This is a genomic window from Marinigracilibium pacificum (assembly GCF_012926615.1).
Lineage (GTDB): Bacteria > Bacteroidota > Bacteroidia > Cytophagales > Cyclobacteriaceae > Mangrovivirga > Mangrovivirga pacifica.
Genome location: NZ_JABBNU010000010.1, coordinates 1 through 57,671, shown reverse-complemented (window position 1 = coordinate 57,671; position 57,671 = coordinate 1). Strand labels below are relative to the sequence as shown.

At 34.6% G+C, this 57,671-nt stretch carries 49 protein-coding genes (1 of these 49 running past the window's edge); 28 read left to right on the top strand and 21 right to left on the bottom strand.

Annotated features, from left to right (window positions below; genetic code table 11):
* The 5 genes from HH304_RS15780 to HH304_RS15760 form a co-directional block, all read left to right on the top strand.
* On the top strand, positions 1 to 1,311 hold the 3' portion of the coding sequence (locus HH304_RS15780) for an aminopeptidase P family protein (protein ID WP_169683401.1). 51 nt of this gene lie to the left of the window's left edge; only the last 1,311 of its 1,362 coding nucleotides appear in the window; its start codon lies beyond the left edge, outside the window; its stop codon occupies positions 1,309 to 1,311.
* A gap of 136 nt (positions 1,312 to 1,447) precedes the next feature.
* A complete protein-coding gene (locus HH304_RS15775) occupies positions 1,448 to 2,026 on the top strand; it encodes a YeeE/YedE family protein (protein WP_169683399.1) in 579 nt (192 codons plus the stop codon).
* Between the two features lie 11 nt (positions 2,027 to 2,037).
* On the top strand, positions 2,038 to 2,541 hold the full coding sequence (locus HH304_RS15770) for a YeeE/YedE family protein (protein ID WP_169683397.1): 504 nt from the start codon (positions 2,038 to 2,040) through the stop codon (positions 2,539 to 2,541).
* A gap of 128 nt (positions 2,542 to 2,669) precedes the next feature.
* On the top strand, positions 2,670 to 3,116 hold the full coding sequence (locus HH304_RS15765) for a methylglyoxal synthase (protein WP_169683395.1): 447 nt from the start codon (positions 2,670 to 2,672) through the stop codon (positions 3,114 to 3,116).
* 18 nt (positions 3,117 to 3,134) lie between these two features.
* A complete protein-coding gene (locus HH304_RS15760; RefSeq protein ID WP_271711656.1) occupies positions 3,135 to 4,040 on the top strand; it encodes a glycerophosphodiester phosphodiesterase in 906 nt (301 codons plus the stop codon).
* A 33-nt stretch (positions 4,041 to 4,073) separates the two neighbouring features.
* Here the strand turns inward: HH304_RS15760 and HH304_RS15755 are convergent, their stop codons facing one another.
* Both HH304_RS15755 and HH304_RS15750 read right to left on the bottom strand, forming a co-directional pair.
* The gene (locus HH304_RS15755) at positions 4,074 to 4,532 is read right to left on the bottom strand and encodes an acyl-CoA thioesterase (RefSeq protein WP_169683393.1); all 459 of its coding nucleotides are present in this window, start codon (positions 4,530 to 4,532) and stop codon (positions 4,074 to 4,076) included.
* Positions 4,533 to 4,539: 7 nt separating this feature from the next.
* Positions 4,540 to 5,700 (bottom strand): iron-containing alcohol dehydrogenase, encoded by a 1,161-nt coding sequence (locus HH304_RS15750; RefSeq protein ID WP_169683391.1) that lies wholly within the window; start codon positions 5,698 to 5,700, stop codon positions 4,540 to 4,542.
* A 135-nt stretch (positions 5,701 to 5,835) separates the two neighbouring features.
* Here HH304_RS15750 and HH304_RS15745 point away from each other — a divergent pair, with 135 nt between their 5' ends.
* The 3 genes from HH304_RS15745 (at position 5,836) to tamL (ending at position 14,634) form a co-directional block, all read left to right on the top strand.
* Complete coding sequence (locus HH304_RS15745) at positions 5,836 to 7,014, top strand: tetratricopeptide repeat protein (protein ID WP_169683390.1); 1,179 nt, start codon at positions 5,836 to 5,838, stop codon at positions 7,012 to 7,014.
* A gap of 287 nt (positions 7,015 to 7,301) precedes the next feature.
* On the top strand, positions 7,302 to 12,338 hold the full coding sequence (locus tag HH304_RS15740) for a translocation/assembly module TamB domain-containing protein (RefSeq protein WP_169683387.1): 5,037 nt from the start codon (positions 7,302 to 7,304) through the stop codon (positions 12,336 to 12,338).
* On the top strand, positions 12,331 to 14,634 hold the full coding sequence (tamL, locus tag HH304_RS15735; RefSeq protein WP_169683386.1) for a translocation and assembly module lipoprotein TamL: 2,304 nt from the start codon (positions 12,331 to 12,333) through the stop codon (positions 14,632 to 14,634). Before HH304_RS15740 ends, tamL begins: the two co-directional genes overlap by 8 nt.
* A gap of 2 nt (positions 14,635 to 14,636) precedes the next feature.
* Here the strand turns inward: tamL and HH304_RS15730 are convergent, their stop codons facing one another.
* Positions 14,637 to 15,692, bottom strand: a complete 1,056-nt coding sequence (locus HH304_RS15730) for an agmatinase family protein (protein WP_169683384.1) — start codon at positions 15,690 to 15,692, stop codon at positions 14,637 to 14,639.
* A 75-nt stretch (positions 15,693 to 15,767) separates the two neighbouring features.
* Here HH304_RS15730 and HH304_RS15725 point away from each other — a divergent pair, with 75 nt between their 5' ends.
* From HH304_RS15725 to HH304_RS15680, 10 genes are all read left to right on the top strand, one after another.
* Positions 15,768 to 16,961: a saccharopine dehydrogenase family protein gene (locus HH304_RS15725; protein WP_169683382.1), complete on the top strand. Its 1,194-nt coding sequence runs from the start codon at positions 15,768 to 15,770 to the stop codon at positions 16,959 to 16,961.
* Positions 16,962 to 17,026: 65 nt separating this feature from the next.
* Positions 17,027 to 18,169 carry a carboxynorspermidine decarboxylase gene (gene nspC, locus HH304_RS15720; protein ID WP_169683380.1) on the top strand — a complete coding sequence of 381 codons (1,143 nt, stop codon included), beginning with the start codon at positions 17,027 to 17,029 and terminating at the stop codon, positions 18,167 to 18,169.
* Positions 18,170 to 18,383: 214 nt separating this feature from the next.
* Positions 18,384 to 19,070, top strand: a complete 687-nt coding sequence (locus HH304_RS15715) for a hypothetical protein (protein ID WP_169683378.1) — start codon at positions 18,384 to 18,386, stop codon at positions 19,068 to 19,070.
* Between the two features lie 98 nt (positions 19,071 to 19,168).
* Complete coding sequence (locus tag HH304_RS15710) at positions 19,169 to 19,825, top strand: Crp/Fnr family transcriptional regulator (RefSeq protein ID WP_169683376.1); 657 nt, start codon at positions 19,169 to 19,171, stop codon at positions 19,823 to 19,825.
* A gap of 100 nt (positions 19,826 to 19,925) precedes the next feature.
* Entirely contained in the window at positions 19,926 to 20,243 is a 318-nt protein-coding gene (locus tag HH304_RS15705) for a rhodanese-like domain-containing protein (RefSeq protein ID WP_169683374.1), read from the top strand.
* A 47-nt stretch (positions 20,244 to 20,290) separates the two neighbouring features.
* Positions 20,291 to 21,712, top strand: coding sequence for an MBL fold metallo-hydrolase (locus tag HH304_RS15700; protein ID WP_169683372.1), 1,422 nt, complete (start codon positions 20,291 to 20,293; stop codon positions 21,710 to 21,712).
* Positions 21,713 to 22,031: 319 nt separating this feature from the next.
* The gene (locus HH304_RS15695; RefSeq protein WP_169683370.1) at positions 22,032 to 22,346 is read left to right on the top strand and encodes an ArsR/SmtB family transcription factor; all 315 of its coding nucleotides are present in this window, start codon (positions 22,032 to 22,034) and stop codon (positions 22,344 to 22,346) included.
* Positions 22,347 to 22,433: 87 nt separating this feature from the next.
* Positions 22,434 to 22,850 carry a Fur family transcriptional regulator gene (locus HH304_RS15690; RefSeq protein WP_169683368.1) on the top strand — a complete coding sequence of 139 codons (417 nt, stop codon included), beginning with the start codon at positions 22,434 to 22,436 and terminating at the stop codon, positions 22,848 to 22,850.
* Positions 22,843 to 25,260, top strand: a complete 2,418-nt coding sequence (locus HH304_RS15685; protein WP_169683366.1) for a TonB-dependent receptor — start codon at positions 22,843 to 22,845, stop codon at positions 25,258 to 25,260. The genes HH304_RS15690 and HH304_RS15685 overlap by 8 nt, the downstream gene beginning before the upstream one ends.
* 72 nt (positions 25,261 to 25,332) lie before the next feature.
* On the top strand, positions 25,333 to 25,914 hold the full coding sequence (locus HH304_RS15680; protein WP_169683364.1) for a hypothetical protein: 582 nt from the start codon (positions 25,333 to 25,335) through the stop codon (positions 25,912 to 25,914).
* Positions 25,915 to 25,933: 19 nt separating this feature from the next.
* Here HH304_RS15680 and HH304_RS15675 read toward each other — a convergent pair whose 3' ends face one another.
* A complete protein-coding gene (locus HH304_RS15675; RefSeq protein WP_169683362.1) occupies positions 25,934 to 26,209 on the bottom strand; it encodes a hypothetical protein in 276 nt (91 codons plus the stop codon).
* Between the two features lie 202 nt (positions 26,210 to 26,411).
* Here HH304_RS15675 and mnmE point away from each other — a divergent pair, with 202 nt between their 5' ends.
* Positions 26,412 to 27,788 (top strand): tRNA uridine-5-carboxymethylaminomethyl(34) synthesis GTPase MnmE, encoded by a 1,377-nt coding sequence (gene mnmE / locus HH304_RS15670; RefSeq protein WP_169683360.1) that lies wholly within the window; start codon positions 26,412 to 26,414, stop codon positions 27,786 to 27,788.
* A gap of 89 nt (positions 27,789 to 27,877) precedes the next feature.
* Here mnmE and HH304_RS15665 read toward each other — a convergent pair whose 3' ends face one another.
* The 9 genes from HH304_RS15665 to hsdR all read right to left on the bottom strand — a co-directional run bounded on the left by HH304_RS15665 (position 27,878) and on the right by hsdR (position 38,650).
* Positions 27,878 to 28,405 carry a hypothetical protein gene (locus tag HH304_RS15665; RefSeq protein ID WP_169683358.1) on the bottom strand — a complete coding sequence of 176 codons (528 nt, stop codon included), beginning with the start codon at positions 28,403 to 28,405 and terminating at the stop codon, positions 27,878 to 27,880.
* A complete protein-coding gene (locus HH304_RS15660) occupies positions 28,395 to 29,138 on the bottom strand; it encodes an ImmA/IrrE family metallo-endopeptidase (protein WP_169683357.1) in 744 nt (247 codons plus the stop codon). The genes HH304_RS15665 and HH304_RS15660 overlap by 11 nt, the downstream gene beginning before the upstream one ends.
* Positions 29,135 to 29,476 (bottom strand): helix-turn-helix domain-containing protein, encoded by a 342-nt coding sequence (locus tag HH304_RS15655; protein ID WP_169683355.1) that lies wholly within the window; start codon positions 29,474 to 29,476, stop codon positions 29,135 to 29,137. Before HH304_RS15655 ends, HH304_RS15660 begins: the two co-directional genes overlap by 4 nt.
* A gap of 171 nt (positions 29,477 to 29,647) precedes the next feature.
* Positions 29,648 to 29,941, bottom strand: coding sequence for a helix-turn-helix domain-containing protein (locus tag HH304_RS15650; protein WP_169683353.1), 294 nt, complete (start codon positions 29,939 to 29,941; stop codon positions 29,648 to 29,650).
* Between the two features lie 117 nt (positions 29,942 to 30,058).
* Entirely contained in the window at positions 30,059 to 30,985 is a 927-nt protein-coding gene (locus HH304_RS15645; RefSeq protein WP_169683351.1) for an HNH endonuclease family protein, read from the bottom strand.
* Entirely contained in the window at positions 30,982 to 32,670 is a 1,689-nt protein-coding gene (locus tag HH304_RS15640; protein WP_169683349.1) for an AAA family ATPase, read from the bottom strand. The genes HH304_RS15645 and HH304_RS15640 overlap by 4 nt, the downstream gene beginning before the upstream one ends.
* Before the next feature lie 43 nt (positions 32,671 to 32,713).
* The gene (locus HH304_RS15635; protein WP_169683346.1) at positions 32,714 to 33,955 is read right to left on the bottom strand and encodes a restriction endonuclease subunit S; all 1,242 of its coding nucleotides are present in this window, start codon (positions 33,953 to 33,955) and stop codon (positions 32,714 to 32,716) included.
* A 2-nt stretch (positions 33,956 to 33,957) separates the two neighbouring features.
* The gene (locus HH304_RS15630) at positions 33,958 to 35,418 is read right to left on the bottom strand and encodes a class I SAM-dependent DNA methyltransferase (protein WP_169683344.1); all 1,461 of its coding nucleotides are present in this window, start codon (positions 35,416 to 35,418) and stop codon (positions 33,958 to 33,960) included.
* Position 35,419: 1 nt separating this feature from the next.
* Entirely contained in the window at positions 35,420 to 38,650 is a 3,231-nt protein-coding gene (gene hsdR / locus HH304_RS15625) for a type I restriction-modification system endonuclease (protein ID WP_169683342.1), read from the bottom strand.
* A gap of 216 nt (positions 38,651 to 38,866) precedes the next feature.
* On the opposite strand from hsdR, the gene HH304_RS15620 reads away from it, so the two are divergent.
* The gene (locus HH304_RS15620; RefSeq protein ID WP_169683339.1) at positions 38,867 to 42,898 is read left to right on the top strand and encodes a hypothetical protein; all 4,032 of its coding nucleotides are present in this window, start codon (positions 38,867 to 38,869) and stop codon (positions 42,896 to 42,898) included.
* Positions 42,888 to 44,042, top strand: coding sequence for a leucine-rich repeat domain-containing protein (locus HH304_RS15615; protein ID WP_169683337.1), 1,155 nt, complete (start codon positions 42,888 to 42,890; stop codon positions 44,040 to 44,042). The genes HH304_RS15620 and HH304_RS15615 overlap by 11 nt, the downstream gene beginning before the upstream one ends.
* Before the next feature lie 79 nt (positions 44,043 to 44,121).
* On the opposite strand, the gene HH304_RS15610 is transcribed toward HH304_RS15615, so the two are convergent.
* From HH304_RS15610 to HH304_RS15590, 5 genes are all read right to left on the bottom strand, one after another.
* On the bottom strand, positions 44,122 to 44,463 hold the full coding sequence (locus tag HH304_RS15610) for a cupin domain-containing protein (RefSeq protein WP_271711655.1): 342 nt from the start codon (positions 44,461 to 44,463) through the stop codon (positions 44,122 to 44,124).
* Between the two features lie 29 nt (positions 44,464 to 44,492).
* Positions 44,493 to 44,648, bottom strand: coding sequence for a lmo0937 family membrane protein (locus HH304_RS15605; RefSeq protein ID WP_169683333.1), 156 nt, complete (start codon positions 44,646 to 44,648; stop codon positions 44,493 to 44,495).
* 280 nt (positions 44,649 to 44,928) lie between these two features.
* A complete protein-coding gene (locus tag HH304_RS15600) occupies positions 44,929 to 45,489 on the bottom strand; it encodes a helix-turn-helix domain-containing protein (RefSeq protein WP_169683331.1) in 561 nt (186 codons plus the stop codon).
* Positions 45,490 to 45,709: 220 nt separating this feature from the next.
* A complete protein-coding gene (locus HH304_RS15595) occupies positions 45,710 to 46,807 on the bottom strand; it encodes a fatty acid desaturase family protein (RefSeq protein WP_271711654.1) in 1,098 nt (365 codons plus the stop codon).
* A 61-nt stretch (positions 46,808 to 46,868) separates the two neighbouring features.
* On the bottom strand, positions 46,869 to 47,018 hold the full coding sequence (locus HH304_RS15590) for a general stress protein CsbD (protein ID WP_169683330.1): 150 nt from the start codon (positions 47,016 to 47,018) through the stop codon (positions 46,869 to 46,871).
* Positions 47,019 to 47,563: 545 nt separating this feature from the next.
* Here HH304_RS15590 and HH304_RS15585 point away from each other — a divergent pair.
* Entirely contained in the window at positions 47,564 to 47,932 is a 369-nt protein-coding gene (locus HH304_RS15585; RefSeq protein ID WP_169683328.1) for a hypothetical protein, read from the top strand.
* A gap of 51 nt (positions 47,933 to 47,983) precedes the next feature.
* Here the strand turns inward: HH304_RS15585 and HH304_RS15580 are convergent, their stop codons facing one another.
* From HH304_RS15580 to HH304_RS15570, 3 genes are all read right to left on the bottom strand, one after another.
* Positions 47,984 to 48,628 carry a Pycsar system effector family protein gene (locus tag HH304_RS15580; RefSeq protein ID WP_169683326.1) on the bottom strand — a complete coding sequence of 215 codons (645 nt, stop codon included), beginning with the start codon at positions 48,626 to 48,628 and terminating at the stop codon, positions 47,984 to 47,986.
* A gap of 124 nt (positions 48,629 to 48,752) precedes the next feature.
* Positions 48,753 to 49,130, bottom strand: coding sequence for a hypothetical protein (locus HH304_RS15575; RefSeq protein ID WP_169683324.1), 378 nt, complete (start codon positions 49,128 to 49,130; stop codon positions 48,753 to 48,755).
* A 43-nt stretch (positions 49,131 to 49,173) separates the two neighbouring features.
* On the bottom strand, positions 49,174 to 49,443 hold the full coding sequence (locus HH304_RS15570) for a hypothetical protein (RefSeq protein WP_169683322.1): 270 nt from the start codon (positions 49,441 to 49,443) through the stop codon (positions 49,174 to 49,176).
* 844 nt (positions 49,444 to 50,287) lie between these two features.
* Between HH304_RS15570 and HH304_RS15565 the strand changes: the two genes are divergently transcribed.
* The 6 genes from HH304_RS15565 (at position 50,288) to HH304_RS15540 (ending at position 57,569) form a co-directional block, all read left to right on the top strand.
* Complete coding sequence (locus HH304_RS15565; RefSeq protein ID WP_271711653.1) at positions 50,288 to 51,451, top strand: FAD-dependent oxidoreductase; 1,164 nt, start codon at positions 50,288 to 50,290, stop codon at positions 51,449 to 51,451.
* A gap of 13 nt (positions 51,452 to 51,464) precedes the next feature.
* Positions 51,465 to 53,213, top strand: a complete 1,749-nt coding sequence (locus HH304_RS15560) for a flavin monoamine oxidase family protein (protein WP_169683317.1) — start codon at positions 51,465 to 51,467, stop codon at positions 53,211 to 53,213.
* 507 nt (positions 53,214 to 53,720) lie between these two features.
* The gene (locus HH304_RS21280) at positions 53,721 to 54,578 is read left to right on the top strand and encodes a DUF4236 domain-containing protein (protein ID WP_271711652.1); all 858 of its coding nucleotides are present in this window, start codon (positions 53,721 to 53,723) and stop codon (positions 54,576 to 54,578) included.
* A 209-nt stretch (positions 54,579 to 54,787) separates the two neighbouring features.
* Positions 54,788 to 55,732, top strand: coding sequence for a hypothetical protein (locus tag HH304_RS15550; protein WP_169683315.1), 945 nt, complete (start codon positions 54,788 to 54,790; stop codon positions 55,730 to 55,732).
* A gap of 500 nt (positions 55,733 to 56,232) precedes the next feature.
* Positions 56,233 to 56,688, top strand: a complete 456-nt coding sequence (locus tag HH304_RS15545) for an energy transducer TonB (protein WP_169683313.1) — start codon at positions 56,233 to 56,235, stop codon at positions 56,686 to 56,688.
* Between the two features lie 143 nt (positions 56,689 to 56,831).
* Positions 56,832 to 57,569, top strand: coding sequence for a DUF2695 domain-containing protein (locus tag HH304_RS15540; protein WP_169683311.1), 738 nt, complete (start codon positions 56,832 to 56,834; stop codon positions 57,567 to 57,569).
* Positions 57,570 to 57,671 lie beyond the last annotated feature (102 nt).

Below are 57,671 nucleotides of genomic sequence, written 5' to 3'. Positions count from 1 at the left end.
TTGATCCTTATATCCGGTAATGATGAAGCTGCAATGAACTACAGAGATAATGTGTATCCGTTTCGTCAGGATAGCACTTTTTTATATTTATGTGGAATTTCACAGCCTGGGCTAGCATTGATTATTGATGCAAGTACAGGTAAAACAACTCTCTTTGGTGAGGAGATGACTACAGATGATATGGTCTGGACTGGTCCTCAACCTTCTTTAAATGAGCTTGCAGATAAAGCACATATTGACGATGTAAAACCGTATTCTTCGATTAGAGAGTTTTTACATAATCAACAAAAAGAGGTTTGTTTTCTCCCTCCCTACCGTGGTGATAATGTTCTAAAGATTGCGTCATGGTTAGGTGTTCGATCTGCTGATGTTATGAATGGTGCTTCTGAGAAGCTGATCAGAGCAGTAGTTTCTTTAAGAGAGATAAAGGATGAGGACGAGATAAAAGAAATGGAGAATGCAGTAAATGTTACTGCTGAGATGCATATTGAGGCGATGAAATATGCCAAAGAAGGCATGACTGAGGCTGATGTTATGGCTAAAATTCAGTCTATAGCTCTTGCTAAAGGTACAGGAACCTCCTACCCTCCCATTGTTACCCGAAATGGAGAAATTTTGCATAATCATCATTATCACTCTACCTTAAAAAAAGGTGATCTTCTGCTTATAGATGCAGGAGCTCAAAATAATATGTTTTATGCTGGTGATATTACCCGAACCTTTCCAATAGCTAAAGATTTTACCCAGCAACAAAAAGAAATTTATTCGATCGTTTTAAATGCTAATAAGGAATGTATAATAGGTTCTAAGGATGGAGTATCAAACTTGTCGTTACACCTTAGAGCTGCAAGAATTATAGTCGAAGGACTTTCAGCTTTGGGCATCATGAAGGGTGATCCTGACGAAGCTGTAGCTGCCGGAGCACATGCCTTATTTATGCCTCATGGCCTGGGACACCAAATCGGGCTGGATGTTCATGATATGGAAGACCTTGGAGAGAATCTGGTGGGCTATGATGATCAAATTGTAAGGAGTACACAATTTGGACTCAAATCACTTAGACTAGGTAAAAAATTAAAAGAAGGAATGGTAATCACTGTTGAACCTGGTATTTACTTCATTCCTGGCTTGATTGATATCTGGAAGAATGACCAGATGTGTTCTGAATTCATTAATTACGAAAAGCTTTCCAAATACAGAGATTTTGGAGGAATACGTATTGAAGATAATATTCTTATTCAGAAAGATGGTCACAGGATTTTAGGAAAACCGATTCCTAAAGAAATTGCAGATGTTGAAAAACTAAGATAGATCCTCTTTCGTATATAGATTGAATATTCATTAAATTTATATTCATGAATTAAACCCTTGTATGTGATTAATATCACTTTATGCAAGGGTTTATTTTTTGATATTTGCATAAAAGAACGAACAAGACGAATAAATCATGAATGAATTAATTGATTTTATCAAACAACCTTGGCCTTGGTATGTGGCTGGACCATTGATTGGGTTAACAGTGCCAACGCTTTTGATTTTGGGGAATAAATCATTTGGAATATCCTCATCTTTAAGACATGCTTGTGCAGCTTGTTTTCCGGCTAATATTCCTTTCTTTAAATATAACTGGAAGAAAGAAATGTGGAATATTTTCTTTGTAATTGGAATTTTGATTGGTGGTTTCATTGCCGCTTCATTTTTACAAAACCCTGAAGAAATTAGTATTGCAGAAAGTACAAGAGCCGACCTTTCAGCATTTGGAATTACAGATTATAGTAGTCTGCTACCTGCTCAAATATTCACTTGGGAAAATCTATTTACAGGTACAGGATTAGTTTTCTTTGTGATCGGTGGTTTTATGGTTGGTTTTGGTACAAGATATGCCGGTGGATGTACTTCCGGTCATGCTATTATGGGATTGAGTAATCTACAGCTACCTTCTTTAATTGCAACCATCTTTTTTATGGTTGGAGGTATTGTTTCGACCCATTTCTTATTACCGGTTATTTTTAAATTCTTCTTTTAGACTAGACTATCATGGAAAAACTAATAGATAAAGATATTCAAGTAGTGGTTGATAAACCTGAGGAGTGCGAGGCACCTAATCATCAGGAATCATCAGAGAGTTTTGCTAGTTTGCTTAAGTACTTAATTGTTGGTACTATTTTCGGGATAATATTCGTAAAGGCAGAAATTATTTCTTGGTTTCGAATTCAGGAAATGTTCAGATTCCAGTCATTCTTTATGTATGGCGTAATCGGTTCTGCAGTTATTGTTGGAATAATTTCCGTACAGATTATCAAGAGACTAAATATCAAGACAATCAAAGGTGAGACGATAAAGATTGCTAATAAAGAGTTTAGAAAAGGCCAAATAATCGGGGGATTTATATTTGGCTTAGGTTGGGCTATCACGGGGGCATGCCCGGGTCCATTATTTGCCCAGATTGGTTCAGGCTTTACAGTTGTATTTATTACTCTGTTAAGTGCTATTGCTGGAACCTGGGTATACGGTAAATTTTCAGATAAACTGCCAAAATAGTGTGTGAAAGTTTAGTTGAATCAAAGCTTTTCTCGAAAGGGAAAAGCTTTTTTGCATTATAGTAGTTTTATTTTCAGACTATTATAAATTGTCCTTATCTTAATATCATTTTTAAACCAACATTGAAAATGATTAATTCAGAAGCCAAAAAGAAAATTGCACTTGTTGCTCATGACCATAAAAAGGAAGATCTGGTAGATTGGTCATTAGCAAATAAGGAAAAATTGCAAGATCACGAATTATTTGCTACTGGTACTACGGGTAAACTTTTAGAAAAAAGGTTGGGATTACCTGTTACCAAATTTTTGTCAGGTCCTTTGGGAGGTGATCAACAAATAGGAGCTTTTATAGCCACAGGTGAAATTGATATGTTAATATTTTTCTGGGATCCGTTAGAGCCACAGCCACACGATCCGGATGTAAAAGCCTTGTTACGTTTGGCTGCTGTATGGAATATCCCTGTAGCTTGTAATGAAGCAACTGCAGATTTTATTTTTACATCTCCCCTGCTCAACAACCAATATGAACGAAAAGTTGATAACTTTTTTAGTCATATTAATAGAAAAGTCAAATAAGATAAAACCACCTTACCCATGAAAACTGTAAAGATCAGAGCTATAATTGTTATAGTTATTTTTTTTATAATTAATGCATGTACAACTAAAACCAATCAAATGGATTTCGATAGTCAAGGACACCGGGGGTTTAGAGGGAAATACCCCGAAAATACCATTCAGGGATTTATGAAAGCCATTGATACTGGTGTTAAAACTCTTGAAATGGATGTGGTAGTAACCAAAGACAATCAATTGATTGTTTCACATGAACCATATTTTTCGGATGAAATATGTGTGAATTTTGATGGTTCTGATTTGGAGAATTACTCTAAAGAAAAATACAATATATATTCAATGACTTACGATGAAGTTCAGAAGTATGATTGTGGTTCAAAAGTACATCCCAGATTCCCTGAGCAGGAAAAATTCAGGGTAGTCAAGCCATTATTAGAAGAAGTTATAGAAACTTCTGAGTCTTATAGCATGCAAAATTATTCAAAGGAACTATTCTATAACATTGAAATTAAATCGTTACCAGAAGGAGATTCTGTTTTTCATCCTGCTCCATATCAGTTTGCCGAATTACTCATAAATAAAATTAAGGAACTGGATATTGATGATCGAACCTATATTCAATCTTTTGACAAACGTGCCTTGCAAGCGGTAAAGTCTATCGATCCTGAAATTAAAACTGTTTTGTTGGTGGAAAACATCAGAGGTTATAAAGCAAATATAGAGGAACTAGGATTTAACCCCGATGTTTACAGCCCTGAGCATACCTTTGTAACTAAAAGAATGATAGGTGATTTACATAAAGATGGTATTAAAGTGATTCCGTGGACGGTAAATGAATCAAGTGAAATGAAGAAGTTAATTGAGATGGGAGTGGATGGGATTATATCGGATTTTCCTGATATTTTGATGGAGGTATTAAATAAATAAGAAAGGAGCTGTGCTACAGCTCCTTTCTTATTTTTAAACTGAGGCTTTTAATGGCTCAATTTCAAAATCTTCTGATTTCGGAAGAGACTTGAATCTCTCAGTCATTTCTTCAGGTAAAGTAGTTAACTTTCTCTTTAAAATATCGATCCACGCACCTTCAACGATGACTTCAGCTGCTTTTACACCATCTTCTCTGTAAACAACATGTTTGATCGTCCATCTTGAAGCATCTTCTCGTATTTTTAACAAATTGGTTTCTACGGTGATATGCTCGCCAAAAGGAACCTCGCGTAAATATTTTAATTCTTCTCTGAATAAAACAGGTCCGATATGTAGTTTTTTGAATAAATCGAAGGTAAGACCAGCCTCACTTAAGTATCTTAATCTAGCTTGTGCACAAAAGTCTGCATAAGCCGAATGTCTCAGGTGAATATTAGCATCGATGTCAGACCATCTTACCTCAAATACGTTTTTTAATGAATTACTCTGCATAGTTAATTTATTGCAACTGTGTATTTAATATTTCTTTAATAGTCGGGATATCAGCAAGTTGCCTGTCTCCTAGTGCCGTCCAGCCTCTTTTTTCAAAACGATCAACGATTGTATCAATCGTATCTGTGCCTACATTGTAGTCTTTCATTTTTGTTTTGATTCCCAAAGATTCAAAAAATCTTTCAGTTGCTTCAATTGCTTTGTCTATTTTTTCATTTTCAGAACCTTCTGTTATGTTCCAGATTCTTTCAGCGTATTGAATTAACTTATCTTTCTTTTCTTCTTTCAAGACTCTCCATACTCCAGGAAGAACAATTGCAAGGGTTCTTGCGTGGTCAATTCCATGTAAGGCTGTTAGTTCATGCCCTATTCCATGTGTCGCCCAGTCTACCGGAACTCCGGCTCTGATTATTCCATTTAATGCCATTGTTGCACACCACATTAAGTTGGCCATAGCATCATAGTTTGATGGATCTTCATAGGCTTTCGGACCTTCTTCAATAAGTGTTAATAAAATCGATTCTGCCAATCTGTCCTGAAGAGGGGCATCAACTTTATAAGTCATATATTGCTCAACAACGTGTGTGAAAGCATCAACAACACCATTTGCAACCTGTCTTTGAGGAAGTGTAGATGCAACTGTTGGATCTAGGATACTAAATTGAGGAAAGGTAAATGGTGAACCAAATGCAAGCTTTTCTTTTGTTTCAACTTTTGTAATAACCGACCCTGAATTCATTTCTGATCCTGTGGCTGGAAGTGTCAATATTGAACCAAATGATATAGCTGACTTTACTGGTTTCTTTTCACTTAGAATTGTCCATGGATCACCATCATTAAAAGGGATTGCCGCAGCAATAAATTTGGTTGCATCGATAACTGACCCACCTCCTACTGCCAGTATAAAATCAATTTGGTTTTCTCTTGCTAATTCAACTGCCTTCATGGCAGTTTCATAGTGAGGATTTGGTTCAATTCCACCAAATTCAACAATGAAATGCCCTTCTAATGCTTTTATTACTTGATCATAAACCCCGTTTTTCTTAATTGAGCCACCGCCATAGGTGATCATTATTCTTGATGATGTAGGTATATGATTAGGAAGTTTGCTTATTTGATCTTTTCCGAAAATTATTTTTACCGGATTATAAAATTCAAAATTGTTCATATTTGTGCCTTTTGGTCTTGTTAAAACGGTATGGTGATTAATATTGTTACTGTTATTTGATAAATTACTGTTGTAACAAGTATTTATTTTATCTGGTTTAACGTAAATATATAATGACTAAATGATTCATTATCAATGTATTTTCACAAAGTCATATTATTATCTATTTTCATTACAAATCTTTTCAGTTTTGTTAAGATTTATTCACAAAATATATGTGATGAAGCTGAAATAAACTTTAAAAATCAACATCTGGAAGAAGCTTTAGATTGTGCCAATAAATGTCTTTCCGAATATCCAAAAAATGATGAAGTGAGACTGCTAAGAGCCCAGATTTTTGAACAAATGAACTTATCAGATGAGGCTTTGTTAGATTATGCTATTCTAAATCAAAGAAATACCAAAAATCCATTTATTTTTTTAAAAGCCGGAATTACTGCCTATAACAATCGGAATATTATTATGGCCAATGATTATTTTATCAAGGCCAAAAATATTACGGATACTATGAATTACAATACAGACATTTTATTTCAGTTAAATGAACAGGGATATGTTACTACTGTAAAAGATCAAAGTTATCTTCCTGACGCAATTTCATACTATGGAACACTAAGTTATTTTTTAATTGGTAATCATGATCTGGATACAATTAGAAACTTCAGTCAAGCAAGTGCTTTTAAATCTGCATCAGAAATTGATCTGTTAGTTTTTGGTAATAGTTTTTCCGAGCACGATATGAACCAACCTATTTTTTCAAATATTGGTAATGAAATTTTTGGACAACGTATTAATGACTGGCTTTCCAGATCAATCGAGGCAAATAAAACAGGGTTGGCAATGTCATTAATAAAAGAGTTATCAAACAGAGGATTCAAAATGGAAATGTACTCAAATGAATTGATATATCTTTTATTGACTAATAACCTACCCGTACCGGACAGCATTTTTGTAGATTTTAATTCTTTAGATAACTACGAGAAGGTTTATAATATCGCCTTGCTAAAAGAGAAGAATGGAGAGTTACAGGAAGCAGAACAGATATATTTGAGTTTGATTGAAATTGCTCCAACAAAATTAAATGCAATTATGGGCAGAGGGAATATCGCTTTTAAACAAAATAGGTATAGCGACGCTATTGAATGGTATTCATTGGCAATCAGTTTAGATCAACATTATGATAATGCTTATTTTAATCGAGCAATGAGTTATTTTTCAATTGATGAATTTGAAAGTGGCTGTCAGGATCTTGATTATATTTCGAACAATGGAAATAAAGATGTTGATGAATTAATTAATAAATTCTGTGACTAATATTATGAACAGTTTTTATATTATTAAGTTTACTTCTAAGTTAATTTTCTTTGGAATTATATAGGCACATAGCAATTAAAGTACTTTACTCTGTTTTATTATAAATCAAAGAAAACCAATATTAAAAATTAGGAAGTTATTTTGATAATTAAACTTGAAAACTCAGAATTATTGTTTGAAAGTATGCAATTGAATTTAATCTAATCAATTCAATCCGTAATTGATAATGGGATTTTTGTGTGATTGACTAAATTTTATATGCTCAATAGCGTTATTAAAATGTTTGGATGTTAGAGATCAAAGATACAGTTAGGACCTTTGTTGGTAAGATGGTAGGCTTTTTCTTAAAAGCTCTGGCAATTGTTATTGGTTTGTTTTTGACTATTTCATTATATCTTCAGTTTCCTCCCATTCAGAATTTTCTAATAAATGAGGTTGAAACAATAGCTTCAAAACAATTAGGTACTTATGTTGAAGTTGGACATTTGGGATTGACAATTTCACCCGGAATTTATTTAGAAGACATTTTAATTAAGGATAAAAGAGACTCCGAAATGCTTGTATTAAAGCATTTTGATGCTGGAATTGACATTGCTCCTCTATTTTTTAAAGAGATTCAATTAAGTAACATTGATATTAGTGGTTTAAAAGTCAACATTTATATGGTTGATGAAAACCAAAATAACCTGGATGAATTATTTAAAAGTGATGGGAAGCAAGACTCCGTTTCAGAAACTTCCGAAAATGTTGAAGGTGGAAGTTGGGAATTCATTGGAGTCCGTCATGTATTACTAGAGGATATTGATGCTCGATATGAAATGGCAGGGATCAATTTAAATGCAATTCTTGATGAACTAAAGGTTAAAAATGTTGAATTGAACCTAAGTGAATCAAATTATTTGGTCAAATCATTTGAATTGAATGGGCTGGAATTTGAAATGAATTCTACACTGGCTGATTTACCAGAAAATGAAGAAGATACTTCCACTTCAATATTACCAAATATCAAAGTTAAAGAGTTTAATGTCAGTGATTTGGATTTTGCCTGGAATGATGAGTCCTTGAATCAGTTTTATGATTTGGGTATTGATCAATTTCATATTACAAATGCTAATGTGCTTTTAAATAGTAATGAGCTTGAGGCTTCTGAAATAGAATTGGCACTAAAAGACTCAAATCTTAAAATCTTACCTGGAAGTAATGATGAAGAAGAAGTAGAAAATGAAACTCCGGTGGAATCAGAAAATAAACTGCCTTTCGCATTTGGGTATTCTATTTTAATCGGAAAGCTTGGAATTGAAGTTCCTTCCCTGGTACTACAGATGGAAGATCCTGTTTCGGACAGCACTCATTTTAATCCGGGTTATATAGAGTTAAAGGAGTTTCAGCTTGCAATTGAAGACTCACTGGTTATCAATGATTCCATCCTGCAACTCTCAGTTAGTAAGTTAACTGGTAAGGTTAATAATAATGGCGTATTGTCATCCGCCAAGCTTGATCTTAGAGCTGATCCTATCAATGCTTCATGGAAAATCCCGGAATTAGTTTGGGGAGGCTCATCATTAAGTTCTAATGGAATTATTAATTATAGTGAGTTTTTTAAAGACAGTCTAAATCTTTCAAATATTGAATTTAAAACTATATCAGAATGGAGCTTGGATCCTGCAGATTTACAATTTTTCCTTGCGGATTCAACTTTTAATCAGCTGAATAAAAACCTGGTGAACCGGGCTAAAATTGATGGTAAAATAAAGCTTAATGGCGACCAGTCAAAGGTAATTATTGATACAGCTTATGTTTTTCATGCGGATGCATTTGTTCATGCAGGAGGCGTATTTTACAAGGAGTATAAAAGTAATAATCAGTCAGATATTGTTCTTGAAGCCTATATTCCAAAGTCATTTGCCATGAATTATTTATCAGGTATTCCCCAGGTTAAAAGTATGGTTTCAGATTTGAGAGTTAATTCGAGAGTGTATTCAAAAAATAAGGCACTTGAACTGGAAATCGATGCAGAATCTGATTATTTAGGCCTAAGTGGTAAAGGGTATTATGAATTATTTAAGGAAACAAGAGATTCGGCAAACTTCAGATTAGTAGACATGCATGTCGATTTATCAAGATATGATAGTTTGCTTCCTAAGATTGAAAGATCCCAGGCATCCATCTACTGGAAATCGTTAAAGGAAAATTCAATTTATAGTGGTAATGTTAAATTGTATGATTTGAAGTATGGTAACTGCAAGGCTGATTCAATCTATGCAGAATTGATACCAGAAAATGATAATCTCTCCTACTTATGGCTATTATCCGCTAATTTGAAAGAATGTGGTATTTTACTCGGTGGTGGAAGTTTAAAGAATGATTATTCAGAAGTGACTTTTGATTCTCTAAAAATTGATGATTTTTACCTTGGTACATTTGTTGAAAGCTTGCCGCTAGTATTAAGTGGAGACATAAAAGGTACTGTGGGAATTTCTGCTGAAACCAGCTGGGATTTAAACATTAATAATATCAAATTTAATCAGAAAGATTCTGCAACTATTTATGAATATGGGGATTGGATTACTGAAGGTATAATAACAGATAGTTCTCACAATATATTGTTTTCGGGAGAGTATCTGGATATCAATTCGACAAGCAATTCAGGGTTTGAATATTGGAATGAATATATTTCGGAGTTTAAATATATAAATGATTCTCTACCAGGTCCGCATTCTATCAAAACTAGTATTGCTGGGAGGGATTTAAGTGGGCTTATCAAACCTTTTTATCCGGCAATGGTAGACTTGGATACATTTAACATTTCTGTTGAAGTTGTTAATGATACACTCACCGAGTTAGATGCTTATTTACCCAAAGTCGTTACCACCAGTTGGACAATAGACACGCTTTTAATGGATCTGAAGACAGACAATAATAATCGCGTGTTTCTTGACTTTGAATTAAGTGAGTTTAGAGCGGGCGATATATCTCTGGCAAACTTAAATCTCCGGTCTGACATGCTTTCTAATCATGATGTATTAATAGAATTATTGTTGAGAGATCAGAATGATAGCCTGAAATACAATATGGAGTTGATTTTTAGCGATGAAGGCAAGAGGAAGGTTATAAAACCATCTGAAAATCAATGGCTTTTGAATTACTCCAAGTTTGATTTAGATCAAAATGGTCGAATAATTTTTGATACTGACGGAACTACCGTTAAGGACTTTTCAATATCAAAAGGAGAACAAGAATTAGCTGTTAATTTGTCTGAAGAATTAATTGATATTGATTTTCAGAAATTTGAGATTGATAATTTCCTGGGCATGGTAACTTTTAGAGATTCACTTGATTTAGTTCAAGGGAAATTAAATGGAAATATTAATGGTAAACTGAATAGCAATAATCAATTTCTAGGGAAAGGCAAGGTAAAAATAGATGAGCTTTATGTGGCAGAAATTGAGGCAGGGTTATTAGAAACGGATGTTGAATTTAATGACCAAAAGTTAAATGCTAACCTTAATTGGAAGGATGAAATCAACAATAACCTTGAAGCCCATGCTGTTTTAAATAAAAGAAATTCAAATCTACAGTTTGATGTCTTATTTAACACTGAAGAGTTCAATAAGTATAACTCGCTATTACCTAGTGAATATATTCAAGTCATAAACCTGAAATCACAAACAAAGATATCAGGTTCAGCAGCAGGAGAAGATTTTAATTTTGAAGGAAATATTAAATTTCAGAATGCAGATTTAATTTTACCATTTTCAGGTACAGATATAAAAATTCAAAACGAAGAGATTTCTTTTAATCAAGACAAAGTTGATTTTGAAGAATTCAAGATTAGAGATAAAAATAATAACCCTTTGGTTTTAAAAGGTATTGTTGAATTTCCCGCAGGATACGGTAATCCGGTAGTTGATTTATCAGTAAAATCAGATGGAATTTTACTGCTTGATAATACAAGAGAAGACTTTAATACTTTATATGGAACAGTATTTACTTCTATAAATTTAACTGCAAAAGGATTAGCAAGTTCACCAAAAATTGATGGAGAAATTTCAATTCTCGATAAGACGGATATCACATTTGAGTTAGAGGGAGAATCTCTTGAATTGATATCAGATGAAGGTATAGTGAAATTTAGCCAGGAGGATGAAGAAGGGAATGTTATTATTCCTGAAGAAAAAAAGCCAAATGTATTAGACTCAATAAAAGGCCAGATTGGTCAGTTTTCAGCTAATATAAAATTGAAAATTGACCCGAAAGCTAAGACCAGCCTTGTTATAGATCCGAATTCAGGAGATAATCTGACAATTAATGGAAATGGAGATCTGGCGTTAAAAGTTACCACTGATGAGATAAATCTTTCCGGAGTGTATGTTGTGAAGGGAGGACAATATAATCTTAACTACTACGGTCTGGTAAAGAAGCAGTTTGAATTTAAAGAAGGTAGCAGAGTTATCTGGAAAGGTGATCCTTATGAAGGAGAAATTAAGTTTGAAGCATTTAATACGATTAAAACAAGAAGTAACAACTTGTTTAGCGCTGGTACCACGAATGTATTAGGTAGTGGTCTTGATGAACTAAATGAACGAATACCATATCAAGTTGGGATTTTGATAACAGGAATAGTTTCAGAACCTGAAATTAAATTCACATTAAGCCTCCCACCTGAATTAAAGGGGAATTACCCAAATATTGAGCAAAAGCTAGCGCAATTAGATACCGAGGATTATGAACAAGAGAGAAATAAACAGGTGTTTGCGTTACTTGTTACAGGTGGTTTTATTAGTGAAACTCCATCTCAGGGAGGTAGTAATTTTGCTACTTCAGCAGCCAGGAATTCAGTAAATGGTATTTTGACACAGCAGTTGAATAATTTTGGTAATAAGATAGCCAAAGGAGTTGAAGTGAATTTCGACGTAAGTTCTTATGACAATCCTACCTCTGGTAATACCACTACAGAGGTTGATTTTAGTGTTTCCAAGAAGCTATTAAATGACAGGCTTGAAGTGCAAGTAGGAAGTTCTGTGGGTGTAGAAGAAGGAAATGACCGGTCAAAAAGTACCGTCGGGGCTGCTGAATTTGTTGTATCTTACCAATTGACAAAGGAAGGAAATCTTAAGATAAAAGCATTTAGAGAGAATCAATTTGATATGGTAGATGGTGAGATAACTAATACAGGTATTTCATTGATCTTTGTTAAGGATTTTGAGGAGTTCAATCAATTGTTTAAATCAAAAAAGAAAGAAGAAGAAAAAAAGGGTGAGGAAAGTCAGGATAAAAATGGAAATAATCAGGAAGCAGTAATTGAAGAAGAAAATAATGACTAAAAGGTATTTTATTAATCTTATTATTCTCCTTGGATTATTATCCGGATGTACCGGTATGCAATACGTACCGGACGATGATCATTTAATAACAGACTTAGAAGTTGACTATGTAGATAAAAGTTTACTTTATAACCCTCAAAAGGTTTATCAGGAGGTTTATTCAATTATTGAGCCTCAGCCAAATTCCAAGTTTTTATGGATGCGAACAGGTATTGTCATTAACGGATTGATGCCAAAAAAAGAAAAAGGAATTTTTTATTTTATCGCAAATGAAATTGGTGCTCCTCCTGCCCTGCTTTCTAAAATGAATGAAGCAGAGTTAATTGAAGTGATAAATAACAGACTGTTTCATTTAGGGTATTTCAATGTTAGTACCGAGATCAAAATTGATTCATTAAAAGATAAAAAGGCCAAAGTCAGATTTATAATTGACTCACAGAAACCTTATTTTATTGAGTCTTTAGAATCTGGTATTGACACTCAAAATGACTCTTTAGATCAACTTTTTGTTTCTTCTTTTGATAATATACAGTTAGACAGTGGGACTTATTATCAGTTAGACAGGATAAAGAGGGCAAGAAGTAACATAGCGAAAAATGTAAACAACAATGGGTATTATTTTTTCAATGAGGAGGATATGGAATTCTTTGTTGATACTTTAAATAATGAAAATCCAAATTCTGTTAGATTGACACTAAACATTAAACCCAATAGAAGAGAAAGAACCTTAAAATATTATACATTGGACTCGGTAATAGTTAGAGAGGACCTTCCTCCTGCAGAATTTGATTCATCCAATGTCAGAGTTACAAAAATAAAACCCGGTGTCTACATTAGCTCTGCAGAAAAAGAAGCAAAATATAAATCAAAACACATTTCCAGAGGAGTGTTTTTGTCACCAGGTAAGGAATATGATCGTAGAGAGAGAGAAAAAACATATCGATATCTATCCGGAATGGGGGCGTTTAATTATGTCGATATTCAGCTGATTCCTGAAACTAATGCAAATAAACTCAGACCCACTATCGGTTTATATAGTTTTCCCAGAATGTCATTTTCGACTGAGATAGGTGTAAATGCCAAAAGTAATAATTTCGTTGGTCCCGGGCTTAAGCTTACCTGGTTAAACCGAAATATTTTCAGAGGTGCCGAGCAGCTAACCATATCGCTTAATGGAAATCTGGAACGTCAATTTGGAGGGCCTCCAGAGCAAAGAAGAAACAGCTTTTCATATGAGGCAGGTATTGAGGCAAAGTTGAGAATTCCAAGAATGATACCTTCATTCATCAATTTTAATCGCTCAAAGTATGTTTCCTTTACAGAGTTTAAGCTTGGATATACACAATATCAAAGAGCAGGGCTTTATGGAATCAGAACAGCTCAGGCAAGTGGAGGATACCAATGGAAGGGTTCTGCCACGGAAGATTTTTATTTAAAACCATTTGAGTTGAATTATTCTTCATTATTTGCTGAATCAGATGAGTTCCTGGATTACCTTGATCAAAATCCATTTGTAAGACAAAGCTTTTCACAACAGTTTATTCTTGGATTAAATCTTGGCTACTCAAACAACCAATTAGAAGAAAAATTAGATAGAGAGAGATTTTATTATACTGTAGATTTCCAAAGTGCCGGAAATGTGCTTTCGTTATTTTCATCTAAGAAAAATGAGGTTGATGAAGAGTTTTTGAATGTACCTTATGCTCAGTTTGTGCGATTAACTCAGGAGTATCGTAAATATTTCAGTGTTGGAAAAAAAGGAAATGATCTGGCAACAAGAATCCTTCTGGGAATTGGATATCCGTATGGGAATTCAAGAAGTTTGCCCTATGTAAGGCAATATTTTAGTGGAGGCCCGAATAGTTTGAGGGGTTTCAGAGCAAGAACAATCGGGCCCGGAACCTATGTAAACACTTCCGACCAGTTGATTTATGTCGATCAGACCGGTGATATCCGTTTTGAAATAAATGCTGAATACCGAAAGAAGTTAGCAACATACTTTGAGGGTGCATTTTTTATAGATGCCGGTAACATCTGGTTATTTAATGAAGACCCTGATAGACCTGGAGCAAATTTTGAATTCAAAGACTTTTATAAGGAGATAGCTATTAGTGGTGGAGCAGGATTACGAATTAATCTTTCTGTAATTGTTATTAGGTTTGATCTGGCTTTCCCATTACGCAAACCAATTGATGACACAGGTTTTGAATGGGTGTTTAGTGATATAAATCCGTTTAAAAAGGATTGGAGAAGGGATAACCTGATCCTGAATTTTTCAATCGGTTATCCCTTTTAAGATTATATATTATTTGATTTCGCAGCAAGATTCGCCATTCTATATAGTACTCGTGCAGCTACGTTTCCATCCCATTCATTTTCTTCACCGGCTGTTTCTGAAAGATCAAAACCAATGATTTTTTTATTTTGCCTCAAGAGTTCAACCAGTAAGTAGTTGGCTTGCTCAAATTCCAGTCCACCAGGAACAGGAGTTCCGGTATTCGGACATAAGTTTGGTTTAAGTCCATCAATATCAAAGCTTATGTAAACCTTCTCCGGAAGGCCAGCAACGATCTCCTCACAAATCTCAGCCCACGGTTTTCCGTTATACATTTGATCTTTAATTTGATGATCATAATAAACAGAACACTTTTCGCCCAGAGATTCAGCAAACTCAACCTCTTCATCACAAAAATCCCTGATTCCCACTTGTGCAATTTTTGACACTGCAGGTATATATTTCATGACATTGTAGAATATTGATGCATGAGAAAGGTTAAACCCTTCGTAGGCCTTTCTAAAATCCATATGCGCATCAATTTGCAGAATACCAAAAGAGGTGTGTTTTTCGGCAAGAGCTTCCAGAAAACCCAGAGGAACCGAATGCTCACCTCCTACTAGTCCGACAAATTTATTTTGTTCCAGAAAGTATTTTGTTCGCTGATTTACCCATTGCCTTAGTGAATCACAAGCTTCATTTATTACCGACAGCATATCCTGTTGAGTTTGCGAAGCTGCTATATCACCACCGCTTTCAAGAAAGTCGATATAGCTTTTTGCTACAATTCTGAAGTGATCGCTCTGATGCAGCCAATGTTCATCAGAAGGAACCATATAAATACCTTTTTTCCATGCATCAGGCACATATGGATCATAAAGGTCAAGTTGAGAGGAGGCCTCAAGGATGTTTTTTGGTCCAGTAGAGGTTCCTGCTGAGTACGAAACAGTTACATCCCAGGGGACAGATAACAGGATAATGTTACTGTTGTTTTCATCAAATGGAAGTCCGATAAAATGTCCATTTTTTAACCCTACTCCATTAGGGTCAAAACCATCTATAATATTTTTAGTGCTCATTTTAGAATTATAAGTTTTACAGGCAATTTTAATTTATTAATATTGAACCGAAAATCTAAATAATCACTTTATTAAATGGCAAAAGTACTAATCATTGGCGCTGGTGGCGTAGGAAGAGTTGTCGTACAGAAATGTGCTTCACTTCCGGAAGTGTTTTCGGAAATTATGCTAGCTAGCCGAACCAAATCAAAATGTGATGTTATAGCGAAAGAAGTTGGTCAGGGACGTGTAGTTACTGCTCAACTTGATGCTGATAATGTCAGTGAGACTGTTGCGTTAATTAATGAGTTCAAACCGTTTATGGTAATCAATGTTGCATTGCCTTACCAGGACCTTGCAATTATGGATGCTTGTCTGGAAACGGGAGTTCATTATCTTGATACTGCTAATTATGAGCCTAAGGATGAAGCAAAATTCGAATACAAATGGCAATGGGCGTATCAGGACAAGTTCAAGGAAAAAGGTCTGATGGCTGTTCTTGGATGTGGTTTTGATCCGGGCGTAACAAGTATTTTTACAGCACGTGCTGCAAAGCATCATTTTGATGAGATACAGTATCTTGATATCGTTGATTGTAATGCGGGTGATCATGGAAAGGCATTCGCCACAAACTTCAACCCTGAAATTAATATCAGAGAGATAACTCAAAAAGGTAAATATTGGGAAAACGGACAGTGGGTGGAAACTGAACCACATGAAATCCACATGGATCTTAACTACCCGAATATTGGGCCAAAAGCTTCTTATTTGATCTATCATGAAGAACTTGAATCTTTAGTAAAGAACTTTCCGACACTTAAAAGAGCAAGATTCTGGATGACTTTCGGTCAGGAATACCTTACTCACCTGAGAGTGATTCAAAACATTGGAATGGCAAGAATTGATGCTGTTAAATTTAAAGGTATTGATATTGTTCCTTTAGAATTTTTAAAAGCTGTTCTTCCGGATCCGGGCGAGCTTGGAGAAAATTATTCTGGTGAAACATCTATCGGATGTCGAATCAGAGGATTAAAAGATGGTAAGGAACAAACTTATTATATCTGGAATAACTGTAAGCACGAAGATGCATATAAAGAGACAGGTGCTCAGGGTGTTTCTTATACTACTGGTGTTCCGGCGATGATTGGTGCTAAGATGATGATCGAAGGAAAATGGAAAGGTGAAGGAGTATTCAATGTTGAAGAATTTAACCCGGATCCATTCCTTGATGACCTTAATAAATACGGTCTGCCATGGCACGAAGAAATTAATGTTGACTTAGAACTTTAATAAGGAATGTTAAATATAATAAAGAGGCTTAATGGCCTCTTTATTTGGTTTTAAAAGATATTTTAATGGCGATTAATTATGAAAATATACCTTCACCTTGTTTTGTCCTGGATAAATCAAGGCTGATTGGAAATCTGGAGTTAATGAACAGGGTTCAGAAAGAGTCCGGTGCCAGTATTATATTGGCATTTAAGGGTTTTGCTATGTGGAGTGTCTTTCCTACTGTCAGGCAATACCTTTCCGGAGCAACTGCAAGTTCATTAAGTGAAGCAAGGTTGTGTTTTGAAGAAATGAAGTCTAAGGCTCACACTTATTCTCCTGCATACCTGCCAGAAGAGTTTGATGAGATTTTAAGTTATTCAAGCCATATAACCTTTAACTCATTAAAACAGGCAGAGACATATAAGGATAGAGTAATGTCTTCGCCCGATAAAGTTTCAATGGGCCTTAGAGTAAATCCGGGATGGTCAGATGTTGAAACCATGCTTTATAATCCTTCGGCACCAGGTTCCAGATTAGGTGTTTCTGATGAAGAATTATCAAACGGATTACCAGATTATATTGAAGGTCTTCATTTTCATGTTTTATGTGAGTCTCCTTCAGAAAGCCTGGTGAAAGTCTTAGAGTCTTTCGAAAAATTATATGGAAAATATTTAGGGCGAGTAAAATGGGTGAATTTTGGCGGAGGTCATTTAATGACCAAAAAAGGTTATAATGTTGAGTTATTAATCGATACCATTCGAAAGTTTAAAGAAAAATATCCTCATCTGGAGGTAATCCTTGAGCCGGGTTCGGCTGCTGCATGGGATACCGGAGTATTAGTTTCCAGAGTTTTAGACATAGTAGAGAGAAAAGGTGTCAAAACAGCCATATTAGATGTTTCCTTTACTGCACATATGCCTGATACGCTCGAAATGCCCTATCGCCCAAGGATTATTGGAGCTGGTGATCCGACAGAAGGAAAGCCGACTTATAAACTTGGTGGAGTAAGTTGCCTGGCTGGTGATTATATGCACGAGTATAGTTTTGATAAGGAATTGAATATCGGTGATAAAGTCATTTTCGAAGATATGATTCATTATACCATGGTTAAGACCACCACTTTTAATGGTATTACTCACCCGTCTATTGCTATTTGGGAGAAAGATAACTCATTGAATGTGGTGAAAGAGTTTGGGTATGAGGATTTTAGAGATAGATTGTCCTGATATTTAAACTATCATATTTAAAGCTTTATTGAAAGGGGAACTACTCCCCTTTTTTTATTGTTAACGATTTAATAATATTTCATATTGGTATAATAATATTTTTTAGAGTATCTTTTATTAACGTAAAGTTTCTAATGTGTGAATTCTTGGTTAAACTTCTCGTTACCGGTTGATAAATTAAACTCAAAGATGATCTTTGATCAATAAAGATCACATGAAGGTCAAACTAATAGACAGTAGTTTAAGAAATAAGGTCAGGCATACAAATTTTACCGCCTGGCATGATTACCTGCCATCGTTTAAGCATCAGGGGTCGTTGGTAATGGTATATAAGGAATTGCTATGGCCTGGAGCAAGATATCAAATCAAAAACAGCCATGATTATACAATTGTTCAATGTAGCTTGTCTGGCAAAAAGTTATTAAAAAACTCTCATTGGGAGGCCACAGTCAATGAAGCCACATCTGTAATACACCGACTTTACCCCGAAACTCCGATAGAAAGCATTAATGCAGAGGAAATACTCCCCTATTTTGGCTATCAATTCTGGTTTAATTCTATGAGCAATGATGTTGATTCTACTTTAATACAGTTAAATGAAGAAGATTTTGCTAATGGAGAAATGATGACCATTTATGAAGCTGGTGATAACGGATTAGAAACCCATGCTTCTTTGAAATATGGTAGCCTTTCCGCAGAAGGTGACTTGATTTACAAACCAAAGACAAGCAACAGCAAAGTGTATATTCATCTTATTGCGGGTAAAATTGAATGTGCAAATGCGGATGAGCTTATCACAATGAACAATGAAGATTCTTTAGAAGTATCTCAAATTGATCAAATCGTTCTAAAACCTATAAAAGATTCTCGTCTTTTCATCATAGAAAACACTCATTCCTGATTATTTTTTAATACTTATATCAATCTGATCCGTATAATGTCAATATTGATAGTGATAAATGTCACACTGTAACTTGAGTTACAAAAGTATTTTTGAGTATGGTTGATGAAAAACTAATAAGACAATATTTACCTCAGTTCACTGATAATGATCTGATTCAGGAAATTTCAAATCGGTCTGGGTATTCTGAACTCAAAGCCGGAGATATACTTATTGAACCTGGTCAGTATATAAAAATGATACCAATCATTTTAGAAGGTGCTATAAAAGTGATGAGGACTGATGATGAGGGACATGAATTATTCCTATATTATCTTGAGCCTATGGAAACATGTGCAGTAAGTCTTACCTGCTGCCGTTCACATAGAAGTAGTGAAATAAAGGCGGTTGCTGAAACTGATATTAAAATGATTAATATACCTGCAGATCTCCATGAAGATTTGGGGAATAAATTCAGGCAATGGAAAGAATATATTGCAGGAACCTACCAATCAAGGTTTGAGGAAGTACTCAAAGTGATTGATGATATAGCTTTCAAACGAATGGATGAAAGACTTCTTAATTACCTTTTGATTAAGAAAAATCAGTTAAACACAAATGAGATTGCTACAACTCACCAGTCAATAGCAAATGAATTAGGGACTTCAAGAGAAGTAATTTCCCGTTTACTTAAAACACTTGAAAAGAAAAAACTGATTGAACTTACCAGAAATAAAATCTTCATTAGAGATAATATCGAAGATTTAATAGGATAAAAGGGCCCATGAGGGCTTTTTTTATGTGAAATCCATACGTGACAATTAGCACAGATATAAGGAAATATGCACTGTACATTTGTAAAAAAATAAAAAGAAAATGTTCAACATATTTAATACGAAAACAAACTTTGAAAACATCGACGGAAATACGTTTCGATCGATGAGCAATGATCCGGATACGATAATTATCGATGTAAGGACAAAAGAAGAGTTTAACTCAGGTAAAATTGAAGGCGCGATAAATTATGATCTGCTGAGTGGTGAGTTTGCATCTGTCATCAGTGAGTTTGATAAGGATAAAACATATTTAATCTATTGCCGAAGCGGAGCAAGAAGTTCAACAGCTTGTAATATGCTTGCAGATCTGGGTTTTCAAAAACTTTATAACCTTAAAGGTGGTATAATATCATACTAAGACATTAAAAGAAAGACATTAAAGAACTAAAATATAACTATAATATCATGGAAAATAAAAATCAATTAATAGAGCAAATTTATACTGGATGTTTAGCTCAAGGTGCATACTATATTGAGTCTAATGGAGAAGCAGCTGTAATTGACCCATTAAGAGATGTAGACAGCTACATTAAGAAAGCTGAATCTCGTGGAGCTAAAATCAAATATATTTTTGAGACTCATTTCCATGCTGATTTCGTTTCTGGTCACCTTGACCTGGCAAAGAAAACTGGTGCACCGATTATCTTCGGACCAAATGCAAAACCATCATTTGATGCGATCATTGCTGAGGATGGCCAGTCTTTCAAAGTTGGAGATTTGGAAATCAAGGTTTTACATACTCCTGGACATACAATGGAATCTTCATGTTTCCTTTTAGAGGAAAATGGAACTCCTAAGTCAGTGTTTACCGGAGATACCTTGTTTATTGGTGACGTAGGAAGACCTGATTTGGCTCAAAAAGTTGGTGAGTTAACTATGGAAGACCTTGCTGGCTATCTTTTTGAAAGTTTAAGGAATAAAATCATGACCTTGCCAAATGATGTAATCGTTTATCCTGGTCATGGAGCAGGATCAGCATGTGGTAAGAACATGAGTAAAGAAACAGTTAGTACTATTGGTGAGCAAAAAGAGTCTAATTATGCATTGCGTGCTGATATGACAAAAGATGAATTCATCAAAGAAGTAACTGATGGATTAACAACCCCGCCTGCCTATTTCCCTATGAATGTGAAGATGAATAAGGAAGGGTATGAAAATATTGACGAGGTAGTTAATCATGGCATGAAATCATTAACTCCTGATGAATTTGAAGCGGTAGCAACTGCAAGTGGAGCCTTAATTCTTGATACTCGTGCTCCTCAGGATTTTGCAAAAGGATTTATTCCTAACAGTATTAATATCGGACTTGATGGTCAGTTTGCTCCTTGGGTTGGTGCTTTAATTCCAATTGATCAGGAAATTTTGATCGTTGCTGAAGTAGGTCGTGAAGAAGAAGCAGTAACAAGACTTGCAAGAGTAGGTTATGACAAAGCTTTGGGTCACTTGAAAGGTGGTTTTGAGTCATGGAAAAACTCTACACATGAAACAGATCATATTCCTTCAATTTCTGCAGAAGAGTTCGCTACTAAATTGAAGAATAATAAAGACGAAGTCGTAGTTGATGTTAGACGTTCAAGTGAATATCAGTCAGAGCATGTGGTAGATGCAATGAATATCGAACTTGACTATATCAATGAGCACATGGCAGAGTTTCCAAAGGATAAACACTTCTTTGTACACTGTAAAGGTGGTTACAGATCGATGATTGCCAGCTCAATCCTTAAATCAAGAGGTTTCGAAAACTTTACAGATGTGGCAGGAGGATTTGATGCAATTGCTCAGCAAGATGTTCCTAAAACAGATTATGTATGTCCTAGTACATTGTAATCAATCAATATACTTTAAATTAGGTCCTCAATTGAGGGCCTTTTTTTATTTATGCCTTACCGTTCATTTTAAGATTTTCAAAAAAAATGTTTTAGCTTAACGAATATTATAAGGAGATTTGCCGTTTATTTGGTATTATTGTAATATAGCTGTATTTATTGTTGATGGACGTCTTTGGCAAAGACCTTAATATTAACTTTCCAATATAGTTTTATTTATAAGTAATTAGTTATCGGTGGTTATTAATCGCTGATATTTAAGAATTGAAATATATTTAATCTTTCATAACCAATAAATTATACCAATCTACTCTAATATTATGGGGGTAAGTAAATTAGATAGTTATTCTAAAGCAGAATTGAGAATTGCAGACCTGTCAAAAGCGTTGGGACACCCTGCAAGAATTGCAATTTTGAAGCATTTATTGAAAGTTAAACAATGTATTAATGGTGAGCTGGTTAATGAATTAAAACTGGCACAAGCTACTGTTTCTCAGCACTTAAGTGAATTGAAAAAAGCAGGAATCATTAATGCAAAAGTTAAAGGTACCTCCATGATCTATTCTATTAATAAAAAGTCCTGGGTAGAAATGGAAAATATCTTCAATGACTTTTTTGCCGAATATACCGGATAAACTAATTGGTGCAACATCGTTATTATTGTAACCTTGTTGCATTAGTGGGTGATTCTTTATTATATTTGGTCATAATACTTATTTATTATGACCAGAGAACAGATAAAAGAACTACTTCATGGACATGAACTGAGGGCCACTCCAGTAAGATTTGAGGTCTTAAAGGTTATTTCGTCTCGTGAGGAAGCTTTTTCTAATAGAGATCTTGAAGATCAGTTACCTGATTTTGACCGGGTAACCTTATACAGAACTCTTCAATCATTTATCGATAAAAGCCTGATTCATAAAATACCTGGTGATTCCGGGAGTGCTTCTTATGCCTTAAGTATTAAATCAGACAAACAAAATTATCAAAGCAGCCATATTCATTTCCAATGCATAATATGTGGCAAGTTAGAATGCTTACCAGATTTTGCTATTCCAATACCAAATCTTCCAACCAATTATAAAATGACCGAAATAAGTATGGTCGTTAAAGGCAAATGTGATCAATGCAATGAATAGATATATTTTATTGTTGGTAATTTTTAGTTTCACTTCAATAAAAGGATTTACATTTCAACAAAATCCTTGTGATCATATTATTAAAGGAGTGATTTATGATTTAAATACCCGGCAGCCCCTACCCTTTGCTACAGTTCGTATTGATGGGACAGATAAAGGAGCTAATGCTGATGTAAATGGTGTTTTTATTATAACTAATATTTGTCAAAAGGAAGTTGATTTGATAATTTCTTATGTTGGATATAAAACATTAGTTCATCATCATGATGTCTATCATAAGGATCCAAAGATTTATTTAGCAATTGAATCTGAATTTTTAGAAGGCGTTACAGTCGAGGGTGAAAAAAGCAAGGGAGCTTATCAGTCGCAAGCAATTGAAACAGTAGATAAAACAGCTTTAGATCTTTCCGTAGGTAAAAATCTGGGAATGCTGACTAGAGAATTGCCTGGTGTTTCAATGATTTCTACTGGTTCAAATATCGTTAAGCCAATGATTCATGGATTGTACGGCAATCGAATCTTAATTCTAAATAATGGAGTAAGGCACGCATTTCAAAATTGGGGTAAAGACCATGGGCCTGAAATTGATCTTTCATCGATTGATGAACTAAGTGTTATTAAAGGCGCTTCATCTGTAAGATATGGAGCAGAAGCAATGGGTGGTGTAGTATTGATAGATACTGAAAAGCCGGAGCTACATCAGGAGTTATCCGGTGATATCACTCTTAAAGGTGAGTCTAATGGCAGAGGATATGGCGGAGATTTTAGCCTTTCAAAAGGAGGACACAGGATAGCTGCAAAAATTTCTGCAAATTATTATCGTCGAGGCGATATGAAAGCCCCAGACTATAATCTGACAAATACCGGAAGTGAGGAATTTAGTAGTCTTGGTATGTTGCGATACCATAAGGAAGGTTTTAATGCTAATGCAATCGTGTCATATACAAAACAAGATTATGGAATATTAACCGGATCGGTTGTTAGTAGTTTGGAAGATCTTGACATTGCAATGACAGAAGAACCTCCTGAAGGAACGAAAAGCTTTGGCTATGACATAAATACTCCGAGGCAAGAAGGTGAACACATCTTTTCAAAGTTTGAATCTTCTCAAAACTTTGGAGATAATCTGATTACGGCATTTTATTCATTTCAAAAGAATTTCCGTAAGGAGTTTGATATCAGAAGGGGAACAAATAATGGTGTGCCTTCGATTAATTTAGATCTTACTACTCATCAGGCAGAGCTTAACCTGTCTCATCATTCCATTGCAGGGTTTGAAGGAATAATCGGAGCCCAGTGGATTTATCAGGATAATGATAATATTCAGGGAACAAATACGAATCAATTTATTCCGAATTATCAAAATACTGGTATTGGTGCTTTCATTACTGAATCTAAATATTTTGGAAAATCAATATTTGAATTTGGGATAAGGTATGATTATTCATTCTTATCTGTATTAGGCTTTGATGATCGGCTGGAATTATATTCTGGTGAGGTGTCTTTCAATAATTTTTCATTCAATGCGGGGTATCAGTTTGGAGGAGATAAAATGGATGCTAAAATTAATATTGGAAGCGCATGGCGACCTCCTAATGTAGCTGAACTTTATTCGTTCGGAAAACACCAATCGTCTGTGATAACCTATGGTTTATTGAGGTATTATTTTGATGAGAATAATTTCCCGAAAACTGATAAAGTATTTCAGCCTGAAGAAAAAGATATCTCTGCGGAAAAAGCCTTCACTTTAAATACAGCTTTAAATTATAATCCGGGTAACTGGAAGACTGAACTAACTATTTTTGGGAATTATATTATTGATTACATATACGAGAGACCGTCAGGTATTACCGAAACAGTCAGAGGGGCCTTTCCTATATACGTTTACGCTATTACCGATGCCCTTGTCAGCGGCATAAATGGTAAAGTGTCAATTAACAGTTTAACACTTGGAGAATCAGCATTAAGATTTGATTATACCTATGGTAGAAATTTAAAAGACGGGACATCTTTTATAGATATCCCTCCTTTTCAGTTGCGCTTTTCTCAAAAAAAATCGTTCAGCGATGTTTGGATATTTAAAGAATTGACACCAATTATCTCTGTTGAGCATGTTTTTGAACAAAACAATGCACCAAGAACGATAACTCCCGGAGAAATTATTGAAGCTGCCGATAAGGGTATAGACTTATTTGCTGAAGATTCATCGATATTTGATTTCAAAGACGCACCAAAAGCTTACACGCTTTTGAATTTCGACGTTTTAGCAACCATAAATTCACAATGCGACATACGTTTTTCCGTTTACAACATAGTGAACACAAGCTACAGGATGTATACAAATAGAATAAGATATTATGCTGATGAGCCGGGATTAAATTTCAGGTTATCAGTTAATTATAAGTTTTAAAAAAATCTTACAACTATTTGCAATTCTGTTGCAAATGTAATAATGTTGCATAAACACAATAAATTATAATCAATGAAAAAGTTTAAGTATTTAACACTAGCACTATTAGTAGGTTTTGGTTTACAGTCATGCTCAGAAGACGAGGCTCCGGCGAAGGAAAATGAAGAGGAAGTGATTGATAAGGTAGTATTGACATTTACTCCTGATGGTGGTGGAGATGCTATTGTAGTGACTGCTACTGATCCGGATGGTGAAGGCTCTGCTCCTTTTGAAACTCCTCAAATTAATTTGGCTGCTTCAACTAGTTACACACTCGATCTTGGTTTCTTCAACACAGCAACTGATGAAAATATTTCTGATGAGGTAGCTGCTGAAGGTAATGAGCATATGATTTTTTATGGTTGGACTCAAGGAATGTTTACTAATCCTGAAGGAGACGGAAACATAGAAATGAGAGATGATGACGTTAATTATGAAGATTATGACAGTAATCAGCTACCAGTAGGTCTTGAAACACTTTGGGGAACAGGAGATGCTGCATCTGGAAGTTTCAGATTTGTATTAAAGCATCAGCCAGGTCTAAAAACAGCTTCATCAACAGTTGAAACAGGTGAAACTGATATTGATTTAGAATTTGATTTGGTTATCGAATAAATAGGTTAAGTAAATTTTATCAAAAGCCTGCTGATTCATCGGCGGGCTTTTTTTTGATCTTGGTAAAAGATCCTTTAAACTTTTTAGATAATTTCTTTTTTGAGGTTGTTCCTTTATTGATCAAATTGACAAATAAAAAGATAACAGCTCCCAAGCTACAAAAGAAAAAAATGAAATTAGGATTGCCTGTGATTTCGTAATATGTAATTCCCGGAATTGTCATTACCGCCGCTCCTGCTATTGCAGATAAGAATAACGATAGGTAGAATTGATATCTTTGGTGTTTATTAGACATTTCAATCTATTCGAGAGATTCGAAATTAATTATATTTTTTAAAAACAACACAATTAATTAGATAGATATATTTAATAAATATCTAATAATTACATTATGTGTTGATAAAATATTGATTATTGGCTTTTGCAAATGGAAAGTCAATTTTTGGTATAGTGGCGATTCCTTTAAAATTATCTACTTTTGCAACAAATATTTTGATATGAATAAATATTCATCTGCTGAGGATACAATTATTGCATTAGCCACTGCTCCGGGTGTTGGAGCTATAGCGGTAATCAGGTTATCGGGAAAAGAAGCCTTCTCAATAGCCGCAAAAATGTTCCGTGGAAAAGATCCTCAGAGCCAGCCTTCTCATACTTTACATTTTGGAACAATAAGAGATGGAAAGCGAATTATTGATGAAGTTGTACTATCCTTATTTAAAGGTCCTAAATCCTTCACCAAGGAAGATGTGGTTGAAATTTCATGCCATGGTTCGCAATATATTGTCAAGGAGATTATCCAGCTATCATTAAAACACGGTGCGAGGTTAGCCAGGCCCGGAGAGTTTACAATGAGAGCTTTTATGAATGGTCAGTTTGACCTAGCTCAGGCAGAAGCAGTAGCAGACTTAATCAATGCTGATTCTGATGCTGCCCATAGTGCTGCCCTGTCTCAAATGAGAGGTGGATTTAGTAAAGAGATTGATGATTTAAGAACTGAGCTAATCAATTTTGCTTCTCTAATAGAACTGGAGCTGGATTTTTCTGAGGAAGATGTTGAGTTTGCTCAACGTGAAGAACTGAGAGCCCTGGTTGAGAAGCTTTACACAGTCATATCAAAATTATTAAAAAGCTTCGATTATGGTAATGTGATTAAAAAAGGTATTCCAACTGTTATTGCTGGGAAACCTAATGCCGGGAAGTCTACCCTTCTCAATGCATTATTAAACGAAGAAAAAGCCATCGTATCGGATATCCCGGGCACTACCCGAGATTTTATCGAGGATGAAATGGTAATCGAGGGAGTCTCCTTCAGGTTTATTGATACCGCAGGTATTCGTGAGACTATCGATAAGATTGAAGCCATGGGTGTGGCCAAGACCCACGAGAAAATGGGCCAGGCATCCTTGATTCTTTATTTATTTGATTTAAGTACCGATTCGATTAGTGATGTATTGCAGGAAGTTAATCGTCTGGAGAATCTTGGGAAGCCATTTATAGCAGTTGGCAATAAGATTGATATTGCACCAGAAGATAAAGTAGAAACCTTGAGAAAGAACGATCATTTCGTATTTATCTCAGCCGGGAAGCTGGAAAATATAGATGATCTAAAAGATAAAATCTCTGAGAAGGTTCATCTGGATAATTTCAAAACCGGAGATACCATGGTAACCAATGCCCGTCACTATGAGGCATTATTGAGAACACAAACAGCACTTCAGGAAGTGTTGCGAGGCCTTGATCTTCAGGTAACTAATGACTTTCTGGCAATGGACATCCGCCAGGCATTACATCACCTCGGGGAGATTACCGGGCAGATCACCACTGACGACTTGTTGGGGAATATTTTTAGTAAGTTTTGTATCGGTAAATAAGTTATAAGGCTTATATTTTTTCTGACAAATAGGTGTAATTATACCTATTTCAAAATTATAGACATTTTTAAGTTATTAATATTTAAATATTACAACTTGTCTTTACACGAATATTCAGACATATAATTAACTGGTAATTTACTGCCGCTTGATTTTACCCTTTGAATAAAATTATCACACTCATTTTCTGTCATTATGTTCTTTTTGAGTGCCTCACATAAAAAGTCCATAGTGGTTAAATAATCTATGGAATGCATTTTACAATAATGGGCGATATCTTTTAAATTACTACTGGCGAGTATATCTTTTGAATGTCTTACGATTGCTAAACTGGCAGCTTCCCCATCTCCTTTGAACAATGATTTTTTAATGTAGAAATACTCCATCATAATTTCCTCATCTTCAGGAAAATCCATTACCTCAATTAATTTGAATTTAATCAGGTTATCAACTTCCTGTTTCTTCCTTTTAAACCTGCTAAGCTCATCATAAACTTTATCAACCATTTTAATTTTATAGTGGGGGAATATTTTAGGAAGAGTCAAAATAGCACCACCAAGGATAAAATGGGAAATAACATCAGTATCGATAAGAATTATTCGGTTTTTACTCTCCATTATTCTCCAGCTCTTCTATTTCATCAGTATTCATTCCCATATCCAGTAATAAAGAATAATAGTGGCTCTCAGAAATCACTTCATTATCATATAGGTTTCTGGCAAGGGTACCATAGTCTCCAATTAATTCATTATGATTGCCTGGTTCATAAATATCGATGGAATAACCATACTGGATGGCACTTTTTTTAACTGATTGATTAAAGAATTCTAATCTTGATTTTGAAATGATATCAAGATTTTTTAATCGATATAAACAAGCTGCTCGTGAACAGGAAAAGTATTGTTCTATTTTAAGAATTGTTTCCAGTTTAATTTTGTCTTTGCCAAGCTCCTCATCAGGTATTAATGACTTCACTCCATTTTCCGGTAAAAGAAGGTGGGCGGCAAATACATCTGCATTATATTCTTCAGGATCTTTTTTTATAAAAGCTCCTGCATTACAAATCATTGATGTGAAATTCTCCTGAATAAATAAATGGTATAATTCGTGGCAGATAGTAAAGTGCTGGTGACCTAAAGATTTATTGCTATTTATTAATATAAATCGTTTGACTTCCTTTTCATCACTCACTTTCATAGCCATTCCCGAAAAACTATCACTTAAAGGTTTGAATGCGGTGAGAATATTTAATTTGTATAGCAAACTTTTAAGATGAATGCTATCATTGCTTCCTAACCCATTCTTATTTCTGAAATCATTGGCTTTTTTTTCTAAAATCAGTTGGTTCATTTAACCATTGCTTTTTTCATTGATAAATAATTTAAGACTATCTTTTTGAATTGTGCTATTTGATCAAGATCCTCATTGCTCAATGAATCTGAGCGAAATGCCAAAGCCATTTTTACATTATTTGCTTCCGGATCGGTTTCGTAGAAGTCATATTCATCAATGCCAAACAGACTGGCAGCTTTGGATAATACTTTTACGGGGATTTTTCTTTTGTTATTTTCATAATAACTAATTTCCTCTCTGGTTACATTCAGATAATTCGCAACCTGGTCTTGAGTTAAGCCATTATGTTCCCTGTATAATTTAAAATTATTGCCAACTATATTATCACGGGTCATTTTTGAAGAGGGTTGTTTGTCATGTTTTCGTGTTACAAAATAAGCCAATTTAATTCAAATATCAAATTTTGTAACAACATTGAGTGTAAATAAGTTTGACTTATTAGTTTAATATATAATAATTAGTTTAGATGATAATTTTTTATCAGTTTTGATTTATTTGAAGGTTGTTTATTGTAATAGTTTTAAATCTAAGATAGCTTCTAATTTGGTGATTGAGTCATTTGAGAAGTTTTCTCTGCCTTTGACATATTTACTTACAACTTGAGGGCTCACATTTAATTCTGTTGCCAGACGATCATGGCTCCAGCCGTTTTCATCAAGGGCATCGAGAATTTTTAAGGCAATAGCAGATGACTTCTTTAGCCAGGCTTGATTTTGTTTTCCAAACCTGACTTTTTCTTTCCATCCTCCTTTCGGACTTGGTTTGGAAATTCGCTTCAGTTTATCTTCTACTTTGGTCATGGTTTAATTTAATTAACAATTAAACAAATACTTATTATAAATCAAATGATATTACTAGACGTTTACTGGTCTTTTAATTCACTTTCTATGGTATAGACTATTTTAATATTTAAAATTTTATTTAATATTATTCTTTTTATAAGCTTGAGTTAAGTCTAGAAATAATTTTCTGTATTTAGGTTTCATTGAAACCATTAATACAATATCCATGTGTTTATAAACATATTCCCAAAAAAATGAAAACTCATTTCTTGGTTTTGTCTTTTGATTGATTTGTTTTAATATCCTGAAGTAGTCATTTTTTAATCGATTGAAAGCACGCGATTCATTAATGTAAACATCATGAACAAAATTCAAAAGAAGACCCTTTAATTGATATTTTAAATTTTGAATTTCTTTTTTGCGTTGCATTATATGTAATTTGAACCTATTTAAATTAACTATTTCAATAGTTTTTTGAGCTCTTATAAATTCTATCGTTTCTTTTTTAGCACAGGGGATTATTTCACCTTTGGAATTAAATTTAAAATAATTGTAAGGATTGAATCCATTTTCTTCAGGATGAATAAGCAGAGCTTGTTCATCTTTGAGATGATCGGATTCAAAATCATTCGCGCTTAAATCAATTGTATTTTCCTTTGTAATCGGATTTTTTAATCTGTTATTTAAAATAGGAAATCTATTGCCTTTTACTCCACTTTTATTACAATCATGACAAGCAGGAATTAAGTTAGTCCATTCGTAACTTAGCCAATAATAACCTGGATGTTGAATTCCATCATTATTATCTATTTTAGCTAATCTTCGTTTTGGTCTGTAATGTTCAATTTCAAAATCAGGTTCTTTTTGTTCGCAATATGCACATTTGTCCTTATATAAATTTGATAACTTAACTATGACGTCCTTAGCTCTATATATATTGCTATCAATTTGGTCTTTACAAGGTCCCTTTCCCTGATTGTATATTTTTTTTAAACTTTCAAAGCATTCCCTTGATTTTAAGGAAGGCGGAATATTTTTTTTTGATTTCTTTACACTTCTCATTGGAAATATTTTGAATTTTTTGATTTCCCTCTTTCAAATAATTCATCAATTTTTTTATCCACAAGTTCAAAAAGCTTTGTGTCATTAAAATGGTCATCAACATTTAAATCGTTTTTATTTTTATTAGAATTTGGAGTTAAACTGTCCATTCCAAATATTGGAGAAGTTAGAAGTGTATTAGGGAGCAAATTTTTAATATTTACATTTTTGATTCTTTTAGCTTCTGTTCCATTTTCAGCTGATCTTGTTATATTATAAATTACAGAATTTTCTGGGGCCCCTAGAAATGGTATAGGACTATGAGTTGAAGCAATAAATTGTACCAAGGGGAAAGTATCAGTAAGTATTTCTACTAATTCTTTTTGAAGGACAGGATGTAAATGAATATCAATTTCATCAATTATTACTATACCTTTTAACTCAGCTGGGTCACTTATTTCTGGTTGCTGAGCATATAACCTAGAACACATGTCTCCTATCATTGCAATTAAACTTTTTAACCCAGAAGCCAACTCATGAAAGAATACGGCAGGCAGTTCGTTTTCATTTTCATCCTCTTCAATATAGTAAGTTTCATGGTGTAGACCTTCTATCGTGTTTTCTGGCATCTCGATTTTTACTAAGGAGGGGATTATATCAGCTAATAATAAACTAATTTGTGATATGCGCTCTTCGGCTAGTGGGTTTTGTTTTCTAATATGATCAGCGATTTGAAAATCTAAATTGAGTAATTTCCCATCATTGTTAAAAATACTATATGCTATACTAGATTTTTTATCATTAATATCTTCAATCATCATTTGGCGAGACGCACCATATGCAGCAAAACCAGGTGAAATAATGGTAGGGTTATAACCCTTATTTTTATTTATTATGGTTTTTTCTGTTTTACTATTATTACTTACTTGTAGCTGGATTTCAAAATCTTCATCTTTCAGTAATATTTTCCCATTATCTGAATTATTTATAATAGCAATTGTTAAAGCTTTTAAAATGGAACTTTTACCTGTACCGTTCATTCCAGTTAAAAATATCCATTGATTCTTCTCGCTTAGATTATTAATTTCAGTTTTGATTATCGGAGGATAGTTCTTTATTTTCAGGCTTTTTATATAAAAAGGTAAGCCTTTATTTTCTTTTGGTTTATTGGAAATATAACTAAGTGTGTTATTAAGCTTAGTATTAAACTCGTTTTTATTTAGAAAACCAAGAGTGTTTCTTTTTGTGGAAAACATTTCATCTCTTAATTTTTTAGGCATATTCAATAATGCCTCATCAATTAATTTTTTATCATTTTTTAAAAAATAATCCAAAGACTTTAGATAATTGTTTTTGAATTCTGAATAGTCCTTTTTTAATCTTTTCTTTCCGAAACTTTCTAATTCATTAATATATTTAGGTATTATTTCTGAAAAGAAAAACCATTTATTCTCAGAATCTTTTGCTGCAAATTCCAAAAATGACCTTCCATCATTTAGTATTTTTAAGTAAATATTAGGAGTTCGATTATTCCAATCCATTCCATCCCAAAAAGAAATAGCTAAATATTCCTCATTACCATGAAACCAGAATCCTTTGTCTAATTTCTTATTCCTGTTAGTTGACCTGAGTGTGAAAAATAAGTCTGAATCATCTTCTCTTTTTTTTAAAAGATAATTTAAAATATCTTTATGGATTTTCTGCATAATATTATTTTAGTTGATAATTCCTTGTATTAAAAAATAAATATCACTCCCCCTTCTCCCCTTTTATTCGCTCTAAAAGCACGCTTGCCGGTTCATCATTGGGATCTTGCGGAACGAGCTCTCCTTTAAAGGCTTTTTGTAGAATTGCCTGAGGAAGATTGTCTATCTTGTCTTTTAGGGAGTTGTATTGGGTTTCGATTGAATCAGCAACTGAGAATAATTTATCTATTCTACAAACAATTTCATCTTGCTCGAATTTACCTGGATAATAAATTTTATGATCTTGAAGGTGAGATTTCGATAAGCCTGGGATAAGTCCTTTTGCATTAGTGATAATTTCAGCAGTAGTCGCTTTTATTGCATAAAAAACAAATTTATGATTTATATGATCTTCGGGTACGAAAGCGTAAATGTCTCTCCCAATAGCAGCCTTTGTGCCTAGAAAAGTTTTTCCCACTCCGGCACCTTTTACTGTTATAAAAATAGAATTACTTGGAGCAATTCGCTTAGGGAATTCAGTCCATTTTGGTTTGTGAAATTTCTTTCCATCCCATTGTTCAGGTCCAGTAATATATTTTTCACCTCTACCTTCTGTATTCACTTCAGAGACTTTAGGGGATTGACCTGCTAACACTTCCCCTAATTCCTTTAATATCGTAAATTTCCCCACTTTGATATTTTCAGCCACTCTCCACTCCTCTGTAAGCTTACCAGTAACCGCCTGGGTGAGGACTGACTGGCGGAAGTTTTTAAGGAGCTCGGGAATCCGGTTCAACTTCGCCTTTAGATTGTCTAAATGCCCAAATAATGCATCTAATTTGGCGACAATACGCCTTTGCTCGGCTAGTGGGGGGATTGGGAGGTTAATAAATTCTAAATCATTTTTATTAAATCCACTCTGAGCTGTTCTTTGAAGTGAAAGTATGGGGCTTTGAAATATATTTGATTTTAATAACCAATAAATAAATCTATGATCTATTAGATCAGGAATTAATACCTTTGCCATAGCAACATTATATGCTCCCTCCATACCAGTTAAGATCCTTCCAATTGAAGCCCCATATCTTGCTATAAGAATATCATTAGAGGTGCATTTTTGAAGTTTGTTTTCCTCTGGCACATAGGTAGGTACTGGTTTATCTCCGAAATCCCTTATTTGTAATAACCTGACGTAACCATGTTTAGGTTCACTGATAAATTTAGATTTGGGAGGTTGAGTACCACCTTTAATATTTAGTATATCTGTAAATGATGTCTCAATCCAATTTTTAGGTATGCCATTCATAATCACCCCAACAATTTTACTATTTCGTCCAATTCTTTTTTAATGCTGTCCAGCTCTGCTGCGGCTTCTTTAGCGATGTCTATCGGATCGCCCAAGTCGGCATTCTTGCTCACGCTTTCGTCTTCGATCAATCCCAGATCAAGCGAATCGTTTTTGGCAGCAATCTCTTCCCTGGTAAACATCTGCCAGCGATTATTGGCTACTTTTTTCCGCTTTTCATCATCTATTGTACCATCGTATTTTTCTTTGACATCTTCAAGCTTTATGCCTCCGGTGTACATTTCGACAAAGTACTCAAATGCCGCTCTGGTAAATGGTGTCCGTTTTCCCCAGCTTGGCACATCGGTTCGCATGTCGTAAAACCAAACGCGTTTGGTATTGTCTTTTTCGGTAGTGCCCCTTTCAAAAAACAGCACATTGGTCTTTACGCCTGCCGCATAGAATATTCCGGTAGGTAGTCTTAAAATGGTATGCAGGTCGCATTTATCCATTAAGTCTTGCCGGATACGCTGTCCGTCACCATCTTCAAACAATACGTTGTCGGGCAATACTACTGCTGCCCTGGCACCACCCCGCTTGTGTAGTGAGCGGTAAATGTGCTGTAAAAAGTTTAGCTGTTTGTTTGAGGTCGGAAAGGTAAAATCATCGCGGCTTGGTCGTTCCCCTCCTTTTTTGGTGCCAAATGGCGGATTAGCCAGCACGCCATCAAAGTTTTTGAAGCTCTTGCCCTGCTCAGACAAGGTGTCACCCATATAAATATGGCTTTCCAGTCCGTGGAGCTTGGCATTCATCAAGGCTAGTCTGTGCGCATCCTGTACAAGTTCGCACCCACTAAAAGCTTCATATTTCTGGAACTTTTGCTGCTTTTCATCGAGCGTAAAATAATCGTCGGTCTTGTTTCGCAAATACTCATCAGCGGAGATCATGAATCCGAATGTTCCCGCTGCGGGGTCGTTCCAACGCTCTCCTACTTTTGGCACTAACAGATCGACCATGATATTAATCAACGGTCGTGGGGTAAAGTACTGACCGGCACCACTTTTCTTTTCTCCGGCATTCTTTTCAAGCAGTTCTTCATAGATCGTGGCGATCTTATCTTGTTCAGCCTCATCATACCAGTCAATGTTATCAATACTGGTAATCAGTGTTTTCAGGTTTACCGGTTTTCTCAGTGTTGTCGAGGCGTTGGTATATATTTCCTTGATCGTCGGGTTTTCTGCCTTAGTGGCAATATTCGCCAGCAGGTCTCTGTAGGTATCAAACAGCACCACATTGTCATCAATATTTTTCAGGGTACTCCACTGGTATTCCTCAGGTATTTCGCTATCGAACTCTTTCACCTCAGAAAGGCGTAAAAAGAGTAAATAGGTCAATTCATTTAAGTACTGGTGATAGGTCACACCATCATCACGCAATACGTTACACAAGCTCCATAATTTATTCGCTATTTCTTCTGCACTCATCTTATGCTATATCGGTATATAAATTTTGATTAATTTTTCTAATAATGTCTTCCAGCTCTTCACCAAAAATCTTGTTTAGTCGCTTAAAACCTCCTTTTTCTTTAAAGAGTCCACGATCTAAATCCGGCACCTGAAGTACCGATTCGGCGATCAGCTGATTTTCAAACCTGTCGAGCCATTGCTGCTGTACCTTGTTCCAGTCTTTCATCTGTCTGATCTTATCTACTGCCTGTTTCACTCGTTCTTCCTTCGATCGTAAGGAAGTGCCCAGCGCCAGGGTGCGAATATACGCAATGATATCGGCTGCAATGTCTTCATTTTTGGCTTCTTTCCAGGCTACTTTTAGCGAACTTTCGTTGTAGCCCTGCTGGTCTAACTCTAAAAGCAATTCTTTCAGTGATTTACGGTCAAGTTGTGCGGGTTTGGAACAAATAATGTTTAGTGCCTGAATTTTATTTTGATTCTCTTTTATGAATTTCGAAAAGCTTTCGAGGTAATCTTCCGGTTTTTTTGCCTTACCATAACCCCTTTCAATTGCGTGGAGTTCATCATCATGATCAGAAACCAATTGCTTTCTTGGAAGTGGCTTGTATTCGTCAAGAAACTGCCAAAGCTTCGTGCAGCGTTTAATTTGCTCAGTAGCTTCCTGAGGAGAATTTTGTTTGAGTTGTTCAATTAATTCATCCGGATCCAGGTCACCTGAATTGTATCTGAACTGCACGAAGTCTTTTTCAGATAAAAATGATTTCTTTCTCTGTATTTTAGCAATGATCTGGTTGATCTGTTGTTGAGTTCGTTTTTCGGAATCAATTTGCTCTAATTCTTCAACAAGCTGCTGAAAGTTAGCAGAAGGATTAACCACCACCGGTTTCATTTGGGTATAATCTTCGAGCGTGTCATAAATTTTAACTGCATCGTAAATATGGAATACCTCTTTGCCGATTTCATCACATCGTCGGGTGGCTCTTCCAAGCATCTGTTCAAAGAGAATCCTTGATTTTATTCTCCTTAGAAAAACCAGGTTACAAATTGCCGGAACATCAATTCCCGTAGTCAGTAAATCAACAGTAACAACGATATTCGGATACTTCTCATTTTTGAATCGCTTTAATTGTTCCTGTGGATCATATGATTTTCCAGTGATCTTCTGGATCATGTCATCACTGATCGGAATGCCGATTTCTTCAAACTCTTCTTTAAAAAGCTGAACTACCCGGTCGGCATGTTCGTCAGTAGCGGCAAAAACAAGGGTTTTTTCTTCTCCGTCCGGATCCAGTTCCTGTACGAGCTGCTTTATCACTGTCCTGTTGAACGAATCAGTAATCACTTGTCTGTTAAACCCTGCTATTTCAATCTTAAGCTCATCTTCTAATTCTGAAAGCTCAACAATTTCATTGCCTTCTCTGTCCAAGGCTTTGGGTTTTTCACCTTTCTGCCAGACGATTCCTTCTTCACCTAACTTGGTTTTAATACTATATGGAGGATCATGATCTATTAAATAGCCATCAATTACTGCTTCCCGGTATGAATAAGTAAATACTGGCAATCCAAAAATTTCTTTTGTGTGTAAAGCTGGAGTAGCGGTTAGTCCGATTGCATAGGCATCAAAGTAATCCAATACCATTCGGTACTTACTGACGTAATCCATTTGGTTTTTGAAGTCCAGTTCATCTTCATCCAGCTCCTTATCAAGGAGATAGCCACGGTGAGCCTCATCAATGATAATACAGTCATATTGATCTACCGCCGGTATGTTATCATCTTCACTATAGAATAATCTCTTAACCATGCCCTGTACCGTTGCGAAGTGTAAACGGGTATCCGCATCCGGAACCAAATCTTTCAGTCCCTTCACATCATATATTTCAGAGAAGGTATTAAGTCCGACGATTTTATTATCTGAAAAGGCATCAATTGCCTGTTTGGCAAGCAAGGTACGATCGACCAAAAATAAAATTCGTTTAAAGCGATTTGATTGAATCAGTCGGTAACATAACCCGATAATTGTCCGGGTCTTGCCTGTACCGGTGGCCATGGTGATCAGACTTCTGTTCACCTCAGGGTTTTCGAGAAGATGTTTTTCTACCGCTTTGATAGCTTTTATCTGGTAATTTCTCAGACCCAGTTCGTTTTGCAAAAATATGGCAGATTCATTCTTAAGCTTCTCCTCTGCTGACTGGATATTTCTTCCAAACAGATTCTTTAATCCTTCCGGGCTATACCAGCCTTGTAAAGCCCTGGAATTATTATACGCTTCCCTGACATCAAGAAACCAGACTCCGCTCTTGGTTTTAATTTGTTCCAGGTAAGGTCTGCCATTGGTAGAAAACAAAAATGGAACCTTATATTTTGACCATTCGCCTAGTAACTCAGCCTCATTAACAGCCTCAACCCTTTCCGCATAGATTTTTGGCTGGTCAAGGTTAGTAGAAATATCTTCGGCATACTTTTTAGCTTCGATAATGGCATAAAGCTCAGTACCAATAAACAGTGCATAATCAGCCCACTTACCGTTACAAGGCCATTCGGCTATCGCTTTGTTTTTTCCTTTTTCAGGTAGCGACTTGTGAGATTTAAAGTTTATTTCTTCTGTGTTAGCCTCCCAGCCTACCTGTCGTAATTGATTATCTATGAGCTGCCTGGTTTCGGCTTCGTTGAGTTCTAATTTCTTTAATGCCTTTTCTGATCTTTGCTGGATGGCAACCTTTTCTTCCGGGTTTAATCCGGTGACAGTTCTTTCCTTGAGCGCCTGTTCAAATTTCTTTTTAAGCTCTTCATGTTCCTTTTCCAGTTCGTTCAGGGCATGCCGTGCATCCAGATTTTTAGGCGGTGAAAACCGGTATTCAGCTATGTTGCCAACCGATTGGCCATAGGTTTCGAAAAACCACTTAGCTATTTTGAAGGCAGAGTATAACACACCTTTTGCGTCGTCTGTTGTACCTTTCTGATTATGAACTGCATCATTACCTTTCATGCGAATATTATGCAAAAGGTCTTTGATAGCATCAGGTAAAACACCTTCATATTGTAATCCTTTCAAAAGATGTAAAAACTGCGTATTTGAAGGGAATTCAATTTGATGCTCTTCGTAAATAATCTGGGTTAATCGCTCTCCAAACTGCCTTAATTTAAACAATGCCGTTACAGGATCTTCATAGAGATTATATTCTGCAGCCAGTGCATTATTATAAAGGATCGGAAACTCGTTTTCTAAAAATGAAAAATTTGACACTTAACACTCTTATTTTAGCCAATATTATATGATAGTTGAAAAAATCACGGAAGAAATATACTATTAATTGTGGAAAATTCTAAGGTTGAGAAATGGTTTTCGATCAGGACTTGAAAAACTTATTAAAAAATTAATGATTTTATTTCCGACACTTTTTGATTGAAAAGTTTTCTGTTATAAATTGACAGCCTCTTTCAACTATTTTTTTATCAACATATGAGTGAATTTACCAGGAAACCTAAAAAGTCACCTGAGATTTCCAATAATTATAATTTTGAGGAAGATGACTGGAGTGATTATCCATATTTTAATGAAAATGGAGAAGTAAACGTTAACAATATTCCTTTTGAAGGTGGGCATATAGAAAAAGATCCTTATAAAATTCTTGATAGTCTTTCAGGGGAAACCCAAAATGAAACAGAAGACCCTGTCACTGCCAAGGCTGAAAAGCTGATAAAAATGTATGGAAGTGACTATAATAGACTTGCTGTTGCTTTAAACATTCAGATTCCACAAGACTATGAGTTGTTAAGAAGAGTTTTTGAGTTATTAGCCGAAGATCGCTGGGTTAAATATTTTGAGGAAAGTAATATAAACATCCGGGCCTTATTAGCTAATGAGATTATCAGTCAACTTAAAGTTGATGAACTATTAAAATGCGAACACCGAACCTTGATGTTCTTATATAACATATTACGGGAAACTAATTTTTCGGAGTATAAAAGAACTAAGCGCAACCCCGGAATGGAAACTAAATCAACACATTATTTTTCCTTCCAATTACTTCATGAAATACTATTTTTTGATAACGTTAGACGTTCATTTGCTGAATCTGAAAAAGTTATTTCAGATGATAAAGAAGCAGAGGCATCAGAAAAACTATCCCGACAAAGAAAGTATCTGGATAACATTCGTAATTCTGAGATTTCATCTGCAACCCCCGGTGGTGAAAATGGATTAAATGAGATTATGAATGGTAATATTATGTTACCCGGTAGTGAATCTGATCATCTTTATTTTGCTTTGTCTTGCGGCTCATTATTGAAGGTTGAAGATTCTTTTTTTCTATTAGCAAATGAAGGGTCTACCTTAGAGGACGTAGCCTATTTCTTTTCGCTTGATCTGGAGTGGCTTTTTGAGCAGAACAGGTTCATGATTAATAATGTCGATGATCCAATTCCGGAAAATGCAGTGTTGGTACTGGGTAAATATCAATTTTATGAAAAATACCCTTATTATTTAAAACAAGGGAATCAATACATTGAAGTAAAAGTAGATGATCAAATTCTTAATCGACCATTAAGTGTATCAAATAAAATTATACTTAATCAGTTATTGAATACCAATTGGAAAGATAGCAGTGATCTGGAAAATATTCTTCAATTTTTAGAAAACGAAATTAAAGGAAACCCTTATGCTTTAATTCCCATAAAAAAGAAGTATTTCGAAGAGAAGGGCATCACGATAGAAGACGAGCTTTATAATATTGAAGAGGAATATTTCAATTGGAATGTCTCAACAATTCTAAAATTGAGAAAGCTTATAATCCTGAATGTTTCAGATGAGTCTTATGAACAAGAGATAGTAAATCAACAGCAGCAATTGCTTCAGGAAGGTGAAAATGCTGAAGTAACGACAATTCATGCCAACTTATGGAATGATCTGACAATAAGCGAACTAAGTACTCGGGCAAAGGAAGCATTAAATGCTAAAACCGTAGACAAGCGAACTTTTTTTCAGGCATTATTTAACCTTAATGGAAATGCCGATAACATAAAGCTGTTTTTAAATGAGTATCCTGAAATAGTAAATGACCTGAAGCGGGTTTTACTTCAATATAATAATCTACATTACTCAGATTATCAGAGTGCGCTCAAATATCTAGATTTTGATATTTATGATGATGAGCTAATGGTGAAAGCCACCGAAATAGACACGCTTGCGCGGCAGGATTTTAACGAAATTGATTATAACACGATTTTCGGAGAAGGGAAATTAATAGTCCGTAAACATAAGTCCGGAGGGTTTAAGGATTATTACTATACTATACCTCCATTTGCACCTGAACAAACAGAAAATGATAAACTGACGACTGTCACAAATTACTTGTGTATCGGGAAAGATGAATTGAGGGCTGCAAATTACTGGAATGCAATCGATTCTTCGGGAATGATCCACAGAGATGATGCAAAATATTCCATCAGTGAATTTCCAAAGGTAAAGGTTCCTGCAAATGCACTTCATGGAAAACCACACATTCAGATCAGTGATGAAAGAGTTTCCTATGTTGGTGTAACCGACTATTCGAAGGATTATGCCAGTGGAAAGGATATTGAGCTGGAAGATTCGGACTTTAAGCCGGAAATACTTGAATCACATTTAAGAAATCTATTTACTTTGGGTAAGGTAAACGGATTGACTTCAACTTCGCAAACTTTAAAGATCAAATTAAAAGGATCGCTATATTTGGTCGTTTATCTGGGAGTTTCTGCAGAAGAAGAATTCAAATCTTCCATGACTGAAGGTGGAATGATTAGTGCATCGTTGGATTTGAGTTTAAAAGGCAATGTGGGTGTAGAAGGTGTTGGAGAAATTTCCACAACTTTTAAAAATGAATCGTTTAGTACCCCGCTTTATGAAGGAGTTGATTTTTTTCTTGTAAATGTAATACATCAGATAACCAACTTTTTGCTCGATAATGGTGAGTACATTCCGGAGTTTCAAACTTATTGGGACAAAGGGAAAAATCGTGACTTGCTAGCAGCAGGATATTATAAACCGGAATCAATTGGTTCTGCTTCTGCTAAAGCCCGGATTTCGGATAAAGAGAGTAACCATAGCGGGACATTTTCGGCAGATGCAAGTCAATCAAATTACAAGCATTATTCGGGTAAAAGAGTATTTGATGATCGGTCAGATCCTGAGAAGGTCAGAGAAGTATCATCAGATTTCATGAAAGAACAAGGCGGTAAAAACTATGTTGTTCAACTTTCTGCCAATGACTTGGTGACAATCCAATTTTTAAGGACTGGCTCGAGTAAGAATATCGACCTGTTAGGAAATTATATAAATGTTGTTTTTAATATCAATGTTTCTAATTTTACCAGCTTATTAAAAAGCATGATGGAAGCAGAATCTTTTACGGAAGGAGATGGATTAGTCAAACGTCTTGAGAAATATTTCAGGAATAATACCGCCGGAGAGCTTGTTGAAGACCTTAAGCGGTCAGTGACTGAATATGCAGAAGCTTTTGTTTCAACAATGCGCAGTCCCGATAAAATGACCATTGAAAATATTGCAGGATATGATGTTGAAATTCAAGAAGGGATTGTAAACAGGGCTCTTAGGAAATTTAATAAAAATTTTAAAAATACTGAGATGAAGCTTCCTGAAAATCCGAAAGACCCGAAGAATGATCTTACCGAACAAAAGTTGGAGTTTGAAGGCGATGCAAATGTGAAATTTGATATGCTTTATGATCTTTCGGAGAGAACTTTTAGCAGGACACGTATATTTTCAGGGGCAAAATTAAAAGTAAACTATTCATCGCAGATAGGAATAGTTGCAGTAAGTGCAAAACTAGAAACTGAGGTAGATGGCGCGATAGAAGGCTTGGTTTACGAGCGACCGGGAACCAACACCTTAAAGTACATCAGCATGCAGTACAATAAGTTCATGAACGAAGCGGATGTGGGGCATGAAAAGTTGCTTAGGGACAGCATGTATTCAGAGGCTCAGAAGGCACGGCTTGAATCGGGTGATCCTGATAAAGAAAAAGAAATTATAGAGAAGTATTGGAAAGAGTATGAACATCGTCGAAACTCGAAAAATGACAAGTACTATTCTAACGATAAGTGGGAAAAATACAAATCAAATTATAATGACGAGGTCAAAGAACTCTTCGCCAACTTCCTCAAGCCGATAGTGGAGACAGTGCAGAAGAAAGTCAAAAACCATAATATACAGTTTGCTGATCCACTGGTTTATTGGACAGAAATAAACGATCTGATGACAATTGACGCTGGTGAAGCAGATAGGTTTACTGGGTACGATAATGCTTATGAGTTTTTGACTAAGGAGTTTAAAATAAATGATAGGGTATTGTCAGGGCAAAATTCTAGCGGTCTTAGTAAAGATATGGCTTCGGGTGAAAGATTAAATCTTTTTGATTCCTTAATACTATTTAATCTTTATAAAAAACATCAAAAACATGAATGGGATTATTACCACTATGAAAATGAAAAGTAATTACATTCTTATAATAGTTCTCTCTGGAATATTATCAGCTTGTTTAAATCAAAAACAGGATTTGAATTATAATCAAGGTCTTATTTCAGTTGAAGATAGTGCTGTTCAAATACTAAAGGCTCAGTTTGGAGATAGATTAACCATTAATAGAGATGAGGATTCTGTTCATGTCGTTACTGTTTTATTTTGGGGGGCAGATTCAATTAATGAATTGCCTGAAGAAATAAGAAGTTTTAAATATTTAAAAGAATTAATTTATACTAGAGGAAAGTTAAAGGTAGTTCCAGAATGGATAACGGAATTTGAAGAACTTGAGCATTTAGATTTTCAAGATAATGAACTAACTAAATTTCCTTCTTTCATTTCCAAAATAAAAAAATTGAGATCAGTTAATATTGGCTTTAATCCAATTGATAAAATACCGGAAGATTTTTTTCTTTCATCAAAGAAACTTGAAGGATTATTTGTAGAAAAAACTAATATTAATAAATTTCCTATTCTCTTCCCTGATTCAACTGCAATTCCATTAAAACTAAATCTTTCCCAAACCCCGATCGATTCGATACCCGATGAGGTTGGAGATATGCGAATTTCCATATTGAACATGAATGATAATCACTTACGATACATATCCCCAAGATTAGGAGAGGTAGAAGAATTACATAATATCACTTTTAAAGGATCCCCCAATCTAAATGGACAGTTTCCAGATCTGGGAGCTTGTAAAAATTTACAAACGGTACATTTAAGATGGTGCGGGTTAACAGAATTTCCCCAATGGATAACTGAACTTCCTAATGTTTACAGTATACACTTAGATAATAACCTGATAAAATCGATTCCTGAGGAAATTGGGAATTGTAGAAATTTAGCAACAATGAGAATCAATCATAATTTCATTAAAGAATTACCCGGTTCTATAGGTCAACTAGATTCTTTAAGGGGTCTCCATATCGAGTACAATAGCATTCGAACTCTGCCAGAAGAGATGTTTGATGTAAAACGAGATACACCTTGCACCATCTTTAGCGAGGGTACGCCAATCAGGTTCTTGCCAGTCACCGAAGAGAAGTTTAAGGAAGGCTACAAATGGTTTGAAAAACTCAATGGGGTGATTTATAAGGATGAGGTCAGCCCAGAGTAGATTTGTAAAATCTACTCTGGGCTGACCCTGACAAAAATTATATTTTCATAATTTATCGTCATTCTTCCATTGAATATACCTAATTAAGCGAAAGGTTTTCATAACCACTTTTAATTATGATCGCTATGATTTTACAGCGTTCATCACTGGCTTTTATTGTATAAAGGGAATGGGCTGGAATAATTATGGCCTCCCCTTTTAGCAGCTTGCTGGATTTTTTATCAATTGTCACCTCTGTTTTACCATCCATTACTTGTATGAAGGTGTCAAAGGGTAAGCTGTTTTGCGTTAACTCTTCTCCCCTATCAAATGAAATGGCAGTTATGTTTCCAGTGTTTTTTTTGATTATAGTCTTTTTATTTACCGCACTGGAAGTATATTCAACAATCTTATCAAGAATTAAGACCGTTCCTTTACTCATTTCAGAGTATTTGTCATTTCTATGCATCACTATAGTAATTCCTTTCTCCTTATCAGGTGATATAAGATTGTGACTAAAGCCAATATTATTAAAATATGGATAAATCCTCCGGCATTATATTTTAGTACTCCAATTGCCCATGCAATAAATAGTATTATAGCAATTAGATAGGGGAAATTTTTCATGATTAATAAAATAGGTTGGTGTACTGTAAATATCAGTAAATCAGTTGAGTAAGTTGTTACATTTGATCTTGAGGATGTTACACAAATCACATGTTTTAATCAATGTGGTGCCTGATTAATTCTTTTCGGTCTAAAAAGTGGTTACTCCTTAATTAAGATACAATTTTATGTATATGGAGTAATAAGAAAAAGTAATTTTTCAAAGTTGAGAACTGTTGCAAAAGCAATTAAAAGTATTTTCAACCCTGCTTGAGAATATAAAAGTATAAACGACAGATAATCAAATATCCTCCAGGTTACTATTTCGTTTCTTTTTCAATTGCTTATAGAATGAGGGTGATAATCCGGTAATCTTTTTAAATTGATTTGAAAGATGGGCTACACTACTATAATGAAGCTTATATGATATTTGGGTTAGGTTTAGTTCGTCATATAACAGCAGTTCTTTAACCCGTTCAATTTTGTGGGCGATAATAAAATTCTGGATGGTTGTACCAGTTACTTCAGAAAATATATTTGATAAATAGGTATAATCATAACCTAATTTGTCAGATAGAAAATCTGAATAATTGACCTTTGGCAACTCATCAGAATAATGAACCATTTCAATTATTACGTTCTTGATTTTTTCAATTAGGATATTGCGTTTATTATCTAAAAGTTCAAGTCCGGAATGAAGTAAATTGGCTTTTAGTTGGTCATGTTGCTTTGTATTTAGTTCCTCCATTATTTCAACCATGCCAAGCTCGACAGAAATGTGATTGAGTCCTAATTTTTTTAATTCTTCAATTACCATCATCTTACAACGAAGGCTTACCATATACTTGATGTATAACCTCATGCCTGTTATTATATTTATCTATAATAACTAACGGTAACAGTCTAAATAGGATGCTTTTATCTTCAATCATCAAATAATAGCAGCTAGAATCCCATAAAGGATGATTAATAGTAATAATTTTGATTTTAACGGAAATAATTTCTATAAATAATGAAGGTAAAGCTTATATAATATAAGTCTTACCTTCAAAAATTTGTGGTAACATAATTTATGGAAATTGTTAGCTGATGGCTTTCGGTGACTGGGTACCGAGTTTTTTAATCATTTTAAAGTGAGCTTTTATAGCAATCCAGAAATTATCATAGCTTAAATATGGGATATTATACTCATTAGCAGTACGCTCTACTATTTTGGAAATCTGATGATAATGAACGTGCGATATATGAGGGAATAAGTGATGTTCAACCTGAAAATTTAATCCACCAATTAACCATGAAAAAAATCTACTCTTTGGAGCAAAGTTGGTGGTTGTTGCCATTTGATGGACCATTCGTGAGTTTTTTAAATGATTATTGCTATCAGCCAATGGATATTCTGTATTTGGCATAACGTGTGCCGTTTGAAAAACAAATGAAATACATAAGCCTGTAACCAGATGCATACTTAAAAAAGCTAAGATTATTATCCATGCTGGTAAAGAAACCATTATTAGTGGTAATACCAGTGCATAAGAATAGTATAAGCCTTTCCATGCTAATATTCTTAACATTGCTTTGCTCATATTTTCTTTAACAAGGCCTTTTTTCTTATATCTTATTAGATTAATGAAATCTTTAAGTGTTATCCATGATAAGGTTGTTAAAGAATAGAAAAACCACACATATAGGTGTTGAAAACGATGGATCCAGTGTTTTTTTGCATTGGGTGAAAACCTTAAGAAAAAGGGTGTATGTATATCATCATCGGCATGATCAATATTTGTATACGTATGATGTAGTACATTATGTTGAATTCGCCAGATTTTGGCATTTGCTCCAATGAGATTCATTGAGTAACCAACATACTTGTTGATTTTGGGGTTTTTAGAATAAGAACCATGAATTGCATCATGCATTACTCCCATACCAACGCCAGCCATTCCGATGCCACTAATAATATACAGTGTGAAAAGCAAGAGTGTATTTTCAACTATCCCTGTATTGATAATGATCAATGGGATAAAAAATGTTGACAGCATTATGATGGTTTTATATATCAAACTGCTATTACCAAATCTCGATTTATTATTTTTCTTAAAGTAATTATTTACTCGCTTGTGCAAAGATTTTTCGAATTCTTCGAATTCACTTTTTGCAAATTTCAGATTCTTAATTTTCATTATTTCTTTAATTCTTTCTTTTGTTTTTACTCATAAACAGTGTTTAGTTATTGGTTTTCATTCAATACTTTTGCAATTCATTAAAGAGTTTCATTAACTCTTCTTTCGTTTTATTGAGTTTAAGAGCCAGGTTATTCATCATATTTTCCCTTTCACCTTCTTCAAATTCAAAATCTGCATCTGATAGATTGGAAAATCTGAGTTTCAACATGACTTTTTGCTCACGCCAGCTTCTGGTTATGTTCATCAAAAATGGCCAGGGGCCTTTATGTTTATAATTTAATTATCTCTTCGCTTATCATTCCGCTTTTGCTCTTTTGCAAGTCGTTTTTCCTTAAGACTTTTAGTTGCTGGAGTTTTGTCTGATTTGGGCTTATTCTCTTTATTTGACATAGTGTTTTGTTTGATCCATAGTGTTTAATTATTTGATTACTATGGTTTTATCTGTTTTAAAGCTCGATATAAATGGGCGTAAATAGATTACATCGAAAAGGGTAAGATTTACATAAATCACATATTTACTGTTATGGGCTCTTTTTTGGCATATTCTGAAGGCTGGTGTGTCTTACAACCCAAAAATTATTCATTTTATAAGTCATTATTATAGGGAAATTGAAAAACTCGACCAGAATTGCGTCAGAAAATAAGCTCAGTTATCTTGATGTAGCCAATGTATGCTCAAAGGTTATGTAATCAGGCATAGTTATTGTTTTAGGTAGATGAATAAAAGATCTATTTATAAAAACCGATAACAAAATGAGGCTACTAATACTAATATTTTCATGCGCTTTGCTTTCGCAATTTGATTCTTATAGTCAATTCGTAAAGCAACAATTGTTAGACCATATTGAAGCTGATTACATAGAAATCAGATGTGTTCAAAATGGGTTTAAAAATGAAATGATTGTTGAAGTTGATTATGGTCAACGGATACGTGGATGGTTTGATAAGGATGCAGTATTAACTGATTCAGAGGGTAATAATTTGATTTTTAATACAAAGGTTGGGGTATTAAATTATTTTAGTTCTCTTGGATATAGCTATAAAGATGAAATTTTATCAGGAAAGGTTAGTGAGCACGACTTCCATTTTCTATTGCAAAAGAAGGATTCATCAATGCCTTGATAAAGCCTTAACCAACTCTACTACTAGTTGATGTAATTTAAAATAAGAATATCAGTTGTAAAATTTGATTTTCTGAATGCCCTTATAAATGAAACTTTCTGTTTGTTTAGGTTCCGCTTTTAACTTATTGAGATTGTTCATATATAAAGTGGTAAACATCAATAGAAACAATAACGATGCTCCAAATGACCAGAAAGCACGGTTTACCCATTTGTGTTTATGCAATACATTAGTTGATAAAATATGGATTTGAGATGAGAGCGCAATTATTTCAAATTTCTCATCTATCGCTTTAGAGGTTTCGGTAAATTCCTTTTTTGATAAGGATGCAATATGACCAAAAAACATCATTTTCTCAGGAGATACTAAATACCCATGGTTTGAGGGGGGACTATTGTTTTCTTTACCTATTCTAGATTGGAAAGAAAATAAAGCACAAAATATTGAATAAACCATCGATATTGCCATTAGTACCAATAACAAAATATTCATTTCATTCAAAATGTTTAATACATCCTTGATTTCGCTTGGCTTTAATACTGATAGTCCTGTGATATAGGTAATAAGTAATCCATTAACTGTCAGGATAGCCAGTGCTTTAGTATCAGCATTTTTATACCATTCAATGACAAGATTATGTACATTTCGAAGATAAACTAACCTCTGTGAAGCTTTATTTGGGTCGTTTTCTCCCATAATGATAGCTTAGTATTGATAATTAATGATTATTGTTAAGTTACTATTAATTAGTGAATTATCCACTATGCTATTCCCGATGTTAGTGCATTGTTAAATAAGGTCGATTTAATTAAATAAGAGGTTATTTGATCCCTTCAATTTCCAATAATTCTGTTTCTAAGTTTCTAATTACATCATTGCAATTGCTACATGCCCTCGCTCCTCTCTGGGCAAACCATCTGCAGCGCTCCCGAATTGCACAAGGATTCAAGTCTTTAACATCCCTGTTGTCATTAAATTCAATGATATTATCGATTAATCCACAAGCACCCTTTTTGCCATTCCATTGTTTACATCCATTCTTAGCACAGTTACCCGCAAAACGAAAACGTTGTTCAGGCGGACGCCCTTTAGCAGCTTCTTCAACAAAGGTTTCATCAATCTCGATTGTGGCCTTAAGATAATCAATGAATCCATTGGTATTTACGATTCCAAAGAGCTTTGCGCCCGGTTTTGCCACATAACTCGGGCATAACAAAGACTCTTCTTTTTTGTCCATCAGATTAACGTTTTATGTTTTTGTAATCATTAATTGCACGATTTCTAAACAAATCAAAATCCTCTATCCAGATTCCCCGTGTATGAATTGGGAAGTCTCCAAACTTCGGATTTTTAACAATTCTACCTGTGATTATCAGGTCTCCTTTCTTATCAATCTTAGCTAGTTCACCCATCACTACCTGCTGGATACCTGAATTGATTTTCTCAATTTGCTCGTCACTTAGCTCTACCCCGTCAAGTGCTGCGATAAAGTTTAATCCTTCGTTTTTCATAATTATATTGTTATAGTAAAGAAATGGTTTCTATTTATTAATCCACATGCCTGGGGATTTAATTGGTTAATTGATTGGTTGTTATTAGTTGATGATAAATTATATTAAGTTATCCTTTGGCTTTGAGTAATAGCTTTGGTTGTAATGGTTTATAACCTATGAGTTGATATCGTCTTCGTTTGCTATGATGTTGGCATTTTTAATGCTGTAATTTCCCGGCGTTTCAAACGCAGTTCTCGAACACCCTCCTTAAGAGAGAGTGTGTGAATTTAGAGAGTAGAGAAAAGTGAAATCTTAGTTCACGCAACTCGATTGTCCTCTTTCGTAGCACCAAAATATTTTAAGAAAATTATGTATACTGGCTTTTCAGATTACAGCCATTTTCTAAATTAATATATCCGGTAGAGGTAATTGCCTGGCTCTTTTTAGTTGAATTACCAGGTATTAAGGTATTCAATACTTCCAGAAATATCAATACCTAAGATTGGGGATTTTGTGATTATAGGCTATTATGGTTAATGATTATGCCATAGAAAACACCAAATAATTCGGAAATTGGCAACAATTGATGCCTGTAAGTGTCAACATATTTCTTAATAAGCCGGTTTTATTAAAATTTTCGGAATTGACACTTTCAAAATTGACAGAATATATGTCTAATAATCAATTGTTTATAGTGTTTTTTCTATTTCAAAAATAAAACTGAATCTTTTGGTGTTGTGTAATAATTCAAGTAATTTATTGTAATAAATGGATTTTCAACTTTGTGTCAACGCGGTTATTGGATAGTGAAAGAGATTTACAGTGCCTGTAAATAATGGCAATGACCAATAATAATCAAAACATGAAATACTATGACACTATTATCATTGGTGGTGGACCAATGGGGTTGGCAACAGCTGCCGAACTTTCAAAATCTAATTGTCAAACTCTTTTATTAGAACGGTTTAGTTTTATAAATCAAAATGGGAGCTCAGCCGGACTATCCAGACAGTTTAGAGTTCAGTATGCGCAAGATTATATGGCTCAGCTTGCCCTCGACTCAATCCCTTATTGGGAAGAACTACAAACAAAGACTGATGAAACACTGATAGATCATGTGGGATCTCTCTGGTTCGGATCTCCGGATATCAGTAGTCAGGAAGGAGGTATCAAGGCGGCTATGGATGTTATGGATAAACTAAACATTCCTTATGATCCATTAAAAGCAGCCGATATTGAAAATAGATTTCCATTTAAGAACATTCCCGAAGATTATATTGGGTTCTTTCAAAAGGATGGTGGTATTATCAACTTAAAAGCAACTCAGGAATCTCTTTTGTCGATATGCAGAGATGCTAAAAATGTAGACCTTCTGGATAACCACAAAGTAACTGGTATTGAATCGCTGGAAAATGGAGAGATTATTGTCACTGCCAATGATCAGCAATTTACTACCGGGAAACTAGTGTTAAGTCCTGGTGCATATATTAATGAGTTACTCAAACATTTTGATCTTTCGGTGATGGTTGATATTTGGGAAATGTCATCAGCATATTATAAAAAAACAGCTGACATCAAACTTCCAACTTGGTTTGTCTTTCAGGAACCTCAGGATACCAGCTTGTTTTACGGTTTTCCCGAAGAAGATTGGGCAAACCCGGGCTATATCAGGGTAGCTCCGGATATTCCGGATAAAATAATTGAGGATCCTAGTGAAAGGAGTCCATTTCCAAGCGAAAAAAGCCTGGGATATAATGAAGCCTGGGTTAGAAACCATATGGTCGGACTTGATTGTGAATCCACCCACACTGCTACTTGCCTGATTACCCTGAGTGAAAATAGTAAGGAATTACTGTTAGATACCCTTCTCCCATCAGTAAATAATCATCAAAACATTATTGTTTATACCGGTGGATGGGCAGCCAAATTTATTCCGCTTCTCGGCAAAATATTATCAGACCTTGTGCTCACAGGAACTACTGAATACAATATTTCGAATTTCAAAATTAACTATAAACCACTCTAATAAACATAGTAACATGTCATTGAAAAACTTAGAATTACAAGACAATATTCCTTCCGTCAAGCAGGTAGAAGTAGCCATAGTCGGGGCTGGAGTCTCCGGATTATATTCAGCTTATCGGTTAACATATGATGAGAATACTCCAATGCCGGCAAATCAGGTTCAGATATTTGAAATGAGTCAAAGAATTGGTGGTCGGCTTGAATCTGTAAAACTTCCCGGAATGAGTATCTCTGGTGAGTTAGGCGGGATGCGTTATTTAACGTCACAAAAAATTGTCACTTCATTGATCGAAGATGTATTTAAAGATAAATTAACCCATGTCGAATTTCCTATGGGAGATGATAAGAACCATTTTGGATATTTCCGCAAAGAACGGTTCAGAATGAGTGACTGGGAAGATGCACAAAAGAAAGGCGAGAAATTACAAACTCGTTATTATTTAAATGATGATGATATTGGGTATAGTGCCAATCAGCTTTTTAACAAGGTCATCTATGATGTTTTGCAAGCTGATCCGTGGTTTGTAGAATGCTATGGTTCGAAAATTTCCAATCCACAACCCTATGTTTACAATTTTGAACTAACCAGGGAAGACTGGAATGTTGTCAAACCCAAATTGACTTACCATTTTCAGGGGCCTTATGAAGGAATGAAAGTAAATGATCTTGGATTCTGGAACCTTATTAAAGACCGTATTTCTCAAGAGGGCTATGCCTTCCTTTCAGAAGCCGGAGGTTATTTTTCTAATACTATTAACTGGAATGCCGCTGAGGCCTTTCCTTATATGGTTGGTGATTTTTCGGATTCTGAAGTTGATTATCGCACAATCGAGGGAGGTTATGATCAGATAGCTTATGCTTTGGCTGATGCTTATCTAGCAAAAGAAGGAGCCAATATCTGGAAAGGTAATCGACTGGATACATTTAAAAAACAAGCTTCAGGAAATTATAAGTATGCTTTGGAGTTTTTTAATGAAGAATCAGGAAGTACCTGGACATTAGAAGCTAATAAGATAATTCTGGCGATGCCGCGACGATCGCTAGAACTGTTAGACCAAAATAACTTCTTCTTTGATATTGACACTCAAAAAGAACTTCAGAAAAATATGGCTTCAGTATTAAAAGAGCCATCGCTGAAAATATTGATGGGCTTTGAATATCCATGGTGGAAAGATGATTTTGGTACTCAGTCCGGACATTCTATTACTGATTTGCCTATGCGACAATGTTATTATTTTGGTACCGACCCGAACAACAGTAATTCATTGTTTTTAGGTAGTTATAATGACATGGAAACTGTCAGTTTCTGGAAGGCATTAGCTGAAGCCAGGGAAATAGGTGCTGAAAATCTTAAATTATTTAAGGTGAAAGTAACTAACAATTTTGCAGCTAGTGACATTAGTCAGGAACTGGAAGAAAACCAGGCTACGCAAGCAATGGTCGATGAAGCGATGAATCAGGTTAGGGAATTACACGGTAGAAATGAGATTCCTGATCCCTATGTGACATGGTATAAAGATTGGGGGCTGGATCCGTATGGCGGAGGTTATCATGCATGGAAGGCAAGTTATGACATTGCTAAAACGATGGAATATATGCGTCGTCCTAATCTAAATGAAGAGATTTATATATGTGGGGAAGCCTATTCAGACCAGCAAGGATGGGTGGAAGGCGCATTTTGTGTTGCCGAGCACATGCTTGAAAAAAGCTTTGACCTTAAAAGACCAGGCTGGCTGGACTGCGATTATTATTTAGGGTGGTAATACCATATTTATTCAATAATAAAGATCAAGTTTGTAAAGAACTGACCTGGCGCAGACCAAATATAAGAATGACATAAAATTCCTTTTCAGGCTTTGGTTTGGAAAGGAGTTTTTGTTTTGAGGGAGGAATGAATCGAACAGCATAGAGGGAAAAGAGTATAGCTGATTTTTTGAAGAAGAAAAATTTTATTAATTGATATCTTCAAAAAAAATTAGGAACCTTTTAAAGGTAACCTATAGTTTCCGGCTAACGCGTATGTAAAAACTTAATCATATCCTATTAAAACAAAGTATTAAGCTAAAGCAGATTATTAAAAGTTTAGATTGCTAATACATAGTATTTTAGAATTTTATGAAGTTTGCTATTAAAGAATAGTTAACTAATAATTATTCTTGGTGAAATTCTATTTTTAAGGTAAGTACTAATGTAAAGTAATTTTCTTTCACCCTAGCTTTTTAAATTTTTTTAAAATTTATATTTTATGCCTTAAATCTCAGAATATAACTATGAAATTTAGGAAAAGAGTAAAAATACTGCCCGGGGTAGTAATTAATTTAAGTCGATCAGGGGTAAGTACAACAATTGGACCTAAAGGAGTCAATGTAAATATTGGGAAAAAAGGAGCTTATCTAAATACCGGTATTCCAGGTACAGGTTTGTATAACCGAAAGAAAATAGCTGATTCAAAAAAGAGTACAGATAATACATTCACAACAAATGACTTTCAAGAAGCCCGTTCTGCTAGTAATTATACCCGAAATGAGTTAGAAGAGAAGGGATATAAACCTGCCTTAACTAAAACTGACAACTATTTAATGGAATTCTTAATACTTATAGGTTCTTTCATTCTGTACCCGATAGGTACTTTATATTATGGTATAACCGGAGTTAAGCGAATATTTTCGAAAACCGTTTTTTATTACACTTTTAAAAATGTTGCAATAACTTCCACAGATCGCCGATACAAAGATGGTTACCGAATAGATGGTTATGAAATGAAAAAAGTGTATTTAACGGCAAAATTTCCTGCAACACCTTTAGAACGGAAGAAATTGATACTAAAAGGAGTTTTAAGGTTAAGTATTGCTGTATTTATACTTTATACGGGTATTACAATTTTCCATGGGACTACCATTGAAACTAATTCAGAAACTCCGAATGAGGTTGTTCTAGAAACTATAACGAAAGCAACTATTAGTGCTAAGACTGGTTTGCACCTTCGATCTGAGCCTACCCCATCTGGAGCTATTATTATGACTATTCCTTTCGATGAGGAGGTTGATATTCTTGAAAGTGCAGATGGATGGGCTAAAGTTAATTATCAAAAGCAAACAGGATGGGTATCTTCAAAATATTTAAAGTAGCGAATTAAATTTTGATAATTTTTGCCATTGTTATGGCTTTTATTGATGGTTCTAATCGGATAGAGAGTATTAAAAAGTCATGTTAATTAATCCTGGACTATATATTTTTGTTTTTTTTTAGGAATTAGAACTATAAATAAACAACTTAAACGGGTAGTGTATTAGCTATAAAGGTGCTTATATTTATTCGTTGCCTTCGATAAACCAAAATGATAATAGATCTAGAAAATAAAGATAGTAGCGAAATTTTAACCAATTCTCAAATACAATTATCAAGATTGGCCTTTGCAAAACACTTTTCAATAGCCGGAATGGGATATGCGCCAAAACTTGAAAAAATAAATAGAGTGTTAGGCCTATTCTTCTTGTTCAGAAATTATTTGAGACGAAACGAGTTCTACAATTATAATAAATTTTCAACTCCTCCAAAACGTTTTTCAGATCCTACAGAAAAGAGTCAATTTTCGAATTTGGCTGGCAAGGCAATTGCAGATTACTTGAGTAAACAATTAGATGAAAGTTTATTTACAGTTAACTATGAAGCAGCAATGAAACTTAGAAATTTGCCCATTATTGGAAGTAGACCTGACTTAATCGCATTCAATTCATCAAAAATGTTCGCAATAGAATGTAAAGGATATAGCAAATCGAGTTCAGGTAATATGAAAACTCATAAAAATCAATCTCAAGCTGGACCAATTCCGGTTAACTTTTCGATTGCTTCAATTTCTTATAATTTATATGATAAGGTAAAATGTAAATATTATGATCCTATAAACTCAAATGTCGAATATGATGAGCAACTGCTTAAAAATTTGTCTCAACATTACTATTCTGGAATAAATGAATTTTTTAATGAGAAATACTTCAAGAGAAGAGAAATACAAGTTAATGAAGAACAATTCTTTGAAATTGAAATCTTTACAACCTCATTCTTACGAACTCAAATAAAAGAAAGATTTCCTTATCCTATAACAGAATTAGAACATATTTTCTTTGATGAGTTAGACTTGAAATTAATAGTACCAACTAATATTGACAAGCTCGCAGAAAATGGAATTAATAGGGCGATTGAACCATTCGAAATTGGAGAAAGTCAATCAAATTATTTATATATTGATAAAGATAGAATCGGACTGAAAATAAGGAACTGAATTTAATGATTAAAATAAGTTTAAATACCTTGCTGTTCGAAGTTTAGGTTCAGCGTAACTTCGAACTTTTAATGAAAAGCAGGGATTGTATCCAGGTCAATATTACGATATCTCCCATGGCCTGTCCCCTGCCAGTACATTTATTGTAAAATCAAATTTCTGGTATGCCGGGGGACAAACTAAAGTGGTGAAAATCTAGGTGGTTCAAGTAGCGGATTGACCTGAAACCTGATTTCTGAAAAATCTGAAATCATAAATTTTAAATTATCTATTTGGAATCGTTTGTAGATGTTTATTAACAGATTTAAAAATTTCCGATTACATTCCGGTTACATACGTTTACAAACGGGTATTTATAAAGTAAATATTTGATTTTGCGGAATCAAGAGCTATTTTAGAATTTTTAAAGGGAATTATTAACAAAAAGATCAACGAAGTTATAAAAGGAATAAGAGCAATAGAGTCGCGCTTATCTGCTCGTTGGTGTGAATTAGAAAGACATGAATCTAAAATTGATAATCATATATTTTTTAGTATCATTTATTGGCTTACTTCAATCCTGTAAACAAACGAAGAATAATACAATTAATAATGAATGTGGATGTGAATGTGAATGTGAATTTGATTCACAAACTGGTTTAAATGTCACAAAAACTCCTACCTCAAAGCCAACATTAAATAATGGAAATTTTGAACTTTATAATCAGTTAAACGAATCTTATAAAGTCCCAAAACATATTCGAAAAGCTGGCATGGGAGATTTACAGATTACAATTGGTTTTGTAGTAGATGAAAAAGGAAATGTTTTGGGTCAGCGTATAATAAAACAGAATTTTGAAAATATTGAGGAGCATCAAATTTTCGAAGCTCTTGAGAAATTGGATTGGAAACCTGGAACTTGCAATGATAAACCAATAGCAACATTAATGATTCTACCAATTCATATAAGATTATAACCTTAACATCACACCAACAATGGCTATGATCCACCGTTTTTATTTCCAAATGTGGCTATTATCTTTGGGTATCAGCTATGAGTTTTTTAAGTAGCCGTTGGTTTCGGCGGACACATAGCCTTGACGTTGGCGGTAATTTTTGCATGAAGAAAAACAAAGAACATAGAGATAAAATCAAGTCTTGGAAGAAGCAACAAGAACAGGAGTTTTTAGAATCATTACCATTTCCTGAACGCATATTTCAAGAGCTTTTTAATTTCTTAGATTCGACACTTGAAATCCGACCATGTCAACATGACTTTCGACTTACATCAGAATTTTTATCTAAAAAAGGGATTCGTTTAGAAGAGCATATCGATTTTCTAATCGATCATGGTGGCGGATGCGACTGTGAAGTGCTAATGAACGTTGAAGATGCTTTTCCGCATAAAGAGTTTGATAAAAATCATAAACCAGCAAAACCACCTAAACGCGAAAAGATCAATTCACTCGAATATGAAGATTTGATATTAACGCAAATACCTTCTCCATGGAAACTCTACAAAGCTGAAGATCAATACGAATTCCAATTCGGAATGAATCAAGACATTAAGATTGAATTGTTAAAAGACTTCCCCATCACAAATTGGGAAGACGAATCTTACTGGCGAGAACTGTGGGAGTTAAAAACTGAGCTTAAAGTACAAGGTGAGTCAGAAGTTGTTTACGAGGAGCTTGGTGATCTGGAATTGGTTACATTTAAGACTAAAGGCTGGATACCAGTTCTCACATGGATAAGAAGAAAAGAAACAAGTTCTTGGGGTCTCGTTTTTAGAACCGAACTAAGCCGACTCAGAGGAGATATGAACGAACTAAAGAACTTGTTGAGGAAGATAAAATAACATACCGCCAATAACTAAGCATTCGAGTGGCCGATAGGCCTATACTTGAATGCAGTGTTGACAAGTCCGGTGCTTGAAAATGTTACTATGGGTAAATCGACG

Excerpts from the sequence above, each read along its gene's own strand:
- HH304_RS15775 (WP_169683399.1), top strand. The coding sequence starts at position 1,448 with ATGAATGAATTAATTGATTTTATCAAACAACCTTGGCCTTGGTATGTG.
- HH304_RS15770 (WP_169683397.1), top strand. The coding sequence starts at position 2,038 with ATGGAAAAACTAATAGATAAAGATATTCAAGTAGTGGTTGATAAACCT.
- HH304_RS15765 (WP_169683395.1), top strand. The coding sequence starts at position 2,670 with ATGATTAATTCAGAAGCCAAAAAGAAAATTGCACTTGTTGCTCATGAC.
- HH304_RS15760 (WP_271711656.1), top strand. The coding sequence starts at position 3,135 with ATGAAAACTGTAAAGATCAGAGCTATAATTGTTATAGTTATTTTTTTT.
- HH304_RS15755 (WP_169683393.1), bottom strand. The coding sequence starts at position 4,532 with ATGCAGAGTAATTCATTAAAAAACGTATTTGAGGTAAGATGGTCTGAC.
- HH304_RS15750 (WP_169683391.1), bottom strand. The coding sequence starts at position 5,700 with ATGAACAATTTTGAATTTTATAATCCGGTAAAAATAATTTTCGGAAAA.
- HH304_RS15745 (WP_169683390.1), top strand. The coding sequence starts at position 5,836 with ATGTATTTTCACAAAGTCATATTATTATCTATTTTCATTACAAATCTT.
- HH304_RS15740 (WP_169683387.1), top strand. The coding sequence starts at position 7,302 with ATGTTAGAGATCAAAGATACAGTTAGGACCTTTGTTGGTAAGATGGTA.
- tamL (WP_169683386.1), top strand. The coding sequence starts at position 12,331 with ATGACTAAAAGGTATTTTATTAATCTTATTATTCTCCTTGGATTATTA.
- HH304_RS15730 (WP_169683384.1), bottom strand. The coding sequence starts at position 15,692 with ATGAGCACTAAAAATATTATAGATGGTTTTGACCCTAATGGAGTAGGG.
- HH304_RS15725 (WP_169683382.1), top strand. The coding sequence starts at position 15,768 with ATGGCAAAAGTACTAATCATTGGCGCTGGTGGCGTAGGAAGAGTTGTC.
- nspC (WP_169683380.1), top strand. The coding sequence starts at position 17,027 with ATGGCGATTAATTATGAAAATATACCTTCACCTTGTTTTGTCCTGGAT.
- HH304_RS15715 (WP_169683378.1), top strand. The coding sequence starts at position 18,384 with ATGAAGGTCAAACTAATAGACAGTAGTTTAAGAAATAAGGTCAGGCAT.
- HH304_RS15710 (WP_169683376.1), top strand. The coding sequence starts at position 19,169 with ATGGTTGATGAAAAACTAATAAGACAATATTTACCTCAGTTCACTGAT.
- HH304_RS15705 (WP_169683374.1), top strand. The coding sequence starts at position 19,926 with ATGTTCAACATATTTAATACGAAAACAAACTTTGAAAACATCGACGGA.
- HH304_RS15700 (WP_169683372.1), top strand. The coding sequence starts at position 20,291 with ATGGAAAATAAAAATCAATTAATAGAGCAAATTTATACTGGATGTTTA.
- HH304_RS15695 (WP_169683370.1), top strand. The coding sequence starts at position 22,032 with ATGGGGGTAAGTAAATTAGATAGTTATTCTAAAGCAGAATTGAGAATT.
- HH304_RS15690 (WP_169683368.1), top strand. The coding sequence starts at position 22,434 with ATGACCAGAGAACAGATAAAAGAACTACTTCATGGACATGAACTGAGG.
- HH304_RS15685 (WP_169683366.1), top strand. The coding sequence starts at position 22,843 with ATGAATAGATATATTTTATTGTTGGTAATTTTTAGTTTCACTTCAATA.
- HH304_RS15680 (WP_169683364.1), top strand. The coding sequence starts at position 25,333 with ATGAAAAAGTTTAAGTATTTAACACTAGCACTATTAGTAGGTTTTGGT.
- HH304_RS15675 (WP_169683362.1), bottom strand. The coding sequence starts at position 26,209 with ATGTCTAATAAACACCAAAGATATCAATTCTACCTATCGTTATTCTTA.
- mnmE (WP_169683360.1), top strand. The coding sequence starts at position 26,412 with ATGAATAAATATTCATCTGCTGAGGATACAATTATTGCATTAGCCACT.
- HH304_RS15665 (WP_169683358.1), bottom strand. The coding sequence starts at position 28,405 with ATGGAGAGTAAAAACCGAATAATTCTTATCGATACTGATGTTATTTCC.
- HH304_RS15660 (WP_169683357.1), bottom strand. The coding sequence starts at position 29,138 with ATGAACCAACTGATTTTAGAAAAAAAAGCCAATGATTTCAGAAATAAG.
- HH304_RS15655 (WP_169683355.1), bottom strand. The coding sequence starts at position 29,476 with ATGACCCGTGATAATATAGTTGGCAATAATTTTAAATTATACAGGGAA.
- HH304_RS15650 (WP_169683353.1), bottom strand. The coding sequence starts at position 29,941 with ATGACCAAAGTAGAAGATAAACTGAAGCGAATTTCCAAACCAAGTCCG.
- HH304_RS15645 (WP_169683351.1), bottom strand. The coding sequence starts at position 30,985 with ATGAGAAGTGTAAAGAAATCAAAAAAAAATATTCCGCCTTCCTTAAAA.
- HH304_RS15640 (WP_169683349.1), bottom strand. The coding sequence starts at position 32,670 with ATGCAGAAAATCCATAAAGATATTTTAAATTATCTTTTAAAAAAAAGA.
- HH304_RS15635 (WP_169683346.1), bottom strand. The coding sequence starts at position 33,955 with ATGAATGGCATACCTAAAAATTGGATTGAGACATCATTTACAGATATA.
- HH304_RS15630 (WP_169683344.1), bottom strand. The coding sequence starts at position 35,418 with ATGAGTGCAGAAGAAATAGCGAATAAATTATGGAGCTTGTGTAACGTA.
- HH304_RS15620 (WP_169683339.1), top strand. The coding sequence starts at position 38,867 with ATGAGTGAATTTACCAGGAAACCTAAAAAGTCACCTGAGATTTCCAAT.
- HH304_RS15615 (WP_169683337.1), top strand. The coding sequence starts at position 42,888 with ATGAAAAGTAATTACATTCTTATAATAGTTCTCTCTGGAATATTATCA.
- HH304_RS15610 (WP_271711655.1), bottom strand. The coding sequence starts at position 44,463 with ATGAGTAAAGGAACGGTCTTAATTCTTGATAAGATTGTTGAATATACT.
- HH304_RS15605 (WP_169683333.1), bottom strand. The coding sequence starts at position 44,648 with ATGAAAAATTTCCCCTATCTAATTGCTATAATACTATTTATTGCATGG.
- HH304_RS15600 (WP_169683331.1), bottom strand. The coding sequence starts at position 45,489 with ATGAGGTTATACATCAAGTATATGGTAAGCCTTCGTTGTAAGATGATG.
- HH304_RS15595 (WP_271711654.1), bottom strand. The coding sequence starts at position 46,807 with ATGAAAATTAAGAATCTGAAATTTGCAAAAAGTGAATTCGAAGAATTC.
- HH304_RS15590 (WP_169683330.1), bottom strand. The coding sequence starts at position 47,018 with ATGTTGAAACTCAGATTTTCCAATCTATCAGATGCAGATTTTGAATTT.
- HH304_RS15585 (WP_169683328.1), top strand. The coding sequence starts at position 47,564 with ATGAGGCTACTAATACTAATATTTTCATGCGCTTTGCTTTCGCAATTT.
- HH304_RS15580 (WP_169683326.1), bottom strand. The coding sequence starts at position 48,628 with ATGGGAGAAAACGACCCAAATAAAGCTTCACAGAGGTTAGTTTATCTT.
- HH304_RS15570 (WP_169683322.1), bottom strand. The coding sequence starts at position 49,443 with ATGAAAAACGAAGGATTAAACTTTATCGCAGCACTTGACGGGGTAGAG.
- HH304_RS15565 (WP_271711653.1), top strand. The coding sequence starts at position 50,288 with ATGAAATACTATGACACTATTATCATTGGTGGTGGACCAATGGGGTTG.
- HH304_RS15560 (WP_169683317.1), top strand. The coding sequence starts at position 51,465 with ATGTCATTGAAAAACTTAGAATTACAAGACAATATTCCTTCCGTCAAG.
- HH304_RS21280 (WP_271711652.1), top strand. The coding sequence starts at position 53,721 with ATGAAATTTAGGAAAAGAGTAAAAATACTGCCCGGGGTAGTAATTAAT.
- HH304_RS15550 (WP_169683315.1), top strand. The coding sequence starts at position 54,788 with ATGATAATAGATCTAGAAAATAAAGATAGTAGCGAAATTTTAACCAAT.
- HH304_RS15545 (WP_169683313.1), top strand. The coding sequence starts at position 56,233 with ATGAATCTAAAATTGATAATCATATATTTTTTAGTATCATTTATTGGC.
- HH304_RS15540 (WP_169683311.1), top strand. The coding sequence starts at position 56,832 with ATGAAGAAAAACAAAGAACATAGAGATAAAATCAAGTCTTGGAAGAAG.